The sequence below is a fragment of the Actinacidiphila sp. DG2A-62 genome, assembly GCF_035825295.1.
Classification (GTDB): Bacteria; Actinomycetota; Actinomycetes; order Streptomycetales; family Streptomycetaceae; genus Actinacidiphila.
Map to the genome: position 1 here is coordinate 2446652 of NZ_JAYMGI010000002.1, position 54259 is coordinate 2500910.

Below are 54259 nucleotides of genomic sequence, written 5' to 3' on the forward strand. Positions count from 1 at the left end.
GTCATGGGACCCGAACGCGCTGGTGTGCATACGGGACGCCACCCCGTCACCGACACCGTCGTCCGCGCCACCGCAGTCACCGGTCCTGCCTGACCGCCGCCGCATCTAAGAGAGGGGCATGCCATGGGATTCCCCGAGGGCGCAGGCGAGTTGATCGCGTTCCTGTCGGGCTCTGACGAGCGCTGCCACCCACTGCTCCAGCGGATGGGATTCGAAGTGGGCGCGGATCAGTGACTCCGTGGTCCGCAGGCGGCGCATCATGGCCTGCTCAACGATGCTGACCTTGGCGTCCTCGAAGGTGGCGGCGCGCGTGTCAGGAGTGATGCCCGAGAGATCGTCCGTGCTGGGGTCGGGCTCGTCGTAGTGCCAGTCGCAGCCGTCCAATGGGCACAGGTGGCGCGTCACGCTGCTCATGCGCCCATCATCCTCTCCCCGCCCCATGGCGTCAGGTCCTCAGTGGAGGCGGCCGGCCAGCAGGGACAGCAGCAGCACGGCCGCGAGCGCGGCGAGTGCCACCGTCGCGGTACGGTCGGTGCCCGGGCCGCGGACCGCGCGCTGCAGCCGCTCGCCGTCGGGGATGTGGCCGCCGTGCACGGCGCGCCGGTGCCGGTCCCGCTCGCGCATGATCTCCAGCCGGGTCCGGACGACCGGGCTGGTGGTGGCGCAGGTGCCGCACCTGTAGCGGTACATGCCGGGCAGCATACGGCTGGTGACGGCTCGTGGGGTAGGTAGGCGGCGGGTAGGCACGGGGTAGGGCATGGTCTGACCTGCGGTTCCTACCGGCCTACTCGGTGCCGTAGACGGTGACCGGGGAGGGTCGGGGAGCGGGCTCGGGGGCCGCGTCGTCGGGGGCCGGGAGCGGGGGCTCCGGCGGTGCCCCGGCGGGCGGCTCGTCGGGGGCCGGGGGGAGCGCGGTGAGGCGGATGCCCTGGCGGTTGCGCTGGCGGCCGCCGGGGAGCCTCAGCTTGAGCTGTTCGGTGACGGGGATTCCGGCCTCGGCGAGCACCGCGAGCAGCTCCTCGCGGGAGCGTCCGGGCAGGCGCGCGAGTACGTCGTCGAGGTGCGCGCCGCGCCACCCGTTGGCGGTGGCGATCTGGCGGACGGTGCGGACCACGGCCCACCCTTCTAGGGGCTCGGCCGCGTGGGGGAGCGGGGCCGGGTCGGGCTGCGCGTCTCCCCCGGTGGCCGGCTGCTCGGACTCCCCCGCCGGCTCCGCCACCTCCGGCTCCGGGCCGACGACCCAGGCCGCGGCGAGCAGCGCGATCACGACGAGACCGATCGCGCTCCGCGCGTACGGTGCGACCTGCTCCCACAGCGCGCCCGCGAGGCCCGCGCCGGCGGCGAGCACGATGACGACGATCAGCGCGGCCGCGCCTGCGCGCTCCAACGCGTCGACGAGCCCGGGCGGCTCGTCGTCCTTCTTCTCGGGTGCCTTCGCCTGCTTCGGCTCCGGCGGCGCGATTGCCTTGCGGAGCCCTGCGCGGCTGGCCGTCCCCGCCATCTTGGCGAGGACAGCCAGGCCGCCGAGGACGCGTCGCACGTGCGCGCGGCCAGGCAGGTACGGGCGCAGCGGCGGCAGACGGAAGGCCCGCTGCGGCGACTTCTGGTGGTCCTCCCCCGCGGCGATCAGCCGATCCAGGGCCCTCATCACGCCGCACCGGTGAGCTTGCCCACCAGCATCCGGGCCGTGGTCACCAGCAGTCCCCACACCCCGCCGGCGGCCCCGTAGACCACGGCGGCGGAGATCCCCAGGAGGGCGGGCCACAGGGTCCGCTTCCAGCCGGGCAGGAACGTCAGCGCGGTGAGGGCGAGTGCGGTTCCGCCTGCACCGGGGTTGCCCATCCCGCTTCCGTCGCCGAGAACCGAGGTGGGGACGGCTGCGATGCCGGAGGCGGCTGCGGCCCAGGAGCTGCCGGCGGCCGTCCACGCGGTGCCGGTGAGGATGCCGAAGGCACCGATCCCGTCCCTGCTGTGGAGGTGCTTGAGGCGGTCGGCCTTGCGGACGGCGAAGAAGAGCACCAGGGCGCACGCGAGGGCGACGCCGGACAGGGTGATCGAGCCGAGGACGTGGCCGCCCATGCCCGGGGTGTTGGCCGGGGCGGTGGCGAGACGGGACATCAGGAGGCTCCGGGGGCGTAGAGGAGGAGGGCGAGCAGGGCGCTGGCGAGGGGGATGCGGCACAGCCAGGGCAGCGGGCCCCACCAGCCGCGGGTGCGACGGTCGATCAGCACGCCGCAGGCGAGGACGAGGCCGGCGCCGAGTACGACGCCGGCCGTCGTGCCGTTGTGCCGGCCGCAGTCGGTGATCCACCCCTGCATGAGCGGGGCGAGCCCGGCCCAGTAGCCGGCGCCGGCGGCGGTGCCGGTGTAGAGAGCGGCTCGCGCGCGGGCGGGGAGTTCGAGGTACGCGGCGTGGGCGCGCCGCGCGGCGGGGGTACGGCGGCCGCGGGCGGGCGCGGGGCGCTCGGTGTCGTCGGGCTCGTCGACGTCTGCCCACTCCCCCGTCTCGCCGGCGTCGTCGTCCTCGACCGCCTCGTCGGCCGGCTGCTTCTCCGGCTCCGGCGCGGTGTCCGGGCGCTCCGGATCGGGTCCGCCCAGGTCAGCCAGATCGACCGTCGCCCCCTTCCGCCAGTCCGGGAGGCGCGGCGCGACCGGCGGAGGCCCGTCCGGGCCTGGGTGGTGGTCGTCGTGGGCGTCGTCGTACAGCTCGTCCCACCATCCGGCCGCGGGCGGCGGTTCCTGGGGGGCGTAGCCGACGCCGCGGGCGCGAAGCAGCTGGCGGATACGGCGCTCGTCGCCGCCGGGCCCGGTCACAGCGCCTCCCGGCGGCGGGCGCGCAGGTACCGGCCGACGGTCTCCGGGCTCGCGTTGGCGTCGGACCGTTGCCGGACGTACCGAAGCACGGCGTCCGGATCGGTGATTCCGGAGTCCACGGCGGTCCGGACGGCGTCCGTGATGGTCATCGGGGGTACGGCCGGCTCGGGCTCCGGACGGTCCGGACTGTCCGCGGACTCCTCCGGATCGGGTCCGGACTCCTCCGGACTCGGCAGGGCGAGAGACGTGCGGATCGCCTGGAGCTGCGCGGCGGATCGCGCGTCGACGCGCTCCTCGGCGGCCAGCGCGCGGGCGGCGCCGCGAGCCGCGCGCTCAGCGTGCAGCCACGCCGCGGTGTCCGCGTCCAGAGCGACAGCCTGGTGGCGCATCACGAGCGTCCAGGAGCCCTTGGCCAGGGCGGAGATCGTGGCGCCTACGACGGCGGTCGCCCAGTCTCCGGCGAGCCACCCGTGGATGCCGACACCGGCCATGGCCGCGGCGAGCGCAACGTGGCCGGCGGTGCGGGGTCCGCGGGCGCGGGTCTCGTCGTAGCGGGCGCGCCACTCCAGGGCCATGGCGATGATCCAGGTGAGGTCGAACGCGGTGGCCGCGCCGTACGCGAGGGCGGGCACGGTGACGCGGTGAAGGAGGTCGCCGATGCTGGCGGTGGACCAGACGACGGAGACGGTGACGAGGAGGGTGGTGGCCGCGGTGACGGCGGTGAGGACGTCGTGGTCCCAGTCGCGGGGCGGGTGCGGTGCGGGGATGGGGACGTAGTGGGTGCGGCCGTTGCGGGTGATGGGCCGGTAGGCCGGGGGCATGTGGGGCTCCGTGAGCGTGGGGCCGGGCCCGGCGCGGGAGGGGTCACGCGCCGGCCCCGGCAGTCGGGTAGGTCAGCGCTGCTGGTTGCGCTCGACGGCGTCGGTGAGCTGGCTCAGGCCGGTGCCGCCCTCCTCGATGAGGACGGCCGCGGCGATCCGGGCGGCGGAGTCGATGTCACCGCTGTCCACGGCGGTGGTGAGGTCGTTGGCGCGCTGGTCGTAGAACTGCTTGTCGGTGTTCACGTTGATCCCTTCGGTTAGCCGCCGTAGCGGCGGCGGTCGTTGCTCTCCCAGCGCTGCCCGTCGCGGTCGGCGCTGGTGGCGTGGCGGTGGTGGTCGCGGCGGCGCCGCGCGGCGGCGCGTTCCTGTCGCTCGCGGTCGCGGCGTTCGCGGCGGGCGCTGGCGGACTCACGGGCGGGGTACTGCGCCGCGGCGAGCGCGCGGTCGTTGCCGCCGCGGAGCCAGGCCCAGGCCATCAGTGCGCCCCGTGGCAGGACGGGCAACCGTGCCAGGTCTGACGCGTGGTGCCGTCCTGGTCGGTGGTGGTCTCGGTGTGGTCGCCGGGGCCGGTGCAGACCCAGACGGTGCTGGTCTGCTCGCTCACCGGCGCACCGTCTTGGGCTTGCACTGGTGGTGCTGGCCGGTGACCGGGGCGCCGCACTCCGGGCAGGCGGCGTGGGGCGCGGGGATGGGCCCGGGCAGGTGGTGGTGGGTACGCTTCATGGCGATCTCCGTGTGCTGTCACGAGTGAGCGGAGGTCCGGCCCCGGCCATGTGGAGCTGCAACTCCGGCCGGGGCCGCACTAGTTGGAGACCGGGTGCGGCCTCTGACGCCAAGTTAGACCCGGGGTCTAGGCGAGTGCAAGACCGGGGGTCTAAAATCAGGCGTTGGCCGCGCCCTCACGGCAGAGAGGGACGGAAGTGGCGGAGCAGCCCGAGGAGGTGTCGAGGTTCTTGGACGCCATCAAGGCCCTGGAGGAGATCGATGATGACGCCGCGTGCGCAAAGGCGATCACCGACGTCCTCAAGGACTGGCCGGACAGCCACGCGAAGTTGCGGGAGATCCGGCAGCAGCGGGTACTCCGCATGCGGGAGCAGAAGATGACGTGGCAGGAGATCGGCGACGCTCTCGGGATTCACTTCACCCGGGCACAGCAGATCGCCAAGGGACTACGCGGGTCCAAGCGGCCAGCGAAGAAGGCGGCTTCCGCCCCACCCCCGCCCACCGAGGAGAGTTGAGCTATGACGGCCATCGCGCACGGGACGAACCGCTATCTGTGCCCGCTGCAATGCGGCTGGCACCACGACGTGCCACCGCCGCACCCGGCGGACGTGGACTGGTCCGCAGCGGAGGGAGTGGAAGACGTCAGCGCGGCCATCGGTCTCGTTGCACGGGACGCCGCTCTGCGCACGGCTGCCGTTATCGAGGCCGCTCTCGTCGCACACCTCGACACCCACACGACGCTGGACTTCGTGACCGTCATCGCGGATCTGCGCGCCCAGATCGACGCCCTCGCCTCCGCTGCCACCCCGTCCGACGAGGAGAACGAGGGTGGATGAGCTGGTGGCGTTCCTGCGTGCGCGCCGGGACGAGGATGCGTTGTGGGCGGCCGAAGCAAGTCGCTGGGACGACGGGGCCAGCATTGAGGGCGGCGCTCACTGGCAGTGGGTTGACCCAGAGACCGACGAGGTCGTGACACTCAACCCCGACCAGGACGAGTTCGTCAACGGTGATCGTCTGCGGGTTTCGCTGCGGAGTCGCGAGGAGGCAATGTGGGGCGAGTTCAGGCGCATGCTGCCGCAGTTCGTGATCCATTCGGCCGAAGAAGTGCGGACTGCCGTTGGCGGCCACATCGCCCGCCATGACCCGGCACGGGTGCTGCGCGAGGCCGAGGCGAAGCGGAAAATCGTGGAGGACTATGCCTCCGCGCTGAGCGAGCGTCAGGCCGTCCGCGCCGAGATCCGCAAGATCCTCCACACCGACCCGGACGCCTTCGGCGAGCTGTCGCGGCAGGAGAACGCCCTGATCGACAAGGCGGAGGCGCTGCTGCCGATCGTACGCATCGTGAGCACGGTGTACGCCGACCACCCGGACTACCGCGAGGAGTGGCGCCCATGAGTGCCCAGCGCCTCGGTCCCAAGGCCCTCCGCCGCATCGCCCGGGCCACCGACCTCGACATCGTGCGCGGCTGGGCGTGGGGCGGCTACACCCTCTACTTCGTCACCGCCGACCACCAGCACGGCTGGTTCGACAAGAAGACCGGCGAGTGGGGCTGGGATGAAAGTCCGCAGCCGCACTACTCGTCCTGCGCGGAACTGTTCCCCACGCCGTAGTCCGGCACTCGTCCGCCCCGTCACCACGCTGGTGACGGGGCGGTTCTGCGTTCCCTACTCCGCCGGGATCGTCCACACCACCGGCTCATCCGCACCATCCGGCGTATACACCACCATCGTCGGCCGCTGCCCCTTCGGGATCGGGAACATGATCCCCCCGCGCGAACAGCCACCCGCCACGACAGTCCCGTCCTGTGGCAACTCCGGCTTCGGGAAGTCCCCACCGTTCAAGCCCGTGTTGTCGGCCTGCGAACCGTCGGCGAACCCGAGGTGCCACGGGTTCTGCGACACGCCGATCGACGGCCCGGACGTCAGGCAGATCTTCACGTCGAGGCGCCCCCACTGAGAGCCGGCGGGCACGCCGAGGGAGGTGTCCGGGGGGTCGTTGCGGAGGACGGGCTGCTGGTAGCCGAGAACGGTGGTAGTGCCGTCGGCGCCGGTGCTGCTGGACCACTCCCAGGGCTGGCCGATGTCGTATCGGGTGGGCGCGGCTGGCGTGGTGGGGGCTTCGGTGGTGGGTTCTGCGGTGGTGGCTGGTGGCGTGGTGGCTGTGGTGTCGTGGTGGGTGTTGCTGGTGCAGGCGGCGAGTAGGAGGCCGGCGGTGAGCAGGCCGGCGGCTGCGGCGGTGCGGGTGTGCATGGGTTCCCCCCTCGGAACAGTGCGTGAGGGGGAGTGTCCCGGATCTGCGTGGCCGGTGCACGGGTTGTGATCGGGCTGTGACGCGGGCGGCCTACGGAAGCCAGCGGTCCTTGTAGTCCGGGTGGTTGCTGTAGGCCCACGCGAGGAGGCGCAGCTGGCGGTCGGCGTTCTCACCGAGGGGGCCGTCCGCACCGAGGTGGGGGAGGACGGTTTCGTCGAGGAAGCGCTGTTGCAGTTCGGCGCGTTGGATGTCGACACGGCCGTGGCGTTCAGCGACGGGCTTGGACATGCCCATCTGGGGAGCACCCACGTTGAGGAGGAGTTCGGCGGCGCGTTGGGCTTTGTCGACGTCTTCGGCGTAGCGGGCGGTGAGGAATTTGCTGATGGCGGTGTGGGTGTTGAACATGGCGCTCCTTTGTGGCTGGCGGTCATGGTAGGTCAGGTTGGGTACGAATTGCGGCCGTGCGGCCGTGCGGCCGTGCGGCCGTGCGGCCGGGTGTCCGGCGGCACGGCCCACGGGGGGCGGCACGATCAGTTCGCTTCCCACCACCCCGTGCTGTGGTTGTAACGGACGACCCACCCCTGCGCAGAAGCGACGATGGCGCGCTCATCATCGGCGTCCGGATGGTTGGGGTCGAGGACAACGCCGAGGATCTCCCCGTCGGCGTAGCCGAAGCTGATGATGTCGCCGACGCTCTGACCGGCCTCCTTCTGGTGAGCGTCGAGGGCATCGGCCCACTCCTGCGCGTTGGTGATGGCCATGCGGCACCTTCCTGCGGTCGGAATTTCCGGTCTACCGGATGGGTCGGACAGTGCGAGCGGGAACGGCTCAGGCGGCGGTGGCGAGCTGCCGGGCGGCGGGCCGCTCGTCGCGGCCCAGCTCGTAAGCGACGAGCGCGGCCGGGCTGGTGGGCGCGGCGACCGGGCGGGCCGGGGCCTCGTCCACGGGAACGGCGACGGTGTAGGCAGTGCGGTGGATCGTGTAGGACACGATCCGGTCCAGGCGGAAGGTCCTGGACTCGCCGGTCTCGCGGTCCATGGCCTTGAGGGTGATGTGGCCGGCCTTGGTGGTGATCACGTCGTAGATCTCGATGGTGCGGACCGTCTCGACGAGGCGGCCGGTCTTCTTCCCCGCGGCGTCCTTCTCTTCCTTGAGGTAGGTGATGGTGACGGGGTGGCGGCGGTCGGCGGCGCGGAGGAGGGCGGTGAGGGTCTGCTGCTCGGTCTGGTTCTTGGTGAGCTTCATCGTGATCCCCCATCCGTAAGGCCTCATCGGCGATGCCTCATAGATTAGGCCTAAAATCGATGGCATGTCAACTAGGCAAGGCCTCATGCGTGAGGCATCATGGAGGCATGCTCACCATCGACGACATCAGGAAGGCCCGCGAGGCCTACGACGCCGAGGTCAAAGCCGCCGACGACCGGCGCGCCCTCGTACTCGCGCAGGCCTCCGCAGAGGGGATGCCGCAGACCGACGTCATCGCAGCCACCGGCTACTCCCGCGAGACCGTCCGCCGCATCACCCGCCAGGGCCAGCACCTCGCACAGGCCATGACCGATGTCAGCACCACCGCCGACCACGCCACCAGGGCGGTTCAGGCGTTCTCCGACAAGATCCCACAGGAGGATCAGTGATCACCAACCTCAATCAGGCATTCACCCGGCTCGCCCGCACCGTCCAGACCGCGCAGACGGCCGTCAGCGACTTCGCCGAGCAACTGCAGTCCACCCGGACCGGGGCGCGGCGGGAGCCCCGTACGCGCCGCCCGGATCACCCGGTCCGTCAGGCCCCCATCACGACGACCGTGGCCGTCCTCCTCGGACCTGAGCGCTCGCGGGACTGGCGAGCGCAGATGCACTGACCTCTACGCTTTTCGTCGTATTCGCCCGCATGCCCGGCGCTTCTCCGACCGTGAGGGTGCAGGGTGGCCCCACCCCCCGTCGCGTCCCGCCGCACCCCTCCCTGCGGCGGGGCGCACCCACGTCTACGGCTCGGGCCGGCACAGCTCGCAGCGGATCGTGTCCGGTTCGGCGGCCAGCACCTGCCGCGCCTGCGGGGTGGTGAGACCGCGCAGGCCGATCCCCCGCGGACCGCCCGCGGACGGGCAGCCCGCCGCGTGGAGGATCCCGGGGCGCCCCATCCACGGGGCGTGGAGTATCCACGGGCGCCACGTGGGCACGAGATCGTAGGACTCGCCCTGGATCGGCTGGACAACGTCGGCCGGCACCTCCACCGCAACGACGTAGTTCCACGAACCGTCCGGGGTCTGGCGGCGCTCCAGGAGGCGGGCGTCCATCACGCGGCCGTCGGGGAGACGGAGCCGGACAGGACGGCCGGACGGTTCGGACATGTGTTCGATCCTACGATGCGCGCCGCGACGCCGCCTTCTCAGTCCGGGACGGCACCGCGGTAGTGCCACACCAGCAGGTTGCCGTCCGGATCGGGGCTGTACTCCGCGCGGTCCTCCCAGCCGTCGACGATCTGATAGACCCCGGTACGCAGGTGGTCGTCGGTCCAGTCGCTGGCGTCCATCTCCTGCCCGTCGAGGGGGCCGCCGCGGTACTGCACGATGCGCGCGCTCATGCCGCCAGCGTGCCAGAGCACGGCCGCCGACCTACCAGGTTGGGACGAACCGGTAGATCACTAGTAGGTGACAGGCGGTCTTGACGCCGTGACTCCCCGCAGCGAGAGTCGAGGCCCATCACCCACCGGAGGCCACTATGCGTCTGCGATTCCTGGGCATCATCCCCAACACCCCCCACACCGACTCCCCTACGATCTGGCTCGACGAGGACACCGGCGACCTGCTGATCCAGTCGTACAAGGCCACCGACACCGAGGTGAAGGCGTGCCAGGAGATCGGCTCGATCCCAGGACACTCGACGGACGTCCCCGATCACGAGACGATCATCCGGCTGCCGCGCGTCATGCGGCAGTACCTGCCGCCCCTGGACGAGACCGACGACAAGGACACCGGTGAGCAGCTTCCCTGACCGCCTCCGATCGGCCCAGCACAGCGCCGTCCACCTGGAGATGCGCGACAGCTACACGCCACGCGACCCGACCTTCGCCGCATGGAAGCGCGGCGAAGCGGTGGGCTCGCCGGACCTCGACGTGCACCGCCCGTGGGTCGACCTGGTGCGGGCGGCGGTCGCCCGCGGCGTCGTCGTGCGCCGTGCCCGCATCGTGTCCGAACCGGTCAGCGAGTACATCCGCTTCGAGTACGACACCACGCCGATGAACCTGGCCGCGGGGGAGGAGGTGCGCTGGCTGCCCCGCCGGCGCGCCTCCGACATCGCCCTGCCGGGGAACGACTTCTGGCTTCTCGACGGCCAGTTGGTGCGGTTCGGGCACTTCACGGGCGACGGGGACCCTGTCGGTGAGGAGTGGACCGAGGACCCCGCCGTCGCCGCGCTGTGCGCCGCGGCGTTCGAGGCGGTGTGGGAGCGGGCCGTCCCGCACGAGGACTACAAGGTCTGACCGGCCGGCCGCCCCATGCCCGGCTCCCCGTCGTCGTCCGCGCAGGCCGCGCGCGAGGCCCTGGCCGCGCGCCTGCGGGATCTGCGGTTGGACGCCGAGCTGACGGTCCGCGAGCTGGCCGTGCGTGCGGGCTGGTCCCACTCCAAAGTCAGCCGTATCGAGACCGGACGAACGGCGCCGTCCCCGCAGGATCTCCGCGCGTGGGCGGAGGCGTGCGGCGTCCCGGGCCAGGCTGCGGATCTCGCTGACGCGCAGCGCGCCGTGGAGGGCATGTGGGTCGACTGGCGGCGCATGGAGCGCGCCGGCCTGCGGGCCGCCCAGGAGTCGGTGCGCCCGCTGTACGAGCGCACACACCGGTTCCGGATCTACGACGGGTGGCTGATCCACGGGCTGCTGCAGACCCCGGCGTACACGACGGCCCTGCTGCACTCGGTGCGGCGGCGCCGCGGTCTGCCGGTGGACGACGTCGAGGCCGCGGTCGCCGAGCGCGTCGCCCGCCAGCAGGTTCTGCGGAGCCAGCGGACGTTCGCGTTCCTCCTGGAGGAGGCGGTGCTGCACTCCGGGATCGGTGGCCCGGCCGCGATGCGGGAGCAGCTGTGGCACCTGCTCACCGCCGCCGTTCAGCCGAACGTCAGCTTGGGCATCATCCCCGCGCAGCCGGACCGGTCGAGCATGCGCCCCGTCGAGGACTTCATGATCTTCGGACAGGAGCAGGTAGCGGTCGAGCTGGTCTCCGGCTACCTCACCATCACGCAGCTCCGCGAGATCGCGATGTACGAGCAGGTCTTCCACGAGCTGGGGCGGCTGGCCGTGTACGGCGAGGCGGCGCGAGCCTTGATCCGGCGGGCGATCACCACGCTGGGGTGAACGCGTGCACCAACGTGCACCACGCTAGGACCCGCAGCGCCGCGGTCCCTACGGTCGATCAGGAATGCCCCGCGGCCGCGCCACACGGCCCGGGGTGTGGACGACCGCGAAGGGGTCGACATGCCGCACACTACCCGGGGCGCCGGACACCGGTCCGCCCCCACTATCGTCCGCTGCCAGCCTGGCGACCACGATGTCCCTGCGCGCGACGCCCAGGAGATCGGCGGCGGGGATGCCGTCCTGACCGGCCCTGGCCGTGGCCCGCGGTACGCCTGCCGCGAGCACGTCCGCTCCGAGGGCCTGGTGCCGCTCGCCACCTACGTGGGCCGCCGGGACAGCGCGCCGATGCCGGCCCGGCGGCCCGCATGACCGCCCCCACGGACGAGGACACGGTGGTGGGGCTGTGCAACTGCTGCGACCAACCCGTGCACGAGGGCGACGAGCGGTGGGAGACCGTGCACCGCGGGACCGGCGCCGCGCCGGACATGCTGCTGCACCGACGGCCCTGCCAGCCAGCGGAGAGCCGGCGCTTTCTCGGGCGGAGCCGGCTGTGGAGCTGACCGCGACCGTGCCGGGCTGCGAGGAGTGCGCCCGGCTGGAGACCGCCGGCCGCGAGCCGGGCCTGCGCCTGACCCTCGGCAGCCACTACCTCGTCCGCCTGATCCAGCACCACATCGACGTCCACGACGCGGAGGGTGTCCACGTCGACGGCTGCGAGGAGTGCACGCGGTGGAACTCGGGCGGCTGGGGCATCAACCCGCACCTGGGCGAGCTGTGGAGCAGGCAGCACTTCGTGATGCACGGTCTGGACATCGTGTGGGACGGCGCCGGTCACCCGCTGCGCCTGGCCGACATGCCGCCGCTGGACCAGCCGCACCGGGTGCGCGCCGTCCGCCCCTGACTCCTGCGCGCGGTGCTCCTCATCGCCTGCGCGCAGGTCCACCCATCACCCACCAGCGAGGAGACTCATGTCCACCCCCGACGAGCAGCCCACCGACGAGCCCGAGCCCGAGCAGCCGATCCAGCCCATCGAGCAGTACCTCGCGGACCAGGCCCAGCGGGACGCCAACCAGGCCGCGGACTACCACGAGGGATTCCGGTGGTGAGCCCTCGCCGCTGACTCCTGCGCGGGGCGCGACGGAGCACCGCGCGCAGGCCAGACGCCGCGCCGCTCATGCCTGGCCGCACCGGCGGCGCGGCGGCCGGCCCTCGCCCCTACCCCGTGGGGGAGAGGGCCGGAAGTCGCGGCCCTGCGGTTGGTCACCGCGGTGGCTGCGGCACCCCCGCGTCGGTGGCCACCGGGTCCTCGTCCAGCAGCCTGCCGACCGTGACGCCGAGTGCGTCGGCCAGCTGGAGCAGGACGTCGAGGCCGGTTGACCTGGTCGCGTGCTCGGCACGGAGAACGGAGTCCCGGCTCACCCCGGCCGCGCCCGCCAGGCGCTCGACGGTCCACCCGAGTGCGGCGCGACGGCGGGCGATGCGGTGGCCGATCTCTCGGCGCTGGGCGAGGACCCAGTCGGGCCGGGGGTCTGGTGGCACATGGCCACGCTGTGGTGGACGCCGACCCGGAGTCAGTAGCAGATGTGCGACTGAATCCGGCATCCTGACTGCGGCCGGCCGCGGGTGTACGCAGATCCGCCCGCGCCGGACGCGGAGTGCCCGATCCCGATCGGGCGCGGCCGCCCCGCCCCGTCACGGGGCGGGGCGGTTTACTGTGCACGAGAGAGGCCCCCGCCGAGATCTCCGGCGGGGGCCTTCTCCCTGCCCGGCCGGTCTCCCCACCGACGCGTGCAGGCGCACGGAGGGCGCAGATCTGGCGCGTGCGGGGAGCACACCAGCCCCCTCCGTCTCGCGCACTCTACGCGCGAGGTCGGCTGAAAATCATCCCTCTATCGGGTGACCTGACTGGTCGGTCAGATGGGGATGTGGACTCGGTGTGGACTCGGGGTACAAAGAGGCCCCGCCAGAGTGGGGTTGACGGGGCTCTGAGCTGGGGTGGGCGTGGACGGTTTCGAACCGCCGACATCCGCCTTGTAAGGGCGGCGCTCTACCGCTGAGCTACACGCCCCGGGTGTTGCGACGTCACAGGGTACCTTGCCGCGGGGGCTGGTCAGCAACCGTGCGCGGGGTGGGAGGATGGACGGGGACAGGTGAACGGGGACAGGCCGGGACGCGGCGAGGGCAGGGTCGGGACCGGGCAGGCGGCGGAACGCGGGGAGAGAGTGTCACGGTGACGACGGCACGTTCGTGGTGGCGGCGCGGCGACAACGTACGCGCCGAGGCCCAGGCCGCCAAGGACGCGGCGGCCCAGGCGTTCTACGAGCTGGACACCGCCCAGCGCGACCTGGAGATCTCCATCGAGACCATCTCCGCGGTGGACGACTCGCCCGAGGCGCGCCGCGCGCTCGCCTCGTTCCGTTCGCTGGGCGAGCGCATCGACCAGGTCAGCCGCGACTACATCGCCACCGTCGACGCGCACGACATCGACCGCGACGAGCTGGACCACGCGGCCGGCTCGCGGGCCCGCGCCGAGCTGACCCGGGCCAAGGACGAGCTGGTGAACGTGCGCGGCGAGCTGGAGCGCTTCCAGTCCTCGCTGACCCCGCTGCTGGGCAAGGCCGAGACGCAGCTCGCCCGGCTCGCCCCGGCCCGCGAGCGCGCCAAGCAGTCGCTGCTCGCCGCGAGCAACGCGCTGGACGCGGTCCGCGCCGCCGGGCTGAAGGCCGACGACCTCGCCGCCCGCCTCGCCGCCCTGGCCCCCGAGCTGACCAAGCTCAACGAGGGCGCGAGCAAGCACGGCGTGCAGCAGACCGTGCAGCGAGCCGACGCGCTGCGCCGCGAGGCCGAGGCGGTCAGGGCCGAGGCCGAGCGGCTGCCGGAGCGCGCCCGGGAGATCGACAAGCGGCTGGTGTCGCTGCGCACCCGCGTCCAGGCGCTGAGCACCCGCGCCGAGGGCGTCACCCCGGTCCTCAGCGAGCTGCGCCGCGGGTTCTCCGCGGCCTGCTGGCAGGACCTGCAGCAGGTGCCCGACCAGGCCGCGCAGGCGGTCCGCCAGGCGGAGACCGCGCTCGCCGAGGCCCGCGCCGCGCGCGACGCCCAGCGCTGGGCCGACGCCACGGCCCGGCTGGCCACCGTCCGCGCGCTGATGGACGACGTCGACGGCGCGGTGGGCGCGGCCGGCGACCGGCTGCGGCGGCTGAAGGAGGTCAGGAAGGACCCCAAGGCCGAGGTGGAGAAGACCCGGTTCGTGATCAGGGACGCGCAGCGCCTGGCGATGCAGGGCCGCAGCACGCCCGAGCCGCGGCACGCCCGGCCGCTGGACGACGCGGTGGCGCGGCTGGACCGCGCGCTGGCCGGGCTGGAGGGGCGGCACCCGGACTACTGGGCGTTCCTCACCGAAACCGCCGCGGTCCGCGAGACCGCGAACCGCGTGGTCGCCAACATCCGCGAGGAGCGCGCCCAGGGCCGCTGAGCCGGTACGTGGCCCGGTCCGGGTCACCCCAGGACCGGCCCCTGCGCCTGCGCCGAACCAGCCTGTGCCGGAGAGCCCGCACCGGAGAGCCCGCGCCGACACAGCCCGCGCCGCGCCGTGCGACCCGATCCGCGGCACCCGGCCGGGTCCCGTACGGCCCGAGCCGTACGCCCGTGCACGAGCCGCCCGCCCCTGCCCGAGCCGCCCGCGGCGGCCCCGCCCGGCGACCCCGCCGGATCAGCCGGGCCCGCCCGCGCCGCTCAGGAGCAGCAGCTCCCGCCGCAGCACCCGCCGCCGCCACCGCCCGCAGGCACCGGCGCACTCGCCGAGCCGCCCACCGCGACGGTGGACAGCAGCTTCACCGTGTCGTCGTGGCCCTGCGGGCAGGGCGCGGGCGCGTCGGACTGGGACATCGGGCGGCGCATCTCGAAGGTGGTGCCGCACGCCCGGCAGCGGTATTCGTAACGAGGCATGCCCCCAGCGTATCGGCACCACCGCATCCCGCACGCGCCCAGGCCGCATCGCCTAGTACACGCCCAGTACGGCTCTAGTACACGTCCCGTACGTACCGCCGCTCCGCCGCCAGGCGTCTGACGTACGCCGCCGCCGCGTCCCGCGTGAGGCCGCCGTGCGCCACGGCGATGTCCCGCAGGGCGCGGTCGACGTCCTTGGCCATCCGGGAGGCGTCGCCGCAGACGTAGAAGTGGGCGCCCTCGGCCAGCCACGACCACAGCAGCGCGCCGTGCTCGCGCATCCGGTCCTGGACGTAGATCTTGGCGCGCTGGTCGCGGGAGAACGCCGTGTCCAGGCGGCTGAGCAGGCCCTGCTCGCGCAGCGCGGTCAGCTCGCGTTCGTAGAGGAAGTCGGTGGCGCGGTGCTGTTCGCCGAAGAAGAGCCAGTTGGGGCCGGCGTGGCCGAGGGCGCGGCGCTCCTCCAGGAAGCCGAGGAAGGGGGCGACGCCGGTGCCGGGGCCGACCATGACCATCGGCGCGGCCGGGTCGGCGGGCGGCCGGAAGTGCCGGGTGTGCTGGACGTGCACGGGCACGGAGGTGCCGGGCGCGGCGTCGGCGAGGAACGGCGAGCAGACCCCGGCGCGCGGGCGGCCGGTGGGGCTCTCGTAGCGGACCACCGAGACGGTCAGCGCGACCAGGTGCGGGTCGGTGAGCGGGCTGGAGGAGATCGAGTACAGCCTCGGCCGCAGTGGTTTGAGCACCTGCGCCCAGCCGGAGGCGCAGCCCGCGACCGGGTACTCGGCGATCAGGTCGACCATCTGCCGGCCGAACGACCAGCGGGCCAGCTCGTCCTTGTTGTCCGGGCGCAGCAGCTTGCGCAGGAACCGGTCGTGGTTCCGGTCGGCCACGAAACGCAGCAGGTCGGGGGTGATGCGGGTGATGTCGAGGTGGCGGTGGAGTGCCTCGTGAAGCGGCAGCGGCCCGACGTCGGGCACCTCCACCTCCGCGCCGGGGTCGGCGCCGGTCACCGCGAGCCATTCGGCCACCAGCGACGGGGAGTTGACCGGGTGCACCCCGAGCGCGTCGCCCACACCCCAGCGCACCGGCACCGGGCTGTCGCGCAGGTCGAGGGTGAACCGCCGCACCTCCTTGGCCGCGCCCGGCCCGCTCAGCAGCCGGTTCCCGACGATCCGCGCGCCGGCGACGGCTCTCCCAGCCGCCCCGGTGGCGCCCGCGGCCGCCCCCGCCCCGCCCGCACCCCGCGCCGCGGAGCTCTTACGGGAGGGGCCGGTCGGCACGGCGCGCGCCCGTCCCCCGTCCGGTTCCGCATCCGTCGTGGCGGGGCCCCGGACGGCGCCGCGCGGGCCGTGGCCGGTGGCGGGGCCGGTGGCGGGGCCCGGTCCGGGGCCGGGGCCGTCGGCGGTCGGGAGGTCCGGCAGGGGACCGGGCGCGGGTTCGGCGCCGGGGGCGCTGTCGGGGCCGGGGGCGGAGTCGGGGCCGGGGGCGGTCGGGGCCGGAGCGAGCGCGGCGAGCACCTGGTCGAGCCACGCCCCCGCGGGCCCGGCGTACTCCGGCTCGCAGTCGACGCGCGGCGCGATCCGCACCCCACCGAGGTCCGCGAGGCGCTCGTCGAGCCGGCGGCCGTGCCCGCAGAAGTCGGCGTAGGAGGAGTCGCCGAGGGCGAGCACGCCGAACCGGACGCCGTCCAGCCGCGGCGCGTCGGCCGCGGTCAGCTCGTTCCAGAACGCCGCGCCGTTGTCGGGCGCGTCGCCGTCGCCGAAGGTGCTGGTGACCACGAGCAGGTCGGCGCCCGGGGGCAGCCGGTCGGGGCCGGTGTCGTCCATGGCCAGCACGGTGGTGCGGTGGCCGCCGGCGGCGAGCTTCTGCGCGACGACGCCCGCCAGCTCCTCGGCGTTGCCGGTCTGCGAGGCCCACAGCACGACGATCTCCCGGGCGGGCGGCGGCACGTGGGGCGCGGCGACGGCCGGCGCGGTGTCGGCGCCGGGCGGTTCGGTGCGCGAGTACAGGCCGGCCAGCACGCCGTTGACCCACAGCGCGTGCTCGGCGCTGAAGGGCGCGCTCGGCGGCAGCACGGGCACGCCGCGCAGGCCCGGTTCCAGTCCGGCGAGGAAGCCGGCGAGGTACTGCCGTTCGTGCGGGGCCAGTCGGGGCGGCGGGCCGGCGGGCTCCAGCCCGAACACCGCGCCGTGGTGTGGTCCGCCGGCCCGGGACCCGGCGCGTCGGCGGCGTCGACGGCGTCGACGGCGGGTGCGGGCGGGGCGTCGGAGGCGGCTTCGGACCCGGAGGCCAGGGGTGCCGCCGCGGACGCGGCGTCCGCGGCGCCGGACGCGGGGTGCGTGCCGGAGGCGACGCGGGTCAGCGCGACCGCGCAGACCTTGAACTCGGGCTGGAAGGAGATCGGGTCGACCGCGTCGGAGGTGACGGCGTTGACGCTGCGGTACTCGCCGAACAGGTCGTTCCAGTGGAAGGGCGCGAAGCAACTGCCCTGCCGGACCCGGTCGGTGAGGACGGCCGGCAGCACGGCGCGGCCCCGGCGGGAGGCGACCTCGACCGCGTCGCCCTCGGCGACGCCGAGCGCGGCGGCGTCCTCGGGGTGGATCTCCACGAAGGGTCCGGGCGCGAGGCGGTTGAGCTTGGCGACCTTGCCGGTCTTGGTCAGGGTGTGCCACTGGTGCTGCACCCGGCCGGTGTTGAGGACGAACGGGAAGTCGTCGTCGGGGAGTTCGGCCGGCGGCAGGTGCGGGCGGGCGTGGAAGACCGCGCGGCCGCTGGGGGTGGGGAAGCGCAGGGAGCCGTCCTGCCCGCGGTAGCGGATCGGGTTGCGGCGCGGGCCGCCGGGGGCGGCGGGCCACTGCACGGGCGCCTCGCGCAGCCGCTCGTAGCTGACGCCGCGCAGGTCGTAGCCGGTGGCGGGGTTGGCGGCCCGCCTGATCTCCTCGAAGACGTCCTCGGGGCCGGCGTAGTCGAAGCCGTCGCCGTAGCCCATGGCGCGGGCCATGTCGGCGATCAGCCGCCAGTCCGGCAGCGCCTCGCCGGGCGGGTCGACGGCCTTGCGGGCGAGCGTCACGCCGCGTTCGCTGTTGACCATGACGCCGTCGCCCTCGGTCCACAGCGCGGCGGGCAGCACCACGTCCGCGTAGGCGTTGGTCTCGGTGTCGGCGAACGCGTCCTGGGTGACGACGAGTTCGGCGGCCTCCAGCCCCTCGATGACGGTCTTGCGGTTGGCGACCGAGGCGACCGGGTTGGTGCAGATGATCCAGCACGCCTTGATCTCGCCCGCGGCCAGCCGCCGGAACATCTCGACGGTGCCGCGGCCCGGGCCGTCCGCGGGTATCGCGCCGGGCGGCAGGCCCCACAGGCGTTCGGTGAACGCGCGCTCCTCGGCGACGAGGGTGGAGCGCTGGCCGGGCAGCCCCGGTCCCATGTAGCCCATTTCGCGCCCGCCCATCGCGTTGGGCTGGCCGGTCAGGGACAGCGGGCCGCTGCCGGGGCGGCAGATCGCGCCGGTGGCCAGGTGGAGGTTGACCAGGGCGTTGGTGTTCCAGGTGCCGTGGGTGGACTGGTTCAGGCCCATGGTCCAGCAGCTGGTCCACTGCGCCGCCTCACCGATCCACCGGGCCGCGTCGCGGATGTCCTGCTCGCGCAGCCCGGTCAGCTCCGCGACCGCGTCCGGCGGGTAGTCGGCGAGGAAGCCGGGCATCTGCTCCCAGCCCTCGGTGTGGTCGGCGATGAACCGCTCGTCGGTGTGCCCGTCGGCGTGCAGCAGGTGCAACAGGCCGTTGAGCAGGGCGAGATCGGTGCCCGGGCGGATCTGCAGGAACAGGTCGGCCTTCTCGGCGGTCGCGGTGCGCCGCGGGTCGACCACGATGAGCTTGGCGCCCGCCTTGACCCGGTCCATCATCCGCAGGAACAGGATCGGGTGGCAGTCGGCCATGTTGGAGCCGATGACGAGGAAGACGTCGGCGCGGTCCAGGTCGTCGTAGGAGCCGGGCGGGCCGTCGGCGCCCAGCGACAGCTTGTAGCCGGTGCCCGCGCTGGCCATGCACAGACGGGAGTTGGACTCGATCTGCTGGGTGCCGACGAAACCCTTGGCGAGCTTGTTGGCCAGATACTGCGCCTCCAGACTCATCTGCCCGGACACGTAGAAGGCGACGGCGTCGGGGCCGTGTTCGTCGATCAGGGCGCGCAGCCGGCGGCCGGCGGTCTCGACGGCCGCGGCGACCGGGGCGGGCTCGGCTGCGGCGCCGCGCTCGGGCCTGACCAGGGCGGTGGCCAGCCGGCCGGGCGCGGCGAGCATGTCGGCGGTGGTGGCGCCCTTGGTGCACAGCCGGCCGCGGTTGGCCGGGTGGTCGCGGTCGCCGCCGGCCTTCAGCACCGCGGGCCGGCCGTCCGGGCCCGGTCCGATCTGGAGCACCATCCCGCAGCCGACTCCGCAGTACGAGCACACGGTGCGTACCGCGGTGGTCGTGGTCACGGGCGGCCCCCTGTGTCGTTGCGGCTGCGGTGGTCCCGCCCGGTGCTCCGGCGTGCGTGCGGCGTCGCGGGACGGCGTGCGACGCGTCGACGGTATGCGGGAGCCGTTACGCGGTCGTCACGCCGACGCGGCGGCGGGGGTTAAGCGGTCCACACAGCGACCGCGGGGCGGGTGTGAGGGCGGGAGGCCCCGCCCGCCGGGCAGCGTAACTCCGGGCCGGGACCGGGCCGCAGGGGCGGCGGCGATCTCCGTCAGGTCCGGCCCGGAGCGGGCACGCGGCCCGGCGCCGCCCGCCGGGGCGCCCGCCGGGGCGCCTGCCGGGCGCTACTTGCGGCGGGCCAGGGTGAGGCCGTCGGCGACGGTCAGCAGCACGTGGTCGACGCGGTCGTCGGCCTCGACGTGCTCGTTGAAGGCGCGGATCGCGGCGGCGCCGCCGGTCGCGGCCTCCTCGACGACCTCGCCGTGGAAGAGCGTGTTGTCGGCGACGACCAGGCCGCCGGGGCGCAGCCGGGGGACGATCTGCTCCCAGTAGTCCACGTAGCCGCCCTTGTCGGCGTCCAGGAACGCCAGGTCGAGCCACTGGCCGTCGGGCAACGCGCGCAGCGTCTCGATGGCCGGGGCGATGCGCAGGTCGACGCGGTCGGCGACGCCGGCCCTGGTCCAGGCGTCGCGGCCCAGCGCGGTCCACTCCTCGGAGACGTCGCAGGCGATGATCCGGCCGTCCGGCGGCAGCGCGAGGGCCATCGACAGCGTCGAGAAGCCGGTGAACGTGCCCACTTCCACGATCTGCCGCGCGCCGGTCAGCTTCACCAGGAAGCTCAGCAGCGGGCCCTGCTCGGGTGCCGTCTGCAGGCCGGCGTCGGCCGGCAGCGAGCGGTGGGTGGTCTCCACCAGGTCGCGCTGGGCCGCGTCCAGCGCGGGGTTGTGGTCCAGCACGTACTGGTACAGCTCCGCGGTCAGCTCGGGGTTCTTCGTCTCGTACACGGTCCGCTCCGCTCGGGTTCCACGATCAAGGGTGCGCGCCCCATTCTCGGCCCCGCCCCGGTCCGCCGCCGTGACGCCGGGCCCATCAGGGGCGCGGGGAACTGCGCGCTCAGCCCACCATCGCCGGTGGTCGGGATCGGACCGATCTGCCCCTTTGGGCCGGTGACGACCCGCGGGCCGCAGATGGGCTGGTCGCGCGGTTCCCCGCGCCCCCGATCGGCCCAGCGCCCAGCGCTATGTGGAGGCGCGGACGAGGATGCGGCGGAGGATCTCCTCGCCGGCGGCGATGCCGGACACGCCGAGGGGAGCGACGTGGGGCGCGGTCCAGCCGGTGTCGGCGAGTTCACCGTGACCGGGCGTCCAGCCGGCGTCCGCGGCCATGAGGAGGTCGACGTCGAGCAGCGAGTCGCCGGCCGCGAGCACCTGCTCGACCCCGGTGCGGCGCACCACCTCCGCGAGCGCCGCGCTCTTGCTCAGCGGCTTGGGCACCGCGTACACCTTGCGTCCCTGGAGCGACACCGCCCACCCCCGCGGCTCCGCCCACTGCGCGAGGTCCTTCACCCACTGCCCGGGCAGCCGCTCACGGTCGACGACGAGGTACGCGAAGAGGTCCTCGGCGATGCGCTCCTTGCGCAGCCACTCCGGGTCCGCGGTGGCCGCCAGGTGCGCGCGCACCTCCTCCAGCGGCGCGGAGCCGTCGGCCAGCCGGCGCCGCATCTCGGCGTTCCAGTCGTGGTCGGTGCGGCCGTCGACCAGCAGGTGGCCGCCGTTGGCGCAGATGGCGTAACGGGGCTGCCGGCACGGCAGGTTGATCCTGCGGTACTGCTTGCGGGTACGGGTGGTGGCGGGCACGAACCGTACGGTGTCGGCGAGTTCGACCAGCAGCCGGCCAGGCCGTCTCGGTCATGTACGACAGCGGCTTGGACTCGTGCACCTCCACGCACAGCAGCCGCGGCGCGCGTTCGTCCTGCATGGTGAGGGCGAGCGCGCCGGTGGAGTAGATCAGCGTGCGGTCCAGATCGCTGGCCACCAGCGTGCGGCTGGTCGCGGACAGCGGCCGGGGGTGCTTGGTGTGCTTGTGCCCGGGCGGCGCGAGGGGCTGCGCGGGCGGCGGCGCGAGGGGCCGGGACGGCTCGGGCGCGGTCGGGGCGGGCAGGTGGGCCTCCGGGTGGGTCACAGCGCGGTCACCGCCGTGCCGTCGGCGCCGGTCGCGCCGCGGGTGTAGCGGGGGTGGATCAGGCCGACGCACGAGTAGGGCAGGTCGTCGACCTCCTCGACGGGCACGCCGCGCTGGTCGGCGAGCATCCGGACGTGGGCGAGGTCGGCGGCGGCGCCGCGCCGCGCCAGGATCTTCCACGGTACGCGGCGCAGCAGCACCCGGGTGGTCTCGCCGACGCCCGGCTTGACCAGGTTGACGTCGCCGATGCCGTACTCCTCGCTGATCCGCTCGACCGCGGCCCAGCCCGCCCAGGTGGGGGCACGGTCCTGCGAGCGCAGCGCCTTGACGTCCTCGGCGACGCCCGGCTCGGCCTGGTCGAAGGCCGCGGAGACGGTGTCGAGGAAGAGGCCGGACAGGTCGGCGGGGAGCAGTTCGCGGTAGAACTTCGCGCCGTGGAAGTCGTCGGGGCCGATCAGGTCGGCGCGCAGCACGGTGCGCGAGATCAGCCCGGAGACGGTGGAGTTGAGGCAGGCGGAGGGGATCAGGAAGTCGTCGCGGGTGCCGTAGGTGGACACGCAGCCGCCGGGGTCGGCGAGGACCGCGACGCGGGGGTCGAAGCCGGGGAAGTCGGCGACGGCGTCGGCGAGTTCGCGGGTGATCGCGCCCTTGCCGGTCCAGCCGTCGACGAACACCGCGTCGCCGGGCCGGTGGTGGGCGGCGAGCCAGCGCAGCGCGTTGCGGTCGATGCCGCGGCCGCGGACGATCGAGACGGCGTAGTGCGGCAGGTCGAGGCCGTGCGCGTGCCGGGCCCAGCGGCGCATCAGCACGCCGACGGGGGTGCCGGCGCGGGCCAGGGAGACCAGGACGGCGTCGGGGCCGCGCTCGGCGAGCACGAGTTCGGTGACCGCGCCGACCGCGCGGGCGATGCGGACCGCGGACTCGCGCAGCGCCGCGTGGAACAGCTCCTGGTACGCCGCGCTGGGCTGGTACTCCACCGGCAGCGACTCGGCGTAGTGCGCGCCGCCGCTCTGGATGGCCTCCTCGCGCTCCTCGGTGGGCGCTTCCAGCTCGACCCCGGACAGGTCCTTGAGCAGCCAGCCCACCTCGTGCGGGGCGTAGGAGGAGAAGTCGGGTCCGCGCAGCGGCTCGCTCATGCTCGCGTCGATGCCTTTCCTGGGGCCGGCGCGGTGTGCGCCGGTCGTCTGCGGGTCGTGCGGGTCGTGCGTGGGCTGCGTGGCGTGCGTGGGCCGCACGTCGTGCGTGGGCCGCGCGTCGTGCGTGGGCCGCGCGTCGTGCGTGGGCCGCGTGCCGTGCGTCCCGGCCGCCGCGGCGGCCGAAGCCTCGGCGCGATCCGCGGCGGCCGGAGGCCGGTAGGAGGGCACGACGGCCAGCAGCAGGGCCGATGTGTGCGGGGCGAGGGCGGCGAGCAGGCCGCCGGGGCCGTGCAGGGCCGGGGTGTCGCCGGCGGAGTCCACGACGCACACCACCGCGTCGAAGCCCGCGCCGGCCACGTTGTAGGCGTACCGCTCCCGGGACCCGTCGTCGGTCGGCCCGTCGTGTGCGGCGAAGACGATCCGGCTGCGGATGGCGTACCCGGGGTCGTCGACGGCCAGCACCGGCGAGCGCGTGGTGGTGGAGAACCGCACGTCGGCGGCGCCCCGCGCGTCCTGGAGGGCCTGGGCCAGGCGCAGCGGGGCGTACATCAGCTCCTCGTTGCCGAGGACGAGGACGCTGCGGGCGTCCGGCGGCAGCGCGGCGGCCAGCCGCGCCCCCATCGCGGGCAGCGCGGCTTCGAGGCGCCGCCGGTGCTCGGGCAGGAAGCCGTGCCGGCCGCCGTCCGGCAACCCCTCGGGCCAGCCGAGCGCCACCCGCCGCACCCGCGGGCCGCCGCCCACGACCGCGGCCGGATCCTCCGGTGCGGCGCTCCCCGCGCCCGCCGCGCCCGCCGCCTCGTGCGCCCGCTCGGACCGCGCCTCGTGCGCCGCGACGAGCGCCTGGCCGGCCTCCAGGACGCCGTCCGGGAGGACGACCGTGCCGGTGGCCAGGGCCAGGACGTCCACGCGGGCGCCGAGGCCGTCGGCGAACGCGGCCAGGCGGGCGCGGTCGGCGGCCGACCGCACGTCGGTGAGGGCCACGATCACGTAGCGCTCGCGGGGCGCGCGGGCGTGCAGGTCGCGCACGGTGTTCAGCACGGTGCGCCCGGTGGAGAACTCGTCGTCGACCAGCACCAGCGGCCCGTCCCCGGCGAGCAGCGCGGGGTCCTCGGGCAGCAGCAGGTGGCCGGTGGCGTGGCTGTGCTCCTCCTCGAAGCCGCCGCCGGGCGCGACCCCGGGCACCTCGCGCCGGGTGGAGTGCAGGTACGGCGCCGCGCCGAGACCGTCGGCGACCGCGTGCCCGAGCCCGGTGGCGGTCTCCGCGTAGCCGAGGACCACCGCGCGGGCGGCCTCGCGCGGGCCGAGCAGCTCGCGGACCCGCAGCCCGAGGTCGCGGCCCGCGGCGTAGACGACGTCCGGGCGCTGCGGGACGTGCTTGCCGAGCACGTGCGAGACCAGCAGGTGCGCCCGCTTGGGGTTGCGCCGCAGCGCCAGGCCCAGCAGGTCGCGCAGGCCGCCCGGTCCGCCGGAGCCGCCCGGCTCGCCGGGCCCGGCGCCGTGCAGCGCGACGCCCAGCCGGTCGGCCACCCACTGGCCGGACCAGGGGGTGGGCGTCGCCGCGGGGTTCGTAGCCATGGAGTGCGGTGCTTCCTTACGTCGGTGCGGGGGGATCAGGGGGCCGGGTCGGCCGGCGGGGAGGGGCGCCCGGCCGGGCGTCGTCGCGCCCTCGTCAGGACTGCGGCAGGCTCGCCCCGAGCAGTTCCACGAAGCCGACGTCCTCGCGCGCGACGCCGAACACCTCCGCGCGCAGCAGGGTCCGCTCGGCCCAGGCCCGGTGCGGCTTCACCTCGTTCATCTTGTTGGTGTACGACGAGCGCAGCACACCGCCGCCGCTGCGGTCCTCGTGCAGGATGTCGCCCGCGTCGGAGAACTCCTCGTGGGTGACGACGCTGAGCGCGTGCACGACCGGCACGTGGCTGGGGTGGATGCAGGTCTTGCCCTGCAGGCCGTTCGCCCGGTCGAGCTCGATCTCGCGGAGCAGGCCGTCCATGTCGCGTTCGATCAGCGCGGTGCGCAGGTCCTCGGACTCGGGTTTGAAGGGGCTGCTGCGCAGGAGCGGCTTGAACATCCGCTCGTGGTGGCGGAAGTACTCCCAGACCGGGCCGGTGACGGTGAAGCCGCTGCCGTCCGCGCGGCCGAGGACGTTGACCACGTCGGCGATGACGGAGGCGACGATCTGGACGTCGTAGGCGGTCATCGCGGGGGCGCGGCGCAGGCCGTAGGTGGAGCAGAAGTCGGTGACGCCCAGGCGGAGCGCGAGGACCCGCTCGCGGTGCTTGTCGACGGTGTTCGCGATGCCGTAGAGGGTCTCGACGCGGCTCTCCAGGTGCAGCAGCGCGGGCGACTCCAGCACCGGCATGGCGAACAGCCGGCGTCCGCTGGCGGCCTCGGCGCGGCTGAGGGCTTCGAGGAAGGGGACGCCGGTCTCCTCGGTGAACTTCGGGAGTACGAATCCGGACAGCAGCCGGACGCTGGCGCCGAGCCGGGCCACGAGGTCGGTGATCTGCTCGGGGGTGCGGACCCGTATGAACAGCAGCGGGAGCTCGTCGGCGGCCGGTTCCGGCCGGGCGTCGAGGAGGGCGAACTGGCGGACGAGGTTGGCCTCCCCCGCGGCGACGTCCCGGTCGTCGATGGAGTCCTCCAGGCACAGGACCATCGACACCACGCCGCGGGCGGCCTGTTTGAGCACGTCGTCGGCCAGGCGGGGGCGGGTGGCGGGGCTGTAGAGGGTCGCTCCGAGGGCGGTGGCGAGCGTGCGGGCGGACGAGTCGGCAGTGAATTCCTGCGGCTCGCGGTGGAACAGTTCACTCCTGATATCAGAAGCGATATGTCCGAAGTGTCGCATACGCCCCCTTTCAGGGCAGTGATCCGGCTCAAGCCTGGCCGATTATCGTACGTGTGAAGATGGGGTGGCGGTTCCTTCGGCGCGTGAATTGCGGGTAACCGGGGTGCGGCCACCACGTGACCGTCGCCCCGTCCGGGGCTTGTTGTGGGCGGACCGGCCAGAAGGGCAGGATGACCGGCATGACGCAACGGATGGTGAAGGGCATGAACATCCCTCTGGACGCAGCCGGCGTCCGGGCGGTTCTGCGCTGGACGCCCGGGCCGAACGCGCCCGACGTCGACGCCTCCGTCCTGCTGCTCGGCCGCGACGGGCGGGTCCGCTCCGACGCGGATTTCGTCTTCTACAACGAACCCCGGCACCCCTCGGGCCTGGCCCGCCACCTGCCGAAGAAGCGCGTGCCCGAGGGCCTGACCGACACCGTCGAGGTGGACCTGGCGGCGCTGGACGGCACGGTGGACCGGGTGGTCCTCGCCGCCTCCTGCGACGGCGGGCCGTTCAGCCAGGTCCAGGACCTGACGCTGACGCTCTTCGACACTACCGCCGCCGCGCACGCCGCGCCGCTCGCGGTCTTCGAGGTGCAGCCCGACACCGGCCACGAGACCGCGCTGAACTGCGGCGAGCTGTACCGCAAGGACGCCGGGTGGAAGTTCCGGGCGCTCGGCCAGGGCTACGCCTCGGGGCTGGTCGGACTGGCCACCGAGTTCGGCATCACCGTCGACGACGGCGACGACGACGGGAGCGGCGGCGCCCCGGACGCCGCGGAGGCCCACCAGGAGCGTCCCGACCGGCCCCGGCAGCAGGCCGCGCCCGCCGCACCGGCCCCGCAGCCGCCCGCGCAGCCCCCGGCCCGGCCGGCCGCCGGGCAGTCCGCCGCCGCCACTGTGGCCGCGCCGCCGCCCGAGCCCACCAGCGCCTACGGCTACCCGCTCCAGGCGCCCAGCCCCGGCCACGTGCCCGCACAGCCGGCCTACGGCTACCCGCAGCCCGTGGTGCCCGCGCGCCCCACCGCGCCGCCGGCGGCCCCGCCCGCGGCGCCGCCGGCCGTCCCGCCCGCCGCACCGGTCCACCAGCAGCCGCAGTACGGCTACCCGGCCTACGGCTACCCGCAGCCGGTCGCCGCCGCTCCCCCGGCCCCCGAGGCGCCCTTCACGCTCCCCCCGCAGGGCCCCCAGTTCCAGCCGGCCCGCTGATCACACCTTCGGCTTGTAGCCGCGGCCCCACTGCAGGCCCCAGCCGTAGAGCCGGTCGATCTCGGCCTGGAAGCCGTAGACGTACTTCACCTCGCGGTGCACCACCAGCTCGCCCTTGCGGTTCTCGATCAGCACCACCGCGCAGGAGCGGGCCTGCGGCTCGCGCTCGGTGAGCGGGATCTCGATCCGCGGGCCGGAGCCGGGGAAGATCTCCACCTTGGCGTGGGTGCGGTCGAAGGCCGGCGTGCCGTCGTAGATGTAGACGAACACCAGCAGCCGCTTGAACTCGTCGCGCTTGTCGAAGTTGATGTAGAGCGTCTCGCCCGAGGTGCCGCCGAACCGGTCGTCGCCGCTCATCTGGATGAACGGCGGCTCGTCCAGGTCACCCAGGAAGTTGCCGAGCGGCTGGACCACGCCCTTGGTGCCGTCGGCCAGTTCGTACATGCACGCCAGGTCCAGGTCGACGTTGACCATCGCGGGCCCGGCGGCCTGCACCACCCGGGGCTTGAACACGTCGAGCTGGCGGCGCAGGAAACCGCGGCGGTCGTCGCTCCAGCCGCCGGTGTCCGAGGTCCGCATCTGCCAGGACAGGTTGACCCGCATGTTGCCGACCGCGGCGCCCTGCTTGGTGAGCGAGATCTCCGGCCGCCGCCGGGTGAGTTCGACGCTGTGCGTGTTCGCCACGTCGAACTGCTGGGCCCCGCTGGGCCGCAGGAAGCTCCACCAGGCCATCTGCCGTTCCACTCCCCTGTCGTCTGCACGTCGGCACGGCGCTGCCCCCGCCGGGCGGCGGGGGCAGCGTGGCCGTGGGGCGGCCGGGAGCCGGCGGTGCTCAGACTCCCGACGTGACCTCGGCCTTGTCGTCCTTGTCGCCCGCCGCGGAGGATTCTTCCCCGAGCCGGCGGTTGCGTACCACCGAGGACCAGTAGGACGCCGCGATCAGGACAACGCCGACCAGGCCGGTGATGACCTCGCTCACGTCGTACTTGATGGTGATCAGCAGGATGACCGCCAGCGCGCCGATCGCGTAGTGGGCGCCGTGCTCCAGGTAGACGTAGTCGTCCAGGGTGCCCTTGCGGACCAGGAACACGGTGAGCGACCGGATGTACATCGCGCCGATGCCCAGACCCAGGGCGATCTCGAAGATGTCGTTGCTGATCGCGAACGCGCCGACGACGCCGTCGAAGGAGAACGACGCGTCGATGACCTCCAGGTACAGGAACATGAAGAACGCGGCCTTGCCGGCCAGGCCCACGACCTGCCCGGTGGTCGCGCCGGAGCGGGCCCGGACCGCGCCGCCCTGCTCCGCGCCCTCCTCGGCGCCGCCGTCCTCGGTCGCCTCGTCCTCGTCGTCGTCCTCGTCCTCGTCCTCTTCGAGGCGGTCCTCGAAGAAGCCGGAGATGCCGCCGACGATCAGATAGGTCAGCAGTCCGCCGACGCCGGCCAGCAGCACCGTCTCGGCCTTGTCGATGGTGCCGTGGCCGCCGTGCAGCGGGACCGCGGTGGCCACCGTGGTGCCGGCGATCAGCAGCGCGACCAGCGCGACGACGACCGAGAGCATGTCCAGCTTGCCCAGCCGGGCCAGCGGCTTCTCCAGCCAGCCCAGCCAGGTGATCTCGCGCTCCTCGAAGATGAAGTCGAGGAAGATCATCAGCAGGAACATGCCGCCGAAGGCCGCGATGGCCGGGTGGGCGGCGGTGACCAGCGACTCATAGCGGTCGTGGTCGTCGACCGCGACCCGCACGGCCTCCCAGGGGCTGAGCTTCGCGGTGACGGCCACGATGATGATCGGGAAGACCAGTCGCATGCCGAACACCGCGATGAGCACGCCCACGGTCAGGAACATCTTCTGCCAGAAGGCGTTCAGCTTCCGCAGGATGCCGGCGTTGATGACCGCGTTGTCGAAGGAGAGCGAGATCTCCAGGACGGAGAGGATCGCGACGATCGCCGCGCCCTTCGCCCCCCAGAGGATGCCGGCCAGGGCGAGGCCGGCGGCGGTGATGCCGAGCGACCAGCCGAATGTTCTGAGGAGCACGTGCTTTCCACCCAATCCCTTGTGACCCTTGAACCAAGGGGTCCCCCGCGCGAGGCGGCTTTACGAAACGTTGACCCCGAAGTCTAGGGCGATCCCGCGCAGACCCGACGCGTACCCCTGCCCCACCGCGCGGAACTTCCACTCGCCGTTGTACCGGTACAGCTCGCCGAAGATCATCGCGGTCTCGGTGGACGCGTCCTCGGTGAGGTCGTAGCGGGCCAGCTCGGTGCCGTCGGACTGGTTGATCACCCGGATGTAGGCGTCGCTGACCTGCCCGAAGGTCTGCACCCGGGCGTCGGCGTCGTAGATGGAGACCGGGAAGACGATCTTGTCGACGGCGACCGGGACGGCGGTCAGGTCGACCAGGATCGTCTCGTCGTCGCCGCCGGAGCCGCCCGTGAGGTCGTCGCCGGTGTGCTCGACCGAGCCCTCCGGGCTCTTGAGGTTGTTGTAGAAGACGAAGTAGTCGTCCCCCAGGACCCGGCCGTTCGCGCACAGCAGGGCGCTGGCGTCCAGGTCGAAGTCGGCCCCGGTGGTCGACCGTGCCCTCCAGCCCAGGCCGATCTGCACCTGGGTGAGGTTCGGCGCGGCCTTGGAGAGGGAGACGTTGCCCCCCTTGGCGAGCGTGACGCCCATCGCTGTTCTTTCCCCCTTGCTGTGTGGTGGCTCGGTGGCCGGGACGTCAGCGCCTGACGCCCCCGGCGGCTGTGGGACCGGCGGCCTCAGACGTTGACGCCGAAGTCCTGGGCGATGCCGCGCAGGCCCGAGGCGTAGCCCTGGCCGATGGCGCGGAACTTCCACTCGCCGCCGTGCCGGTACAGCTCGCCGAAGACCATGGCGGTCTCGGTGGAGGCGTCCTCGGTGAGGTCGTAGCGGGCCAGCTCGCGGTTGTCGGCCGCGTTGACGACGCGGATGTAGGCGTTGCGCACCTGGCCGAAGCTCTGCTGGCGGGTCTCGGCCTCGTAGATGGACACCGGGAAGACGATCTTGGCGACGTCGGCCGGCACGCCCGCCAGGTTGACGTTGATCACCTCGTCGTCGCCCTCGCCCTCGCCGGTGAGGTTGTCGCCGGTGTGCTCGACCGAGCCGTCCGGGCTCTTGAGGTTGTTGAAGAAGACGAAGTGCTGGTCGGACAGCACCTTGCCCTGGTCGTTGGTGAGCAGGGCGCTGGCGTCGAGGTCGAAGTCCGACCCGGTGGTGGTCCGGGCGTCCCAGCCCAGGCCGACGACGACGGCCGTGAGGTTCGGCGCCTCCTTCGTCAGTGAGACGTTGCCACCCTTGCTGAGGCTGACTCCCACGAGTCCTCTCCCGTCTTCCCGTCCGTGCGATGCCGCGTGCGGGCATCCTGCGCCGGTCTGCGTGCGGTACGCACGACCAACGTGCCGAGCTTAGTGACCGGTTCCCGCCCGCCGCAGGCCCCTGTCGCGGTACGTGCGGAGGTACGTGGCAGTACGTGACCCGTGCGTTCGGTGGTGCGTGACCCGTGCGTTCGGTGGTGCGTACGGGGGCGCGTGCTGCGGCGCCCGGGGTGGGCACGCGCGGGGCACGCGGGGCTCAGAGCGCGGCGAGCGCCTTCGCGTAGTCGTGGAGGTCCCTGGCCTCGGGCAGGCCGTTGACGATCGTCCAGCGGACCGTGCCCGACCGGTCCACGACGAAGGTGCCGCGCAGCGCGCAGCCCTTGTCCTCGGCGAAGACCCCGTAGGCGCGGGAGGCGGTTCCGTGCGGCCAGAAGTCCGAGAGCAGCGGGAAGTCCAGGCCCTCGGCGTCGGAGAAGGCGCGCAGCGCGTGCATCGAGTCGCAGGAGACCGCGAGCACCTGCACGCCGTCGTTCTGGAAGGCGGGCAGCTCGGCCTGCACGGCCCGCAGCTCGCCGGTGCAGACGCTGGTGAAGGCGAACGGGAAGAACATCACCACCAGGTGCTTGTCGCCGGCGAAGTCGGCGAGGCGCACCGTCCGGCCGTGCTGGTCGGGCAGGCTGAAGTCGGGGGCCGCGACACCGGCCTCGATCGGCAAATCGGCTCCTCGGGACTGTGGGGCAATGTCGCGACCCTGCGCCGGCGGGCTACCGCTTGGCGGCCTTCGCGGTCTTGGGCGTGACCAGGCGGCTGCCGGTCCAGTCCTTGCCCGCGTTGACACTGCTGGTCTGGGCCAGGCCGGCGGTCTGGGCCGCCTCGCCGATCTCGCTGGGCTCGACGTGGCCGTCGCGGCCGGTCTTGGGGGTCATGAGCCAGATCGGGGCGCCGGAGTCGACCGTCGAGGTGGCGTCGACCAGTGCGTCGGTGAGGTCGCCGTCCTCCTCGCGGAACCACAGCAGGACGGCGTCGGGCACGTCGTCGTAGTCCTCGTCGGCGAGCTCCTCGCCGGTCAGCTCCTCGATGCCCTCGCGGAGCTCCTGGTCGCAGTCCTCGTCGTACCCGAACTCCTGGACCACCTGTCCGGGCTCGAACCCAAGCCGGCTCGCCGGGTTGGTCCGCTCCTCCGCGTGGTCCGCGGTCGCGCTCACGCTCTGCCTCCTGTCATGGGTGCTCATGGTCTGTGTTGTGCCCCCGCGCGTGCGAGGTTATTGGCGGTAGTCCACACGGGCGGGGCGGATCGCGCAAGTACCCGGCGTACGAGAGCGCCGAAACGGTGATGATTCGCCCGTCTTCCCCGCAACCCGTACCCTCCATGGTGACGCAGATCACTCCGGTTTGCCGGTGTTGTGCACGATTGGCGGGAGGGGTCCCGCGGCGGGCGGCCGAGCGCGTCGGAGCCGGGGCCGGCGGGGCGTAGAGTTCACAAAGGCCCTGTGCGCGGCACCGGCTGAGCACGGCACCGACTGACGAGCAGCGAAGGAACAGCGTGGCTTCCGGATCAGATCGCAACCCGATCATCATTGGCGGCCTTCCCAGCCAGGTCCCGGATTTCGATCCCGAGGAGACGGCGGAATGGCTCGACTCCCTGGACGCGGCCATCGGCGAGCGGGGCCGTGAGCGGGCCCGCTACCTGATGCTGCGGCTGATCGAGCGCGCCCGCGAGAAGCGCGTCGCGGTGCCCGAGATGCGCAGCACCGACTACGTCAACACCATCGCCACCAAGGACGAGCCGTTCTTCCCCGGCAACGAGGAGATCGAGCGCCGCATCCTCAACGCCACCCGGTGGAACGCCGCGGTGATGGTCTCCCGCGCGCAGCGCCCCGGCATCGGCGTCGGCGGCCACATCGCCACCTTCGCCTCCTCCGCCTCGCTGTACGACGTGGGCTTCAACCACTTCTTCCGCGGCAAGGACGACGGCCGCGGCGGCGACCAGATCTTCTTCCAGGGCCACGCCTCGCCGGGCATCTACGCCCGCGCCTTCCTGCTGGACCGCCTCTCCGAGGCGCAGCTGGACGGGTTCCGCCAGGAGAAGTCCAAGGCGCCGAACGGCCTGTCCAGCTACCCGCACCCGCGGCTGATGCCGGACTTCTGGGAGTTCCCGACCGTGTCCATGGGCCTGGGCCCGCTGGGCGCGATCTACCAGGCCCGGATGAACCGCTACATGCACGCGCGCGGCATCGCCGACACCTCCGCCTCCCATGTGTGGGCGTTCCTCGGCGACGGCGAGATGGACGAGCCGGAGTCGCTGGGCCAGCTGTCCATCGCCGCCCGCGAGGGCCTGGACAACCTGACCTTCGTGGTCAACTGCAATCTGCAGCGCCTGGACGGCCCGGTGCGCGGCAACGGAAAGATCATCCAGGAGCTGGAGTCGCAGTTCCGCGGCGCCGGCTGGAACGTGATCAAGCTCATCTGGGACCGCTCCTGGGACCCGCTGCTGGCCCAGGACCGGGACGGCCTGCTGGTCAACAAGATGAACACCACCCCGGACGGGCAGTTCCAGACGTACGCCACCGAGACCGGCGCGTACATCCGCGAGCACTTCTTCGGCGACGACCAGCGGCTGCGCAGCATGGTCGCCAACCTCACCGACGAGCAGATCCTGCACCTGGGCCGCGGCGGCCACGACCACCGCAAGATCTTCGCGGCCTACACCGCGGCGCTGGAGCACAAGGGCCAGCCGACCGTCATCCTCGCCCAGACCATCAAGGGCTGGACGCTGGGCCCGAACTTCGAGGGCCGCAACGCCACCCACCAGATGAAGAAGCTGACGGTCGACGACCTCAAGCGCTTCCGGGACCGGCTGCACCTGCCGATCACCGACCGGCAGCTGGACGAGGGCTACCCGCCGTACTACCACCCGGGGCGGGACTCCGAGGAGATCCAGTACATGCACGACCACCGCAAGGCCTGCGGTGGCTACGTGCCCACGCGCGTGGTGCGCGCCAAGCCGCTGCCGCAGCCGCCGGACACGGTCTACGCGGCGGCGAAGAAGGGCTCGGGCAGCCAGTCGATCGCCACCACCATGGCGTTCGTGCGGGTGCTGAAGGACCTGATGCGGGACAAGGAGATCGGCAAGCGCTTCGTGCTGATCGCGCCCGACGAGTACCGCACCTTCGGCATGGACGCGTTCTTCCCGAGCGCGAAGATCTACAACCCGCTCGGGCAGCAGTACGAGTCGGTGGACCGCGAGCTGCTGCTGGCGTACAAGGAGTCGCCGACCGGCCAGATGCTGCACGACGGCATCTCCGAGGCGGGCTGCACGGCCTCGCTGATCGCGGCCGGCTCGGCCTACGCCACCCACGGCGAGCCGCTGATCCCGGTGTACGTCTTCTACTCGATGTTCGGCTTCCAGCGCACCGGCGACCAGTTCTGGCAGATGGCCGATCAGCTCGCCCGCGGCTTCGTGCTGGGCGCGACGGCCGGCCGCACCACGCTGACCGGCGAGGGCCTGCAGCACGCCGACGGCCACTCCCAGCTGCTGGCCTCCACCAACCCGGCGTGCGTGGCCTACGACCCGGCCTACGCGTACGAGATCGCGTACATCGTGCGGGACGGCCTGCGCCGGATGTACGGCGAGACCGCTGACGGCCGGCCCGGCGAGGACGTCTTCTACTACCTGACGGTCTACAACGAGCCGATCCAGCACCCCGCCGAGCCGGCCGACGTGGACGCCGAGGGCATCGTCAAGGGCATCCACCGGCTGAAGGCGGCCGAGGGCGGCACGATCCCGGCGCAGATCATGGCGTCCGGCGTGGCCGTGCCGTGGGCGGTGGAGGCGCAGCGCATCCTCGCCGAGGAGTGGAACGTGGCGGCCGACGTCTGGTCGGCGACGTCCTGGAACGAGCTGCGCCGCGAGGCGGTCGCGGTCGAGGAGCACAACCTGCTGCACCCGGAGGAGGAGCAGGCGGTGCCGTACGTGACCCGCAAGCTCTCCGGGGCGCAGGGACCGTTCGTGGCGGTCTCGGACTGGATGCGGTCGGTGCCCGACCAGATCTCCCGCTGGGTGCCGGGCCGCTACACCTCGCTGGGCGCGGACGGCTTCGGCTTCGCCGACACGCGCGGGGCGGCGCGCCGCTTCTTCCACATCGACGCGCAGTCGATCGTGCTGGCGGTGCTGACCGAGCTGGCCCGCGACGGCAAGGTGGACCGTTCGGCGCTCAAGCAGGCGGTGGACCGCTACCAGCTGCTGGACGCGTCGGCGGCCGACCCGGGGGTGGCGGGCGGCGACGCCTGAGCGGACCGGGCCGGGGCCGATCGGGGCTCGGCCGGGCGGGTGATCGTGAGAGGGGCTGGGCCGGCCGCGAGGACGGCCCGGCCCCTCGGCGTACCGCGCACCTGACCCGGTCGGCATATTCCGCGATCACACGTGATCTGAGTCACGCATCCTTCGGCCACCCCCGCGCGTTGTCTAGGCTGGAAGTAGGAGCGGCCGTCACCGACGGCACATCCCCCGCGCTCCCCGGCCACCGTCTCCGCCCGGCGCGGGACGTCTTCGCGAGGCTTCAGCGAGTGACCTTTCTGTATGAACGTCTGAGCACCACCTCCGTCCGCACCCTGCTGGCCCTGGCGGTCGTCTTCGTGATGCTCGGCACCACCGGCTGGACCGCGGTCCAGCCGCACGGGGTGACCAACGTCCGCACCGCGGCACTGGCCGCCTGGGCGCACGGCACGATCGGCGCCCGCAAACTGCCCTCGCCGGACTCCGCGCCCGGCCGGATCGCGCTGTTCTTCGCCACCTTGACCGCGGCCCAGCGCCGCACCCTGGCCGACCGCTACCCGCTGGTGGTCGGCAACCTCAACGGCGCCCCGCTGACACTGCGCTACCGCGCCAACCGCAAGGCGCTGGTCGAGGCCCGCGCCACCGAGCTGGCCCGCACCCGCAGCGACCTGCTCACCCCGGCCGGCCGCGACCTCGCCGAGCAGCTGACCGACCGCTACACCTCGCTGCTCGGCCACGGCCGGCAGATCCTCGCCTTCGACCCGACCGGCGTCGGCAAGGTCGCCGAGGTCTTCGGCGACCTCGGCTCGGCCCGCCGGGTGTCCATCGTGGTGCCGGGCGTGGACACCGACGTACTGCGCTTCGAGCGCACCGCCAAGCCGTACACCGCGCTGGACGGGATGGCACGCGCGCTGTACGCCCAGGAGCGGCGGGACACCCCGCGGGCCAGGACCGCGGTCATCGCGTGGGGCGACTACACCACGCCCAGCGGCGTCGACCTGGAGGCGTCCACCGGCAACCTCGCCGCGCGCGGCGCGATCCGGCTCAGAGCGCTGCTGACCGCGCTCCCCCAGCACCGCGACGTGGCGCTGTTCTGCCACTCCTACGGGTCGGTGCTGTGCGGGGTCGCCGCGTCCGACCTGGCGCCCGGGCAGGTCTCGGACATCGCGGTCTTCGGCAGCCCCGGGATGCGCGCCGGGCACGTCTCGGACCTGCACACCAGCGCCCACGTCTGGGCGGCCAGGGACGACGGCGACTGGATCAGCGACGTCCCGCACCTGGAGTTCGCCGGCCTCGGGCACGGGGCGGACCCGATGTCGCAGTCCTTCGGCGCCCGGCAGATCAGCGCGGCCGGCGCGCAGGGCCACCCCGGCTACTTCGCACCGGGCACCGCCAGCCTCGCCAACTTCGCCCGCATCGGTCTGGGCGACTATCCGGCGGTCGCCTGCCGCGACGGCCACCCGCACTGCGCCATGGGGCTGTGAGCACGACGGGAGCAAGCGGGGAGCGCGGCGGGAGCAAGCGGGACACCGCTGCAGCACCGCGGGACGCCGCGGGAGCACCGCGGATCAGCGACACCGAGCGCCCCGACCCGGGGCAGGGGGGACGTGAGCGGCCGTGACGACGTTCGAGGAGTGCCGGGAGGCGGCGCTCGGGCTGCCGCAGGCGCACGAGGAGATGACCTGGGGTGAGCACACCTTCCGGGTCGGCCGGAAGATCTTCGCCATGGGCGGCGAGGAGCCCGGCGGCGGCCGGCTGTCGGTGAAGGCGTCACCCGAGGAGCAGACCGCGCTGGTCGCCTCCGACCCCCGCACCTTCTCCGTCGCGCCCTACGTCGGCCGGTTCGGCTGGGTGCGGGTCGACCTCGCCGGGGCGGACCCCGCGGAGGTCGCGGAACTGCTCGCCGAGGCGTGGCGGCGCACCGCGCCGCTGGGGGCACCTCCCGGGCGCAGCTCCGGGGGATGGTGAAGGCCTTCGACGAGGCGCGTGGGGCGGGACGAGAAAGCTGAGAAGGGCGAGGCGATCGGCCGGTGACGTGCGGCGGAAAAGGCGGCGACGCGCGTAGCGCGGGCCAGGACTGTTGAGCGGTACCGGTCATAGGCTGATCCCTATGGGTGACGTGCTGGCCGGGAACAACGCCGTGTGGGAGTTCGAACCCGACGCGCTCGTGATCCGGTACAGCCGGGGCGTGCGCGGCGCCCGGCTGCTCCAGGCGCTCGGCGAGCGACGCGTCCCGCACGCCGCGCTGACCGGTGTGACGCTGGCCGAGGGGCGCCGTGGCACCGCCGTGCTGCGGGCGCTGCCGCGGCCCGGCGCGGACCCGGTGATCGAGGCGGCGGCCGGCCAGCTGAAGGAGGCCGCCGACCCCTATCGGCTGGTGCTGCCCGAGCAGTCCCGCACCCTCGGCGAGTTCTACCGCGACGAGCTGGCCGCCGCGCTCGCCGAGCGGGCGGCGGTGGACGGCGCGGCGCACGAACCGGCCGCCCGCTTCCTGGTCGAGCCGCCGCCGGTGCCGCGGTCGTTCAAGGCGTACGACGCCAAGGCGTACTTCGACGGGCGCACGGTCAGCTTCCGGTGGTTCTGGACCGGCGCGTCGACCGCGAAATGGCGGGCCGGCGACCAGACGTTCCCGGTCGAGGAGCTGCGCGGCCTGGACTGGCGCTCGCCGGAGCTGATGCACGGCCATCTGCGGCTGCTGGTCCGCGAGGACCCGGCGCGCCCCGCGCACCCGACCGCCGGGTCCCGTGGCGCGGCGGCCGGACCCGCGGGGCTCGGCGGACCGGCGGAAGCGGCCGACGAGGACGGCACCGCGCCGGTCGGACCGGGCAGCGCGGCCGACCAGGACCCGGCGGCGGTCGTCTTCGGCATGGGCTACGGGCCGGTGCACGAGTCGCTCCCGTTCGCCGCGGCGGTCCTGGCCGCGATCCGCGCCGCCCGCCCCCGGCCGTGACGGCGGCCCGGCCGCGCGAGCGGTGGTCCGGAGCGCCCGGCCGCCCGGAGCAACCGCCCCAGTCGCCCGGATCGCGTGGGCCAGCCGTCCGGGCCTGGTCCTGACGGCCTAGTCGCGGGACGCGGACGTGCTGGACATGTCCGGGTGGCGGTCGCCCGCGACGGCCGCGGCGATCGGCTCCAGCTCGGCCAGCTCGGCGTCGGACAGCGCCAGGAAGGCCGCGGCGGCGTTCTCCCGCACCCGTGCCGGCCTGCGGGTGCCGGGGATGGGCACGACGGTCAGGCCGTGCGCCCGCGCCCTGCTGTGCACCCAGGCCAGCGCGACCTGGCCGGGCGTCGCGCCGTGCGCCCGCGCGATCCGGCGGACCGGCTCCAGCAGGCCGGCGTTGCGGGCGGCGTTGTCGCCCGCGTAGCGCGGGTGGCCGTGCCGGAAGTCGTCGGGCGCCAGCTGCGCGTCCGCGTCCTGGAACGCGCCGGCCAGGAAACCGCGGCCGAGCGGCGAGTACGGCACGAACGCCACGCCCAGCTCCGCCGCCGCGGGCACCGCGGTCCGCTCCACGTCGCGGCTGAACAGCGACCACTCCGACTGGAGCGCCGCGATCGGGTGCACCGCGTGCGCCTCGCGCAGCTCCGCCCCGGTCACCTCGGACAGGCCCAGGTGGCGCACCTTGCCCTCGGCGACCAGCTCGGCCATCGCGCCGACCGACTCCGCGAACGGCACGGACCGGTCGTGCCGGTGCATGTAGTAGAGGTCGATCACGTCGACGCCCAGGCGCCGCAGGCTGGCCTCCACGGCCCGGCGGATGTACGCGGGCTCGTTGCGCACCTCCCGGCCGCCGCCGGGCAGCCGGTGGATGCCGAACTTGGTGGCCAGCGTGACCGCGTCGCGGTTCTCCCGCACGAACGGCGCGAGGAACTCCTCGTTGGCGCCCAGCCCGTACATGTCGGCGGTGTCGAAGAGCGTCACGCCCGCCTCCAGCGCCGCGGACAGCGTCCGCCGGGCCTGGGCGTCGTCGGTCTCCCCGTAGAACTCGCTGATGCCCATGCAGCCCAGTCCCTGGACGCCCACCCGCGGGCCGCCGGAGCCCAGCGCGACGCGGGGCAGCGGGGCGGGCGGCGTGAGGGCCGCCTGCGGCTCGGCGGTCCCGGGCGCGGCGGCGGTCCGGGGCGCGGGGCTGGTGCTGGTGCTGGTGCTGTGTGCGTCGGTCACGCGCTCGTCCTCCCGGGCACCAGGCAGGCGCCGTACGTGTCGATCTTGCGGTCCAGCACCGCGAGGGTGTCCTGCAGCTCGGCGATCCGCTGGAGCACGTCCGCGCGGGTCGACTCCAGCAGCGCCCGGCGCTGCGCGAAGGTCTGCTGGCCGGCCCTGACCATCTCGGCGTAGCTGACCATGTCGGCCACCGGCATCCCGGTCAGCCGCAGCTTGCCGACGAACGCCAGCCAGTCCAGGTCCCGGTTGCTGAACCGGCGCTGGCCGGTGTGCGAGCGGTCCACGTGCGGCATCAGCCCGATCCGCTCGTACCAGCGCAGGGTGTGCGCGCTCAGCCCGGTGAAGTCGGCGACCTCGCTGATCGTGTACTGGTCCTGCCCGTCGGGCCGCGGCAGCCCCACGGCGCGGGCGCAGTCGTTCGCCGCGCTGCTCGGCCCCCTGTCCACGCCCCCGCCGGTACGCCCCCTGGTGTCCCCGCCCGCGTCCTGGCGTGTGTCCGTGTCCCCGCCCGTTGTGCTCTGCGCCATCTGCACGACCGTCATGACCTCCACGCTAAGACCTTGGAGTGCACTCCAAGCAAGCGCCTCCGGGCGTCTCGGGGAGCGGGACGGAGCAGTCGCGCACCGGGGAGCGGCAGAGCAGCCCCGGCGTAGGAGCCGGGCCGTGGCACGCCCTAGGCTCGGGCGTATGGAGAGCCTGGGGTTGATCGCGCAGTGGCCGGTGCCGGAGGCGGCGGCCGTGGTGGTACGGCAGGACGGCTCGGTGGCCGGGACGTACGGCCCGCAGGACCGGCGGTTCGCGCTGGCCTCGGTGACCAAGCCGCTGTTCGCCTACGCGGTCCTGGTCGCGTACGAGGAGGGCGTCTTCGAGCTGGACGACCCGGCGGGCCCCGAGGGGTCCACGGTGCGGCACCTGCTCGCGCACACCTCGGGCCTGGCCTTCGACGAGCCGCGGGTGATGGCCGCGCCGGGCGACCGGCGGCTGTACTCCAACACCGGTTTCGAGGTGCTCGGCGACGCCCTGGCCAAGGCGACCGGCATCCCGTACGCGGAGTATCTGCGGCAGGCGGTGCTGGAGCCGCTCGGCATGACCGGCACGACCCTGGACGGCACGCCGGCGGCCGGCGCGGTGTCCACGGCCGCCGACCTGGCGGCCTTCGCGGCGGAGCTGCAGTCGCCGCGGCTGCTGCACCCCTCGACGGTGGTCACCGCGACGTCGGTGGCCTTCCCCGGGCTGAAGGGCGTGCTGCCCGGCTACGGGCTGCAGAACCCCAACGACTGGGGGCTCGGCTTCGAGATCCGCGGCGCCAAGTCGCCGCACTGGACCGGCGCGGGCTCCTCGCCGGGGACGTTCGGCCACTTCGGGCAGTCCGGGACGTTCCTGTGGGTTGACCCGGCCGCGCAGGCGGCGTGCGTGGTGCTCACCGACCGGGCGTTCGGGGCCTGGGCGCTGGAGCCGTGGCCACGGCTGACGGACGCGGTGCTGGCCGAGCTGCGGGGCTGAGGCGACGGGCCCGGCCGGGTCCGCCGGACCCCGCCAGACCCCGCCGATGCCCGGGGCTCGGCGGGGTCCGGCGCTCAGCCGATACCCGGGGCTCGGCGGCCCGGGGACTCAGCCGTACGACGGGCGGGCGTGCATCTCCCACACCAGGTACTCGGCGGGGCCCTCGGTGCGGGCGCGTACGCCGCGGGCGTCGGTGACGCGGGCGGCGTCGCCCGCGCCCAGCGCGGCGGTCCGCGTGCCCTCGACGAGGGTGAGCGCGCCGCGCGCGAGGTGGACATAGAGGTACGGCGCGTCCGGCAGCGCGGTGTCGGAGGCGGTGTCCGGGCGGGCGCCGTGCAAGGTCGCCGCGCGCTGGCGCAGGGGCGCGGGGGCGCCGCCGGGGGCTGCGGTGGCGGGAGCCGCCGGCTCGGCGCCGGTGGCCAGGACGCGCAGGCCGGGGCCCGGGGGCAGCGGCGCGGGCAGCGCGGTGTAGCGCGGCGTCCCGCCGTACGCGTCCGGGTGCAGCCACATCTGCAGGAAGCGCAGGGGCCCGGGGCCGGCGTTGCGCTCGCTGTGCCGGACCCCGCCGGCGGCGCTCAGCACCTGGAGGCCGCCCGCGCCGAGCAGCGCGGAGTTCCCCTCGGCGTCGCGGTGTTCCAGCTCGCCGTCCAGCACCCAGGTGACGATCTCGGTGTCGCGGTGCGGGTGCTCGGCGAACCCCGCGCCGACGTCCAGGGCCTCCTCGTTGCACGCGGACAGCAGCCCGAATCCCACGTTCCCGGGGTCGTAGTGCCCCCCGAACGAGAACGCGTGCAGCGTCGCCACACCCTCCGCGCCGCCTTCGAACCGCCGCGCCCCGGGCCACACCTCGATCACTCACTCACCCTAAACCGCCCCGACGGCACACGACGCCGGGCGCCGGCGAAGACCGACGGCGCGGGGCCGCGCCGTAGAGATGGCCGCGGCCCCGCGCCGGGGAAGGGTGTCCAGGAGTCGGCGCCAGGTGTCAGGAGCCGGGCGCCGTGGGTCAGACGGCCAGCGTGCGCAGGGCCAGAACGACGTTGTGCCCGCCGAAGCCGAACGAGTCGTTGAGCGCGGCGATGGTTCCCGCCGGGAGCGGGCGGGGGGCGCCGCTGACGACGTCCGCGTCCACCTCGGGGTCGGGGTCGGTGAGGTTGATGGTCGGGGGCGCCAGCCGGTTGTGGAGGGCGAGGACGGTCGCCACCGTCTCGATCCCGCCCGCGCCGCCGAGCAGGTGCCCGGTCATCGACTTGGTCGCCGAGATCGCCATGTGGTCCACGTCGTCGCCGAACACCCTGCGCAGCGCCTTGATCTCCGCCACGTCGCCCTGCGGCGTCGACGTCGCGTGCGCGTTGACGTGCGCGATCTCCGCGGGCTTGAGGTCGGAGCCGTCCAGCAGGTGCTGCAGCGCCGCGGCGATGCCGCGGCCGGTCGGCTCCGGCTGGGTGATGTGGTGCGCGTCCGCCGAGATGCCCTGGCCGACCGCCTCCACGTACACCCGCGCACCGCGCGCCGCCGCGTGCTCCGCGGACTCCAGCACGATCACGCCGGCGCCCTCGCCGAGCACGAAGCCGTCGCGCCCGGAGTCGTAGGGGCGCGAGGCGCCCTGCGGGTCGTCGTTGTTCTTGGACATCGCCATCATGTTGCCGAAGGCGACGATGGGCAGCGGGTGGATCGCCGCCTCGGTGCCGCCCGCGACCACCACGTCGGCGCGGCCGGTGCGGATCATCTCGATCGCGTAGCCGATGGCCTCCGCGCCGGACGCGCACGCGCTGACCGGGGTGTGCACGCCGGCCCGCGCGTTGACGTCGATGCCGACGTTCGCCGAGGGGCTGTTGGGCATGAGCATCGGCACGGTGTGCGGGGACACCTTGCGTACGCCCTGGTTCTTCAGGATGTCGTACTGGTCCAGCAGGGTGGTCACACCACCGATGCCGGACGCGATGACCGTGCCGAGCCGGTCCGGGTCGATCGCCGGGTCGTCGCCCGCCTTGGCGGTGAAACCGGCGTCCGCCCATGCCTCGCGCGCGGCGATCAGCGCGAACTGCGCGCTGCGGTCCAGCTTGCGGGCCACCGGGCGGGGCAGCACCTCGCCCGGCTCGACGGCCACCGGCGCGGCGATCCGCACCGGCAGCTCGGCCGCCCACTCCTGCTCCAGCGTCCGCACGCCGGAGCGGCCGGCCAGCAACGCCTCCCAGGTCGACGCGCTGTCGCCACCCAGCGGTGTGGTTGCTCCGATACCGGTGACGACCACGGTGCGATTGGTCGGGCTCACAGGAATGTCTCTCCACGTCTAGAAGGGCGGGCGACAGTCGCGTCGTCCGAGGTGCTCGTCCGGGGCTCGCGGGCGGCGGCCCCGGCACGGAAGGCTACGGGTGTCAGCCCTGGGCCTTCAGGATGTAGTCGACCGCGTCGCCGACCGTCTTGAGGTTCTTGACGTCGTCGTCCGGGATCTTCACGTTGAACTGCTCCTCGGCCGCCACGACGACCTCGACCATGGACAGCGAGTCGACGTCGAGGTCGTCGGTGAAGGACTTGTCCGGCTTGACGTCCTCGGTGGGGATGCCGGCGATCTCGTTCACGATGTCGGCAAGACCGGCGACGATCTCTTCCTTGGTGGCCATGTGTACGGCGCTCCTTGTGTTCAACCAGGTGGTACGGCGGGCGGGACTGCGCCGCCGCGGGGTTGGTGCCTAGGGGAGGGTAACGACCGTGGCCGCGTACACCAGACCCGCCCCGAAGCCGATGACCAGCGCGGTGTCCCCGCTCTTGGCCTCGCCCGAGGCGAGCAGCCGCTCCATCGCGAGCGGGATGGACGCCGCCGAGGTGTTGCCCGTGGTCTCGATGTCGCGGGCGACCGCGACGTGGTCGGGAAGCTTCAGCGCCTTGATCATCGAGTCGATGATCCGCATGTTCGCCTGGTGCGGGATGAAGACGTCGAGCTGGTCCGCGGTGATCCCGGCGGCGTCCAACGCCTCCTGGGCGACCTTCGCCATCTCGAACACCGCCCAGCGGAAGACCGCCTGCCCCTCCTGGGCGAGCGCCGGGAAGCGCACCTGGCCGGGATCGGCGTCCCGGTAGACGTCCCACGGCAGCGTCTGGGTGATGGTGTGCGACTTGTCGCCCTCCGAGCCCCAGACGGTCGGGCCGATGGCCGGCTCCTGCGAGGGGCCGACGATGACCGCGCCCGCGCCGTCGCCGAAGAGGAACGCGGTGCCGCGGTCCTCCTTGTCGGTCAGGTCGCTCAGCCGCTCCACGCCGACCACCAGCACGTGCGTGGCGGTGCCGTCGGTGATCATGCCCTTGGCGAGGGTCAGGCCGTAGGTGAAGCCCGCGCAGCCGGCGGAGATGTCGAACGCGGCGGGCTTGCCGGCGCCGATCCGGTGCGCGATCTCGGTGGCGACCGCGGGCGTCTGCTTGAAGTGCGAGACGGTCGCGATGATCACCGCGTCGATGTCCGAGGCGGCGATCCCGGCGTCGGCGATCGCCTTGCCGCCGGCCGCCAGCGACATCTCGGTGACGGTCTCCTCCGGGCCGGCCCAGTGGCGGCTGGCGATCCCGGAACGGGACCTGATCCACTCGTCGCTGGACTCGATGTGCTCCAGGATCACCTCGTTGGGGACCACCCGGGTGGGACGGTACCCGCCGACGCCGAGGATCCGCGCGTACGGAGCGCCCTTGCTGGGACTGATCTTCGCTGCCATGGTGCGAACGGCTCCTATTCGGCTCGTGCTTGTGCGGTACCGCCGAGCTCGGCGGCCAGCGCACGCGCCGCGTCGAGGTCGTCCGGTGTCTTCAGCGCGAGGGTCCGTACCCCGGGCAGCGCCCGCTTGGCCAGACCCACCAGCGTCCCGCCGGGCGACACCTCGATGATGCCGGTGACGCCGCGCTCCTGAAACGTCTGCATGCACAGGTCCCAGCGGACCGGGTTCGACACCTGTGCGACCAGCCGGCCCACCACGGCCGCCCCGCTGTCCACCACCCGGCCGTCGGCGTTGGAGACGTACGGCAGCCGCGGGTCGCCGGCCGCCAGGTCCGCGGCCAGCTCCTCCAGCACGGACACCGCGGACGCCATGTGGCCGGTGTGGAAGGCGCCGGCCACCTTCAGCGGGATGACCCGCGCGCCCTCGGGCTTGTCGGCGGCCAGCGCCGCCAGCTGCTCCGCGGTGCCGGCGGCCACGATCTGCCCGGCGCCGTTGATGTTCGCCGGGGTCAGTCCCAGCTTGTCCAGGTGCGCCACGACCTGGTCGGGGTCGCCGCCGAGCACCGCGGACATGCCCGTGTCGGTCACCGCCGCCGCGTCGGCCATCGCCCGGCCGCGGGCCGCGGTGAACGCCATCGCGTCGCGCTCGGACAGCACCCCGGCCAGCGCGGCCGCGGTGATCTCACCGACGCTGTGTCCGGCCACCAGGTCGGGGGACGCGCCGAGCGCCGCGGCCGACAGCAGGCCGGCGGCCACCAGCAGCGGCTGCGCCACCTTGGTGTCGCGGATCTCGTCCGCGTCGGCCTTGGTGCCGTAGTGGGCGAGGTCGAGCCCGGCGGCGTCGGACCAGCCCGCGAGGCTGTCGGCGACACCGGGGAGTTCGAGCCAGGGGGTCAGGAAGCCGGGCGTCTGGGCGCCCTGGCCGGGAGCGACGAGTACGAGCACCCTCACACTCTCTCTCGCGGGCAGCCCTGACCGCCCGTGGGGACAGGGACCAAGAACTGTCGGGCGATTTGTGGGTGTCCAACAAACGCTCAGGAGGGCCTGTCCGCATCGGACAGTCGGCCCAGGATGAGCGCGATGCGCAGGGTGAACGCCGAACGCACGTCGGAGGGTGACCATCCGGTGACGTCGGTCACACGTCGGAGCCGGTAGCGGACGGTATTCGGGTGGACGAACAGCATCCGGGCGGCGCCCTCCAGTGACGACGCCTGCTCCAGGTAGACACTCAGCGTCTCCAGGAGTGCCGACCCGGCCTCCTCCAGCGGCCTGTAGATCTCCTCCACCAGCTGGGCCCGAGCATAGCGGTCGCCCGCCATGGCGCGCTCCGGCAGCAGGTCGTCGGAGAGCACCGGTCGCGGCGCGTCGGGCCAGGCCGCGCACGCCTTCAGGCCGGCCGCCGCGGCGCTCGCCGAGCGGGTCGCCGCGAGCAGGTCGCCGACCACGGGGCCGGCCACCACCGGGCCCGGCGCGAACGGTCCGAGCAGGGCTTTCGCCACCTTGATCGGGTCGTCGTCGCCGCCGGCGATGACCACCAGGCGGTCGCCGAAGACACCGGTCAGCACCTGCAGCTTGGCGTGCCGCGAGGCCCGGCGGATCGCCTCCACGGTCAGCTCGCTGTCCCCGTTGGGCGCGGTGCCGAGCACCACCACGATGTGGTCGGGGGAGTTCCAGCCCAGCGCGGCGGCCCGCGACAGCACGCCCTCGTCGGCCTCGCCGGACAGTACGGCGTTGACCACCAGCGACTCCAGCCGGGCGTCCCAGGCGCCGCGCGCCTCGGCGGCCTGCGCGTAGACCTGCGCGGTGGCGAAGGCGATCTCGCGCGCGTAGACCAGCAGCGCCTCGCGCAGCACGGCCTCGTCGCCGGGCGCGGCCACCTCGTCGATGGCCGCCTCCATCACCTCGATGGTGGTGCGGACCATCTCGACGGTCTGCCGCAGCGAGATCGCCCGGGTCAGCTCGCGCGGGGCGGTGCCGAAGACGTCCGTGCTGATCGCCTGCGGCGCCTCGGGGTGGCGGAACCATTCTGTGAACGCCGCGATACCGGCCTGCGCGACCAGGCCGATCCAGCTGCGGTTCTCCGGCGGCATGGCGCGGTACCAGGGCAGCTGGGCGTCCATCCGCGCGATGGCGTGCGCGGCGAGGCGGCCGGCGGACTTCTCCAGGCGCCGCAGGGTCGCGGAGTGGTCCGCGTGGGGCGGGGCGGCGGGCTGCTGCGGCGAGGGGGAGTCATCGGGCACGGTCCCTAGCCTGCCTCATCGCCTGCGGCGCGCGCTGCAAGGGGGTGACTTGCCCCCACTCACCCCACTCCGCCCCCCGCGGGGACCGGCCGAGCGCCGGGCGTCGCCCCCGAGGGGCGCGGGGAACTGCTCCCCTGGTGGGTCAGCGCCCAGCGTCGGGGTGGCCGGGGGAAAGCTGGCGAAGTAGGACGCGGACATGTCCTGCGCGCCGTGGCCGAGTTCCGCCGCGCGGCGGAAGCGCTCCACGCCGGCCGCGGCGAGGTCGAGGCGGACCCCGGCCTCCTGCGCCGCCGCGACGATGAGCCGCAGGTCCTTCCCCGCGCCCTCCACCGTGAAGTTCGGCGTGTAGTCGCCGGTCAGGATCGCCTGCGACTTCGCGCGGAGGTAGCCCATGTCGAGCGGGCCGCCGTCGATCGCCTCGAAGAACCGCTCGGGGTCCACGCCCAGGCCGTGCGCCAGCGCGACCGTCTCAGCCGTGGCGTTGGTGACCGCGAGCACCCAGTTGTTGAGGACGAGCTTGAGGCTGCTCGCGGCGCTGCCCGTCGCGTCCTCGCCGAGCCAGATGGTGCCGCGGCCGATCGCGTCGAAGACCCGTTCCGCGACCGGCCGCGCCGCCTCCGGCCCGGCCGCCAGCACGGTCAGCCGGCCGGACTCCGCGACCGCGCGGGTGCCGAGCACCGGCGCGTCGAGGACGAGGACGCCGAGTTGCTCGCCGAGCGCCGCCAGCTCGGCCTGGCCGGCCTGCCCGACGGTGCTGCACTGCGCCCACACCGCGCCTCCTCGCAGCGCGGGGGCCGCGCGGTGCATCACGTCGAGCACCGCGGCCCCGTCGAGCAGCATGGTGACGACGGCGTCGGCGTCGCGTACCGCCGCCTCGGGGTCGGCGACCACCCGCACGCCGGCGTCGGCGAGCGGGCGGGCCCGGTCGATCGTACGGTTCCAGGCGCGGACCTCGTGTCCGGCCGCCGCCAGGTTGCGCGCCATGCCGGCGCCCATGATGCCGGTGCCGAGCACCGCGACGGTCAGCGGCCGCGATGCGGCCCCGGAAGGAGAACCGGAAGGAGAAGCGGAGGCCGCGGAGGACGTGGAGGATGCGGAAGAAGACGTGGAAGACGTGGAAGGGGACGCGCCGTCAGCTCCGGGCGCGGCGGGGGCGGGTGACGCAGCGGTAGGTGCCATGTCCGCCAGGCTATGCCGTGGCCGCTCAGACCACCTGGTGCAGCCAGCGCACCGGCGCGCCCTCGCCCGCGTAGCGGAACGGCTCCAACTCGTCGTCCCACGGCTTGCCGAGCAGCCGGGACAGCTCGCTCTCCAGGTCGGCCTCACCCTTGTGGGCGCGCAGCATGGCCGCGCGCAGCCGGTCCTCGGGGATCAGGATGTCGCCGTGCATGCCGATGACCGCGTGGAAGATGCCGAGGTCGGGGGTGGCGCTGTAACGCTCGCCCTCCGCGGTGGCGCAGGGCTCCGCGGTGACCTCGAAGCGCAGCATGTGCCAGCCGCGCAGCGCCGAGGCGAGTCTGGAGGCCGTGCCGGGCTGGCCCTGCCAGGAGAACTCGGCGCGCCAGGTGCCGGGAGCGGCGGGCTGCCGGACCCAGTCCAGGTTCACGCGCACGCCGAGGACGCCCGCGACGGCCCACTCCACATGCGGGCACAGCGCGCGCGGCGCGGCGTGCACGTACAGAACTCCACGTGTCGTCACCGGTACCTCCAGTGTGGGACGAGGTTCGCCTTCCCCAGCGGCCTCAACACCCGAACCGGCTGCTCCCGGGCCAACATGAGACATTCTGCACTATTCATCACAATCAGGACAACAAGCACCACGGGCGCCCGGCGCCCGCCGACCTCCTGTCAGTTCCCGCGGGGTGTCAGGGAAAACGCTACCGTGCGGCGTCTTCCCGGGAGTGACGTACGGTCGGGCTGACGGCAGATGTCACCCGCTCGCCGGAGAGGAGCACCGGATGCGACCGAGGGCACGGCGCTTGGTGGGGGCGGCCGTCGCGGCCGTTCTCCTGGGCGGATGCGGCGTGGGCGGATCGCACGCCGACCGCGGCGCGCCCGGGGCGGGGACGCCGACCGTACACATCTCGGATTCCGCGGGAGCCGCCGGCGGGGGCCGCGACGCCGGTGCCGCGCCGGCCACCACGCCGACGGGAGCGCCGACAACCGCGCCGACGAGCGCGCCGACCACCCCTGCGACCACCGCGCCGGCCCGCCCCTGGAACCCCCACCCGCGGTCGGTCGCCGCGATCGGCGACTCCATCACCCGCGGGTTCAACGCCTGCGACCCGTACTCCGACTGCCCCGACGCGTCCTGGGCGACCGGCGACGGCGGCACCGTCGACAGCATCAGCGCGCGGCTCGGCGACTCCGCGCACAGCTGGAACCTCGCCGTGTCCGGGGCGCACGTCGCCGACCTGCCGGGCCAGGCCCGCGAGGCCGCCGCGCACAAGCCCGCCATGGTGACCGTGCTGATCGGCGCGAACGACGTGTGCGCGCCCGACACCGACGCGATGACGAGCGTCGCGGACTTCCGCGGCTCCTTCGCGGCCACGCTCGCGTACCTGCACAGCACGCTGCCCGGCACCCAGGTGCTGGTGGCCAGCATCCCCGACCTCGAACACCTGTGGCGGATCGGCCGGGACAACGTGGTGGAGCGCCAACTGTGGCGGCTCGGCCTGTGCCCGACGATGCTCGGCGACGCGACCTCGCAGTCCGCGGCGGCGCAGGCCCGGCGCGCCGCGGTGACCGACCGGATCGCCGCGTTCGACACGGTGCTCGCCCAGGAGTGCGCGCGCTACGCCCGCTGCCGCTACGACGGCGGCGCGGTCCACCGGTACGCCTTCACCTCGGGCGAGTTGAGCAGGTGGGACTGGTTCCACCCGAACAAGGCCGGGCAGGCGGAGCTGGCCCGGATCCTGGCGGGTGTGCTGCTGTCCACGACGACGCCGTAGGTCCGGGGGTCCCCTGGGCCCCTGTCCGCTGGTTGGTACGGCCCGCGCGTCCCGACCCGCGGGCTCGTACGGCCCGCGCGTCCTGGCCCCGGGGTGGGACGGTCCGCGCGTCCCGGCCCGCGGGGACGGCCGCCCTCAGCGCCGCGGCGGCACCGCCGCGGTGAGCCGGACGTCGGCGAGGGAGTGCGCGGCCTCCAAGGTCAGCGGACCCGGCACGACGCGCCAGCCGTCGGCCGCCTCGTCCCAGATCCTGGCCGCCCGCAACGGCACCGGGACCACCACGTCCACCGCCTCGCCCGGCGCGGCGGCGACCGTGGTGAAGCCGACCAGGCGGCGCGGCTCGTCGGGCGAGCGCAGATAGAGCTGCACCACCTCGCGGCCGGTCCTGCGGCCGGTGTTGCGCAACCGGACCCGGGCGGTGGCCAGCGTGCCGTCGTCGGCCGAGCCGGGCTCGACCGCCAGTGCCTCGTACGTCCAGCGGGTGTAGCCGAGCCCGTGGCCGAAGCAGTACGCGGGCGCGGGCGCGGTCCCCGACCCCGCCGGGCCGGCCGCGCGCTCCCAGGCGCGGTGGCCGATGTACGGACCCTCCTCGTACGCCAGCACGCCGTCCCGCGGCGCGACCCGGGTGACCGGCGCGTCGGCCAGCCGGGCCGGCCAGGTGGTGGGCAGCCGGCCGCCGGGCTCCGCGGCGCCGAGCAGCACGTCGGCCAGCGCCGCGCCGGCCTCCTGGCCGGGGAACCACGCGAGCAGCACCGCCGCGACGTCCTCGCGCCACGGCATCTCCACCGGCGCGCCGGCGTTGACCACCACGACGGTGCGCGGGTTGGCCGCGGCGACGCGCGCGACCAGTTCGTCCTGGCGGCCGGGCAGCCGCAGCGAGGCGCGGTCGAAGCCCTCGGACTCCACCCGTTCGGTCGTCGCGACGACGACCACCGCGGTGTCCGCGGCGCGCGCGGCGGCCTCGGCCTCGGCCAGCAGCTCGTCCGGGTCGCGCGCCGGCTCGCCGTGCAGCAGGCCGAAGCCCACCGCCTGGACCGGCAGCGGCAGGTCCTTGACCGGGGTGTGCAGCAGGCTCACCTCGACCGGCTCCCCCGCGGCCAGCTCGACCGTGCCGCGCTCGGTGGGCCGGCCGAAGAACGCCTCGAACGGGTCGGCGTCCGGGTCCGCCTGCCCGCCCTCGAACAGCACGCGGCCGGCCACGGTGAGCCGGAAGTCGCCGGTGCCGCGGGTGCCGAAGCGGTGCGGTCCCGCCACCCGCGGCACGAACGTCCCGCGCACCTCGACGGTGTGCAGTTCCTCGTACGCCACGCCGTCCGGCAGGTCGCCGAGCCACTGCACCTGGCCGCCGGGCAGCGGCTCGCCGCCCAGCTCCGCGCCCGCGGCGTCCCGGGCCACCGCGTGCAGCGTGAACCCCGTGCCGGCGGCGGCCAGTTCCTCCGCGGGGTCGGCGCCCAGCGCGTACCGCACCGGCACGTCCGCGGGCAGAGCGGCCCGCAGCCCCTCCAGCGGCGAGACCACGTGCTCGGGGAACACCTGCGCCGACCCGCCGCCGAGGACGCGCGCCTCGCGCGCGGCGGCCCCGACCACCACGAGCCCGCGGGGCCCGCGCGGCGGGGCGAGCGGCAGCAGCGGGACGTTCCCGTACACGGAGTCGGGGGCCGGGCCGGGGACGGCGGCGGTCGCCGGCCCGGACCCGGCCCCCGGCTCGTCAGCGGGGGCGGCGGCGGGGGCGGCGGTTACGGACGCGGGCGCAGGGACGGACGCGGGCCCGGCGGGAGGGGGGTCGGCGGCAGGCTCGGCGGCGGGGGCGGCGTTGGCAGCGGCGGCGGTGACGGGCGCGGTGGCGGACGCGGGCCCGGCGGCGGGGTCGGGCTCGGCTACGGGCTCGGTCGCGGGTGCCGGGGCCGCGCCCGGCGGCGGGGCGGGCTCGTTGCGGAGCAGGACGCACGCGCGGACGGCGAGTTCGCGGGCGAGCGCGTCGCCGTCGACGCCCGCCGGGCGGTCGGCGACGGCGACCGCGGCCGGGGCGCCGGAGAGCAGGCCGGCGCGGGCGGCCAGCCGCAGCACCCGCCGCGCGGCGGCGTCCACCAGGTCCTCGGCGACCTCGCCGGCCCGCACCGCGGCGGCCAGCGCGTCGCCGTAGACGGTCAGCGGCCCGGGCATCGCGATGTCCAGACCGCCGCGCAGCGCCCCCACGGTCGAGCGCGCGGCGAACCAGTCGGAGACCACCACGCCGTCGAAGCCCCATTCACCCCGCAGCACGCCGTTGACCAGCGCGTCGTGCTCGGTCATGGTCACGCCGTTCACCGCGTTGTAGGCCGCCATCACGCCCCACGGCCGGGCGTCGGCGACGATCGCCTCGAACGGCGCGAGGTACAGCTCGCGCAGCGCCCGCGGCGGGATGCGGTTGTCGACGGTGAAGCGGTCGGTCTCCGCGTCGTTGCCGACGAAGTGCTTGACGGTGACGCCGATGCCGCCGTCCTGCACGCCGCGCACGTAGCCGGTGCCGATCACGCCGGTCAGGTACGGGTCCTCGCTGTACGCCTCGAAGTGCCGCCCGCCCAGCGGGCTGCGGTGCAGGTTGACGGTCGGGGCGAGCAGCACGTGGACGCCCTTGCGGTGGGCCTCCTGGGCGAGCAGCCGGCCGGCCCGGCGCGCCAGGTCCGGGTCCCAGGTGGCCGCGAGCGCGGTCGGGCTGGGCAGCGCGACCGACGGGTCCTCGGCGGTCCAGCGCCGGCCGCGGACGCCGACCGGGCCGTCGGACATCACCAGCGGGGCCAGGCCGATCGCGCCGATCGCCGGCAGCGACCACATGTCCCGCCCGGCCAGCAGCCGCGCCTTGGCGTCCAGGTCCAGGTGGCCCAGCGCCTGCTCGACGGCCCGCTCGCGTTCGGTCTCGGCGCCGAGGGCGTACGGGGGGTGCGGCGTCATGTCCGGCTCCCTGGTGTGGTGGCGGATGCGAGGCGCTGGCCATCCTGGCCCGGCACGACCGGGTTGCCTGTCGTACGGTAGGCATAGTTATCGATTCGTCATCATGGCCGGGATGCCGCCGTGGCCGGGCTTGTAGGGTCGGGGGCCCGGGCCGGACGGCCGGAAAGGGGGTGGCGGACGTGGCACGCACGCGGGGCGAACGCTCGTCGGAGCGGCGCGCGGAGATCATCCAGGCCGCCACGGAGGTCATCGCCGAGCGCGGCTACCGCGGCGCGACGCTGGCGGCGGTCGCCGAGCGGGTCGGCCTGACCCAGCAGGGGCTGATGCACTACTACCCGACCAAGGAAGCGCTGCTGGTGGCCGTCCTGGAGGCCAGGGACCAGTGGGACATGGCGTCGGCGGCGCTGCACGGCCGCTCCTGGCCGCTGGAGGTGGTGGCGAATCTGGTGGACTACAACGCCACCCGGCCCGGCATCGTCCAGGCGTTCACCGTGCTGGTCGGCGACAGCGTGACCGAGGGGCACCCGGCGCAGGCGTACTTCAAGGACCGCTACGCCCATGTGCGCGAGGGCGGCGCGGAGGCGCTGCGCGCGGAGTACGGCGACCGGCTGCCCGGCGGCCTCACCCCCGAGCGCGCGGCGACGCTGCTGGCGGCGGTGATGGACGGGCTCCAGGTGCAGTGGCTGCTGGACCCGGACGCGGTGGACATGCCGGCGGCGTTCCGCGATTTCCTCGCGCTGCTCGCGCCGCTCGGGCCTCCGGCGGAGGGGGCGGCGGGGTCCGCGGCGTCCGCGGGGGCGCGCGCGGAGGCGGCGGGAACGCCGGACGCCGACGACGGCGGAGAAACCGCCCGCCGCGCCTGACCCCGGCGGCGGACCGTGAGGCGAACCACGGTCCGCCGACTGCTGGCCGCGAAGGCGCCCAGGCGCGGGGGCGTCCGGGACACGACCCGCCGCGCGCGGGCACCGGGGGGCTTCGGAGCGGGCTCGTCCCGGGCGTATCGGGAGCCGGAACACCGCAGTACGCTGGCGCAATGTCTTCCGGCAGCCCGCCCGACCCCACGGACCCGCTGACCGCCGAGGTGGTCGACCTCGTCGGCACGTTCGCGGCCCGCTACGACCGGGAGTACGACGCGGCCGCCGCGGCGCACCACCTGACCGGGGCCCAGGCGCGGCTGCTCACGCTGCTGGCCGCCGAGCCGCTGCCGATGCGGCAGATCGCGCAGCGGCTGAAGTGCGAGCCGTCCAACGTGACCGGGATCGTGGACCGGCTGGAGGCCCAGGGCCTGGCCGAGCGCCGCGCGGACCCGGCCGACCGCCGGGTGAAGCTCGCCGCGGCCACCCCCGTGGGCCGCGCGACCGCGGAACACCTGCGCGCCTCGCTCGACTTCGCCCGCGAACCCCTCGCCTGCCTCTCCGAAGCCGACCGCACCACCCTGCGCGACCTGCTCCGCAGAATGATCAGCCCGCACTGACCGCGGGCTCGCGCCGGCGACGGCGACCGCCCGCGGAGGCGGCTCCCCCGGCCCCCGCGTCGGCCGTCGAGCCCCGCCGCCGGAGCCGCCGCTCGTCCTCCCGGGACGCCGGGGTTGCGCCCGCTCGCCCGCCGGCTCGCGTCCCCGCGCCGTCGCGGCCGGCAGCCGCCGTGCCCCGTGGCGCCGCCGGACGACCGGGCGGCGCTGGCAGCATGGGGGGATGGACGAGAAGATCAGCACGGGTGAGATCCTCGCCGCGATCGACGGCGGCGGGCTCGGGGACTGGCGGAAGGTGGCGCTGGGGATCGCCGCGCGCTACCGCGTGGCGGACGCGCGGGCCGGGGCCGCGTTCACGGTCGCGGTGGCCGACCTGGCGGCGGCGGCCGGGCGCGCGCCGGAAGTCCGGCTGGGTGCCGCCTTCGTGGACGTCACGCTGTCCACGGCCGACCCGGCCGGCGGCGGGCGGTGGGTCACCGCGCGGGACCTGGAACTGGCCCGGGTGATCAGCGCGTCGGCCGCCGAGCGCGGGCTCACCGCCGCGCCCGGCGAGGTCACGCAGGTGGAGCTGGCCCTGGACACCGCCGACGACGCGCGGATCGCCCCCTTCTGGTCGGCGCTGCTCACCGGCGACCCGGGCAACGTCGTGGCCGACTCAATCCTCGACCCCACCGGTCGGGTGCCCGCCGTGTGGTTCCAGCGCACCGAGCCGCACACCGCGCCGCGCCAGCGCTGGCACCTCGACCTGTGGCTCGCGCCCGAGGTCGCGCAGGAGCGGATCGCCGCGGCGGTCGCGGCCGGCGGCACGGTCGTCAGCGACGCCGAGGCACCGTCGTTCACCGTCCTCGCCGACCCGGACGGCAACAAGGCGTGCGTCTGCACCGCGCTGGACCGCCGCTGACGCCACCGGCCCGCCGGCGCCCGGCCGCCCGTCCCCGTTCCCCTTCCCGTCCCCGTTCCCGTCCTCGTCTCTAGTCCGGGTCCCAG

64 protein-coding genes, 1 tRNA gene and 2 pseudogenes (1 of these 67 only partly in view) are annotated in these 54259 nt (G+C 74.1%); 25 read left to right on the top strand and 42 right to left on the bottom strand.

Annotated features, from left to right (window positions below; translation table 11 throughout):
• Nucleotides 1-109, top strand: partial view of a collagen-like protein gene (locus VSR01_RS10815; RefSeq protein WP_326449047.1) — the end only. Its footprint begins 521 nt before the window's first position; only the last 109 of its 630 coding nucleotides appear in the window; its start codon lies off the left edge, out of view; the stop codon is at nt 107-109.
• Here VSR01_RS10815 and VSR01_RS10820 read toward each other — a convergent pair.
• The 10 genes from VSR01_RS10820 to VSR01_RS10865 all read right to left on the bottom strand — a co-directional run bounded on the left by VSR01_RS10820 (nt 106) and on the right by VSR01_RS10865 (nt 4357).
• Nucleotides 106-414: a hypothetical protein gene (locus VSR01_RS10820; RefSeq protein WP_326449048.1), complete on the bottom strand. Its 309-nt coding sequence runs from the start codon at nt 412-414 to the stop codon at nt 106-108. The two genes, VSR01_RS10815 and VSR01_RS10820, sit on opposite strands and share 4 nt — an antisense overlap.
• A 39-nt stretch (nt 415-453) precedes the next feature.
• A complete protein-coding gene (locus tag VSR01_RS10825) occupies nt 454-690 on the bottom strand; it encodes a hypothetical protein (RefSeq protein WP_326449049.1) in 237 nt (78 codons plus the stop codon).
• A gap of 94 nt (nt 691-784) precedes the next feature.
• On the bottom strand, nt 785-1648 hold the full coding sequence (locus VSR01_RS10830) for a hypothetical protein (protein WP_326449050.1): 864 nt from the start codon (nt 1646-1648) through the stop codon (nt 785-787).
• Nucleotides 1648-2118: a hypothetical protein gene (locus tag VSR01_RS10835; protein ID WP_326449051.1), complete on the bottom strand. Its 471-nt coding sequence runs from the start codon at nt 2116-2118 to the stop codon at nt 1648-1650. The genes VSR01_RS10830 and VSR01_RS10835 overlap by 1 nt, the downstream gene beginning before the upstream one ends.
• On the bottom strand, nt 2118-2813 hold the full coding sequence (locus VSR01_RS10840; protein ID WP_326449052.1) for a hypothetical protein: 696 nt from the start codon (nt 2811-2813) through the stop codon (nt 2118-2120). Before VSR01_RS10840 ends, VSR01_RS10835 begins: the two co-directional genes overlap by 1 nt.
• Complete coding sequence (locus VSR01_RS10845) at nt 2810-3634, bottom strand: protein transporter Sec31 (RefSeq protein ID WP_326449053.1); 825 nt, start codon at nt 3632-3634, stop codon at nt 2810-2812. The genes VSR01_RS10840 and VSR01_RS10845 overlap by 4 nt, the downstream gene beginning before the upstream one ends.
• Nucleotides 3635-3706: 72 nt before the next feature.
• Nucleotides 3707-3877 carry a hypothetical protein gene (locus VSR01_RS10850; RefSeq protein WP_326449054.1) on the bottom strand — a complete coding sequence of 57 codons (171 nt, stop codon included), beginning with the start codon at nt 3875-3877 and terminating at the stop codon, nt 3707-3709.
• Nucleotides 3878-3891: 14 nt separating this feature from the next.
• Nucleotides 3892-4110: a hypothetical protein gene (locus VSR01_RS10855; RefSeq protein WP_326449055.1), complete on the bottom strand. Its 219-nt coding sequence runs from the start codon at nt 4108-4110 to the stop codon at nt 3892-3894.
• The gene (locus tag VSR01_RS10860) at nt 4110-4238 is read right to left on the bottom strand and encodes a hypothetical protein (protein ID WP_326449056.1); all 129 of its coding nucleotides are present in this window, start codon (nt 4236-4238) and stop codon (nt 4110-4112) included. Before VSR01_RS10860 ends, VSR01_RS10855 begins: the two co-directional genes overlap by 1 nt.
• Nucleotides 4235-4357 carry a hypothetical protein gene (locus VSR01_RS10865; protein WP_326449057.1) on the bottom strand — a complete coding sequence of 41 codons (123 nt, stop codon included), beginning with the start codon at nt 4355-4357 and terminating at the stop codon, nt 4235-4237. Before VSR01_RS10865 ends, VSR01_RS10860 begins: the two co-directional genes overlap by 4 nt.
• A 230-nt stretch (nt 4358-4587) precedes the next feature.
• Here VSR01_RS10865 and VSR01_RS10870 point away from each other — a divergent pair, with 230 nt between their 5' ends.
• Genes VSR01_RS10870 through VSR01_RS10885 form a run of 4 tightly spaced genes read left to right on the top strand, consistent with a single transcriptional unit; the run spans nt 4588 to nt 5967 of the window.
• Complete coding sequence (locus VSR01_RS10870) at nt 4588-4872, top strand: hypothetical protein (protein ID WP_326449058.1); 285 nt, start codon at nt 4588-4590, stop codon at nt 4870-4872.
• Nucleotides 4873-4875: 3 nt separating this feature from the next.
• Nucleotides 4876-5193 carry a hypothetical protein gene (locus VSR01_RS10875; RefSeq protein WP_326449059.1) on the top strand — a complete coding sequence of 106 codons (318 nt, stop codon included), beginning with the start codon at nt 4876-4878 and terminating at the stop codon, nt 5191-5193.
• Complete coding sequence (locus tag VSR01_RS10880) at nt 5186-5752, top strand: DUF6221 family protein (protein ID WP_326449060.1); 567 nt, start codon at nt 5186-5188, stop codon at nt 5750-5752. Before VSR01_RS10875 ends, VSR01_RS10880 begins: the two co-directional genes overlap by 8 nt.
• On the top strand, nt 5749-5967 hold the full coding sequence (locus VSR01_RS10885) for a hypothetical protein (protein WP_326449061.1): 219 nt from the start codon (nt 5749-5751) through the stop codon (nt 5965-5967). Before VSR01_RS10880 ends, VSR01_RS10885 begins: the two co-directional genes overlap by 4 nt.
• A gap of 54 nt (nt 5968-6021) precedes the next feature.
• Here the strand turns inward: VSR01_RS10885 and VSR01_RS10890 are convergent, their stop codons facing one another.
• The 4 genes from VSR01_RS10890 to VSR01_RS10905 form a co-directional block, all read right to left on the bottom strand.
• Nucleotides 6022-6606 carry a hypothetical protein gene (locus VSR01_RS10890; RefSeq protein ID WP_326449062.1) on the bottom strand — a complete coding sequence of 195 codons (585 nt, stop codon included), beginning with the start codon at nt 6604-6606 and terminating at the stop codon, nt 6022-6024.
• Between the two features lie 91 nt (nt 6607-6697).
• A complete protein-coding gene (locus VSR01_RS10895) occupies nt 6698-7012 on the bottom strand; it encodes a DUF6221 family protein (RefSeq protein WP_326449063.1) in 315 nt (104 codons plus the stop codon).
• Nucleotides 7013-7137: 125 nt separating this feature from the next.
• Nucleotides 7138-7368 carry a hypothetical protein gene (locus tag VSR01_RS10900; RefSeq protein ID WP_326449064.1) on the bottom strand — a complete coding sequence of 77 codons (231 nt, stop codon included), beginning with the start codon at nt 7366-7368 and terminating at the stop codon, nt 7138-7140.
• Between the two features lie 67 nt (nt 7369-7435).
• Nucleotides 7436-7879, bottom strand: a complete 444-nt coding sequence (locus VSR01_RS10905) for a WYL domain-containing protein (RefSeq protein ID WP_326449065.1) — start codon at nt 7877-7879, stop codon at nt 7436-7438.
• 80 nt (nt 7880-7959) lie between these two features.
• Here VSR01_RS10905 and VSR01_RS10910 point away from each other — a divergent pair, with 80 nt between their 5' ends.
• Together VSR01_RS10910 and VSR01_RS10915 are read left to right on the top strand one after the other, a co-directional pair.
• The gene (locus tag VSR01_RS10910) at nt 7960-8241 is read left to right on the top strand and encodes a hypothetical protein (RefSeq protein ID WP_326449066.1); all 282 of its coding nucleotides are present in this window, start codon (nt 7960-7962) and stop codon (nt 8239-8241) included.
• Complete coding sequence (locus VSR01_RS10915; protein ID WP_326449067.1) at nt 8238-8468, top strand: hypothetical protein; 231 nt, start codon at nt 8238-8240, stop codon at nt 8466-8468. The genes VSR01_RS10910 and VSR01_RS10915 overlap by 4 nt, the downstream gene beginning before the upstream one ends.
• 123 nt (nt 8469-8591) lie before the next feature.
• On the opposite strand, the gene VSR01_RS10920 is transcribed toward VSR01_RS10915, so the two are convergent.
• Complete coding sequence (locus tag VSR01_RS10920; protein WP_326449068.1) at nt 8592-8903, bottom strand: DUF6233 domain-containing protein; 312 nt, start codon at nt 8901-8903, stop codon at nt 8592-8594.
• Nucleotides 8904-8995: 92 nt separating this feature from the next.
• Nucleotides 8996-9190, bottom strand: coding sequence for a hypothetical protein (locus VSR01_RS10925; RefSeq protein WP_326449069.1), 195 nt, complete (start codon nt 9188-9190; stop codon nt 8996-8998).
• A 137-nt stretch (nt 9191-9327) separates the two neighbouring features.
• On the opposite strand from VSR01_RS10925, the gene VSR01_RS10930 reads away from it, so the two are divergent.
• The 7 genes from VSR01_RS10930 to VSR01_RS10960 all read left to right on the top strand — a co-directional run bounded on the left by VSR01_RS10930 (nt 9328) and on the right by VSR01_RS10960 (nt 12060).
• Nucleotides 9328-9600, top strand: a complete 273-nt coding sequence (locus tag VSR01_RS10930) for a hypothetical protein (protein WP_326449070.1) — start codon at nt 9328-9330, stop codon at nt 9598-9600.
• Entirely contained in the window at nt 9584-10087 is a 504-nt protein-coding gene (locus VSR01_RS10935; RefSeq protein WP_442785433.1) for a DUF6879 family protein, read from the top strand. Before VSR01_RS10930 ends, VSR01_RS10935 begins: the two co-directional genes overlap by 17 nt.
• 15 nt (nt 10088-10102) lie before the next feature.
• A complete protein-coding gene (locus VSR01_RS10940) occupies nt 10103-10954 on the top strand; it encodes a helix-turn-helix domain-containing protein (protein WP_326449071.1) in 852 nt (283 codons plus the stop codon).
• Between the two features lie 120 nt (nt 10955-11074).
• Complete coding sequence (locus VSR01_RS10945; RefSeq protein ID WP_326449072.1) at nt 11075-11323, top strand: hypothetical protein; 249 nt, start codon at nt 11075-11077, stop codon at nt 11321-11323.
• Complete coding sequence (locus tag VSR01_RS10950; RefSeq protein ID WP_326449073.1) at nt 11320-11514, top strand: hypothetical protein; 195 nt, start codon at nt 11320-11322, stop codon at nt 11512-11514. The genes VSR01_RS10945 and VSR01_RS10950 overlap by 4 nt, the downstream gene beginning before the upstream one ends.
• The gene (locus VSR01_RS10955) at nt 11505-11855 is read left to right on the top strand and encodes a hypothetical protein (protein WP_326449074.1); all 351 of its coding nucleotides are present in this window, start codon (nt 11505-11507) and stop codon (nt 11853-11855) included. The genes VSR01_RS10950 and VSR01_RS10955 overlap by 10 nt, the downstream gene beginning before the upstream one ends.
• Nucleotides 11856-11922: 67 nt before the next feature.
• On the top strand, nt 11923-12060 hold the full coding sequence (locus VSR01_RS10960; protein ID WP_326449075.1) for a hypothetical protein: 138 nt from the start codon (nt 11923-11925) through the stop codon (nt 12058-12060).
• A 154-nt stretch (nt 12061-12214) separates the two neighbouring features.
• Here VSR01_RS10960 and VSR01_RS10965 read toward each other — a convergent pair whose 3' ends face one another.
• Nucleotides 12215-12493 carry a helix-turn-helix domain-containing protein gene (locus VSR01_RS10965; RefSeq protein ID WP_326449076.1) on the bottom strand — a complete coding sequence of 93 codons (279 nt, stop codon included), beginning with the start codon at nt 12491-12493 and terminating at the stop codon, nt 12215-12217.
• Between the two features lie 457 nt (nt 12494-12950).
• Nucleotides 12951-13022 (bottom strand) — tRNA-Val (locus VSR01_RS10970).
• A 60-nt stretch (nt 13023-13082) separates the two neighbouring features.
• On the opposite strand from VSR01_RS10970, the gene VSR01_RS10975 reads away from it, so the two are divergent.
• Nucleotides 13083-14426, top strand: a complete 1344-nt coding sequence (locus tag VSR01_RS10975; protein WP_442785434.1) for a hypothetical protein — start codon at nt 13083-13085, stop codon at nt 14424-14426.
• 260 nt (nt 14427-14686) lie between these two features.
• Here VSR01_RS10975 and VSR01_RS10980 read toward each other — a convergent pair whose 3' ends face one another.
• The 7 genes and pseudogenes from VSR01_RS10980 to VSR01_RS11010 form a co-directional block, all read right to left on the bottom strand.
• On the bottom strand, nt 14687-14899 hold the full coding sequence (locus VSR01_RS10980; RefSeq protein ID WP_326449078.1) for an FmdB family zinc ribbon protein: 213 nt from the start codon (nt 14897-14899) through the stop codon (nt 14687-14689).
• 74 nt (nt 14900-14973) lie between these two features.
• The gene (locus VSR01_RS10985) at nt 14974-17079 is read right to left on the bottom strand and encodes a diflavin oxidoreductase (protein ID WP_326449079.1); all 2106 of its coding nucleotides are present in this window, start codon (nt 17077-17079) and stop codon (nt 14974-14976) included.
• 245 nt (nt 17080-17324) lie between these two features.
• A pseudogene (locus VSR01_RS10990) lies at nt 17325-19316 on the bottom strand (molybdopterin oxidoreductase family protein); the annotation flags it as partial.
• Nucleotides 19317-19697: 381 nt separating this feature from the next.
• A complete protein-coding gene (locus tag VSR01_RS10995) occupies nt 19698-20357 on the bottom strand; it encodes an O-methyltransferase (protein ID WP_326449080.1) in 660 nt (219 codons plus the stop codon).
• A 234-nt stretch (nt 20358-20591) separates the two neighbouring features.
• Nucleotides 20592-21411: pseudogene (locus VSR01_RS11000) on the bottom strand (HAD family hydrolase).
• A 119-nt stretch (nt 21412-21530) separates the two neighbouring features.
• The gene (locus VSR01_RS11005) at nt 21531-24245 is read right to left on the bottom strand and encodes a phosphoribosyltransferase (RefSeq protein WP_326449081.1); all 2715 of its coding nucleotides are present in this window, start codon (nt 24243-24245) and stop codon (nt 21531-21533) included.
• Nucleotides 24246-24339: 94 nt separating this feature from the next.
• Nucleotides 24340-25515 carry an HpcH/HpaI aldolase/citrate lyase family protein gene (locus VSR01_RS11010; RefSeq protein ID WP_326449082.1) on the bottom strand — a complete coding sequence of 392 codons (1176 nt, stop codon included), beginning with the start codon at nt 25513-25515 and terminating at the stop codon, nt 24340-24342.
• Nucleotides 25516-25694: 179 nt separating this feature from the next.
• Between VSR01_RS11010 and VSR01_RS11015 the strand changes: the two genes are divergently transcribed.
• On the top strand, nt 25695-26705 hold the full coding sequence (locus VSR01_RS11015) for a TerD family protein (protein WP_326449083.1): 1011 nt from the start codon (nt 25695-25697) through the stop codon (nt 26703-26705).
• Here VSR01_RS11015 and VSR01_RS11020 read toward each other — a convergent pair whose 3' ends face one another.
• The 6 genes from VSR01_RS11020 to VSR01_RS11045 all read right to left on the bottom strand — a co-directional run bounded on the left by VSR01_RS11020 (nt 26706) and on the right by VSR01_RS11045 (nt 31243).
• Nucleotides 26706-27437: a TerD family protein gene (locus tag VSR01_RS11020; RefSeq protein ID WP_326453590.1), complete on the bottom strand. Its 732-nt coding sequence runs from the start codon at nt 27435-27437 to the stop codon at nt 26706-26708.
• A 100-nt stretch (nt 27438-27537) separates the two neighbouring features.
• Nucleotides 27538-28740, bottom strand: coding sequence for a DUF475 domain-containing protein (locus tag VSR01_RS11025; RefSeq protein WP_326449084.1), 1203 nt, complete (start codon nt 28738-28740; stop codon nt 27538-27540).
• A 60-nt stretch (nt 28741-28800) separates the two neighbouring features.
• Entirely contained in the window at nt 28801-29376 is a 576-nt protein-coding gene (locus tag VSR01_RS11030) for a TerD family protein (RefSeq protein ID WP_326449085.1), read from the bottom strand.
• Nucleotides 29377-29462: 86 nt separating this feature from the next.
• Entirely contained in the window at nt 29463-30038 is a 576-nt protein-coding gene (locus VSR01_RS11035) for a TerD family protein (protein WP_326449086.1), read from the bottom strand.
• Nucleotides 30039-30294: 256 nt separating this feature from the next.
• A complete protein-coding gene (locus VSR01_RS11040) occupies nt 30295-30753 on the bottom strand; it encodes a peroxiredoxin (protein WP_326449087.1) in 459 nt (152 codons plus the stop codon).
• Nucleotides 30754-30802: 49 nt separating this feature from the next.
• The gene (locus VSR01_RS11045) at nt 30803-31243 is read right to left on the bottom strand and encodes a DUF3052 domain-containing protein (protein ID WP_326449088.1); all 441 of its coding nucleotides are present in this window, start codon (nt 31241-31243) and stop codon (nt 30803-30805) included.
• 338 nt (nt 31244-31581) lie between these two features.
• Between VSR01_RS11045 and aceE the strand changes: the two genes are divergently transcribed.
• The 4 genes from aceE (at nt 31582) to VSR01_RS11065 (ending at nt 37264) form a co-directional block, all read left to right on the top strand.
• Nucleotides 31582-34329: a pyruvate dehydrogenase (acetyl-transferring), homodimeric type gene (aceE, locus tag VSR01_RS11050; protein WP_326449089.1), complete on the top strand. Its 2748-nt coding sequence runs from the start codon at nt 31582-31584 to the stop codon at nt 34327-34329.
• Nucleotides 34330-34604: 275 nt separating this feature from the next.
• Complete coding sequence (locus VSR01_RS11055; RefSeq protein ID WP_442785435.1) at nt 34605-35798, top strand: alpha/beta hydrolase; 1194 nt, start codon at nt 34605-34607, stop codon at nt 35796-35798.
• Between the two features lie 133 nt (nt 35799-35931).
• Complete coding sequence (locus tag VSR01_RS11060; RefSeq protein WP_326449090.1) at nt 35932-36282, top strand: MmcQ/YjbR family DNA-binding protein; 351 nt, start codon at nt 35932-35934, stop codon at nt 36280-36282.
• 142 nt (nt 36283-36424) lie between these two features.
• Nucleotides 36425-37264, top strand: a complete 840-nt coding sequence (locus VSR01_RS11065; protein WP_326449091.1) for a DUF4429 domain-containing protein — start codon at nt 36425-36427, stop codon at nt 37262-37264.
• A gap of 108 nt (nt 37265-37372) precedes the next feature.
• On the opposite strand, the gene VSR01_RS11070 is transcribed toward VSR01_RS11065, so the two are convergent.
• Nucleotides 37373-38368, bottom strand: coding sequence for an aldo/keto reductase (locus tag VSR01_RS11070; protein ID WP_326453592.1), 996 nt, complete (start codon nt 38366-38368; stop codon nt 37373-37375).
• 101 nt (nt 38369-38469) lie between these two features.
• Nucleotides 38470-39015, bottom strand: coding sequence for a MerR family transcriptional regulator (locus tag VSR01_RS11075; RefSeq protein ID WP_326449092.1), 546 nt, complete (start codon nt 39013-39015; stop codon nt 38470-38472).
• A gap of 145 nt (nt 39016-39160) precedes the next feature.
• Here VSR01_RS11075 and VSR01_RS11080 point away from each other — a divergent pair, with 145 nt between their 5' ends.
• Entirely contained in the window at nt 39161-39976 is an 816-nt protein-coding gene (locus VSR01_RS11080) for a serine hydrolase domain-containing protein (protein ID WP_326449093.1), read from the top strand.
• 108 nt (nt 39977-40084) lie between these two features.
• Here VSR01_RS11080 and VSR01_RS11085 read toward each other — a convergent pair whose 3' ends face one another.
• The 8 genes from VSR01_RS11085 to VSR01_RS11120 all read right to left on the bottom strand — a co-directional run bounded on the left by VSR01_RS11085 (nt 40085) and on the right by VSR01_RS11120 (nt 47618).
• Nucleotides 40085-40831: a pirin family protein gene (locus VSR01_RS11085; protein ID WP_326449094.1), complete on the bottom strand. Its 747-nt coding sequence runs from the start codon at nt 40829-40831 to the stop codon at nt 40085-40087.
• 151 nt (nt 40832-40982) lie between these two features.
• A complete protein-coding gene (fabF, locus tag VSR01_RS11090; protein ID WP_326449095.1) occupies nt 40983-42251 on the bottom strand; it encodes a beta-ketoacyl-ACP synthase II in 1269 nt (422 codons plus the stop codon).
• A 103-nt stretch (nt 42252-42354) separates the two neighbouring features.
• Entirely contained in the window at nt 42355-42600 is a 246-nt protein-coding gene (locus tag VSR01_RS11095) for an acyl carrier protein (RefSeq protein ID WP_326449096.1), read from the bottom strand.
• 69 nt (nt 42601-42669) lie between these two features.
• Nucleotides 42670-43680: a ketoacyl-ACP synthase III gene (locus VSR01_RS11100; protein ID WP_326449097.1), complete on the bottom strand. Its 1011-nt coding sequence runs from the start codon at nt 43678-43680 to the stop codon at nt 42670-42672.
• Between the two features lie 14 nt (nt 43681-43694).
• Nucleotides 43695-44624, bottom strand: a complete 930-nt coding sequence (locus VSR01_RS11105; RefSeq protein WP_326449098.1) for an ACP S-malonyltransferase — start codon at nt 44622-44624, stop codon at nt 43695-43697.
• Nucleotides 44625-44713: 89 nt separating this feature from the next.
• Nucleotides 44714-45919, bottom strand: coding sequence for a PucR family transcriptional regulator (locus VSR01_RS11110; protein WP_326449099.1), 1206 nt, complete (start codon nt 45917-45919; stop codon nt 44714-44716).
• A 15-nt stretch (nt 45920-45934) separates the two neighbouring features.
• The gene (locus tag VSR01_RS11115) at nt 45935-46945 is read right to left on the bottom strand and encodes an NAD(P)-dependent oxidoreductase (protein WP_326453593.1); all 1011 of its coding nucleotides are present in this window, start codon (nt 46943-46945) and stop codon (nt 45935-45937) included.
• A gap of 178 nt (nt 46946-47123) precedes the next feature.
• Nucleotides 47124-47618 (bottom strand): DUF3145 domain-containing protein, encoded by a 495-nt coding sequence (locus tag VSR01_RS11120; RefSeq protein ID WP_326449100.1) that lies wholly within the window; start codon nt 47616-47618, stop codon nt 47124-47126.
• Between the two features lie 325 nt (nt 47619-47943).
• Here VSR01_RS11120 and VSR01_RS11125 point away from each other — a divergent pair, with 325 nt between their 5' ends.
• Nucleotides 47944-48870, top strand: a complete 927-nt coding sequence (locus VSR01_RS11125) for an SGNH/GDSL hydrolase family protein (protein ID WP_326449101.1) — start codon at nt 47944-47946, stop codon at nt 48868-48870.
• Nucleotides 48871-49005: 135 nt separating this feature from the next.
• Here VSR01_RS11125 and VSR01_RS11130 read toward each other — a convergent pair whose 3' ends face one another.
• A complete protein-coding gene (locus VSR01_RS11130) occupies nt 49006-51801 on the bottom strand; it encodes a beta-glucosidase (protein ID WP_326449102.1) in 2796 nt (931 codons plus the stop codon).
• Between the two features lie 179 nt (nt 51802-51980).
• Here VSR01_RS11130 and VSR01_RS11135 point away from each other — a divergent pair, with 179 nt between their 5' ends.
• The 3 genes from VSR01_RS11135 (at nt 51981) to VSR01_RS11145 (ending at nt 54173) form a co-directional block, all read left to right on the top strand.
• Nucleotides 51981-52664, top strand: a complete 684-nt coding sequence (locus VSR01_RS11135) for a TetR/AcrR family transcriptional regulator (RefSeq protein WP_326449103.1) — start codon at nt 51981-51983, stop codon at nt 52662-52664.
• 170 nt (nt 52665-52834) lie between these two features.
• On the top strand, nt 52835-53275 hold the full coding sequence (locus tag VSR01_RS11140; protein WP_326449104.1) for a MarR family winged helix-turn-helix transcriptional regulator: 441 nt from the start codon (nt 52835-52837) through the stop codon (nt 53273-53275).
• A gap of 220 nt (nt 53276-53495) precedes the next feature.
• Entirely contained in the window at nt 53496-54173 is a 678-nt protein-coding gene (locus VSR01_RS11145; protein ID WP_326449105.1) for a VOC family protein, read from the top strand.
• Nucleotides 54174-54259 lie beyond the last annotated feature (86 nt).

Bases quoted from the DNA above. Each gene is read 5' to 3' on its own strand.
- VSR01_RS10820 (WP_326449048.1), bottom strand. From the start codon at position 414: ATGAGCAGCGTGACGCGCCACCTGTGCCCATTGGACGGCTGCGACTGG.
- VSR01_RS10825 (WP_326449049.1), bottom strand. From the start codon at position 690: ATGTACCGCTACAGGTGCGGCACCTGCGCCACCACCAGCCCGGTCGTC.
- VSR01_RS10830 (WP_326449050.1), bottom strand. From the start codon at position 1,648: ATGAGGGCCCTGGATCGGCTGATCGCCGCGGGGGAGGACCACCAGAAG.
- VSR01_RS10835 (WP_326449051.1), bottom strand. From the start codon at position 2,118: ATGTCCCGTCTCGCCACCGCCCCGGCCAACACCCCGGGCATGGGCGGC.
- VSR01_RS10845 (WP_326449053.1), bottom strand. From the start codon at position 3,634: ATGCCCCCGGCCTACCGGCCCATCACCCGCAACGGCCGCACCCACTAC.
- VSR01_RS10855 (WP_326449055.1), bottom strand. From the start codon at position 4,110: ATGGCCTGGGCCTGGCTCCGCGGCGGCAACGACCGCGCGCTCGCCGCG.
- VSR01_RS10865 (WP_326449057.1), bottom strand. From the start codon at position 4,357: ATGAAGCGTACCCACCACCACCTGCCCGGGCCCATCCCCGCGCCCCAC.
- VSR01_RS10875 (WP_326449059.1), top strand. From the start codon at position 4,876: ATGACGGCCATCGCGCACGGGACGAACCGCTATCTGTGCCCGCTGCAA.
- VSR01_RS10885 (WP_326449061.1), top strand. From the start codon at position 5,749: ATGAGTGCCCAGCGCCTCGGTCCCAAGGCCCTCCGCCGCATCGCCCGG.
- VSR01_RS10890 (WP_326449062.1), bottom strand. From the start codon at position 6,606: ATGCACACCCGCACCGCCGCAGCCGCCGGCCTGCTCACCGCCGGCCTC.
- VSR01_RS10895 (WP_326449063.1), bottom strand. From the start codon at position 7,012: ATGTTCAACACCCACACCGCCATCAGCAAATTCCTCACCGCCCGCTAC.
- VSR01_RS10900 (WP_326449064.1), bottom strand. From the start codon at position 7,368: ATGGCCATCACCAACGCGCAGGAGTGGGCCGATGCCCTCGACGCTCAC.
- VSR01_RS10905 (WP_326449065.1), bottom strand. From the start codon at position 7,879: ATGAGGCCTTACGGATGGGGGATCACGATGAAGCTCACCAAGAACCAG.
- VSR01_RS10910 (WP_326449066.1), top strand. From the start codon at position 7,960: ATGCTCACCATCGACGACATCAGGAAGGCCCGCGAGGCCTACGACGCC.
- VSR01_RS10920 (WP_326449068.1), bottom strand. From the start codon at position 8,903: ATGGACGCCCGCCTCCTGGAGCGCCGCCAGACCCCGGACGGTTCGTGG.
- VSR01_RS10925 (WP_326449069.1), bottom strand. From the start codon at position 9,190: ATGAGCGCGCGCATCGTGCAGTACCGCGGCGGCCCCCTCGACGGGCAG.
- VSR01_RS10930 (WP_326449070.1), top strand. From the start codon at position 9,328: ATGCGTCTGCGATTCCTGGGCATCATCCCCAACACCCCCCACACCGAC.
- VSR01_RS10940 (WP_326449071.1), top strand. From the start codon at position 10,103: ATGCCCGGCTCCCCGTCGTCGTCCGCGCAGGCCGCGCGCGAGGCCCTG.
- VSR01_RS10945 (WP_326449072.1), top strand. From the start codon at position 11,075: ATGCCGCACACTACCCGGGGCGCCGGACACCGGTCCGCCCCCACTATC.
- VSR01_RS10950 (WP_326449073.1), top strand. From the start codon at position 11,320: ATGACCGCCCCCACGGACGAGGACACGGTGGTGGGGCTGTGCAACTGC.
- VSR01_RS10960 (WP_326449075.1), top strand. From the start codon at position 11,923: ATGTCCACCCCCGACGAGCAGCCCACCGACGAGCCCGAGCCCGAGCAG.
- VSR01_RS10980 (WP_326449078.1), bottom strand. From the start codon at position 14,899: ATGCCTCGTTACGAATACCGCTGCCGGGCGTGCGGCACCACCTTCGAG.
- VSR01_RS11005 (WP_326449081.1), bottom strand. From the start codon at position 24,245: ATGGCTACGAACCCCGCGGCGACGCCCACCCCCTGGTCCGGCCAGTGG.
- VSR01_RS11010 (WP_326449082.1), bottom strand. From the start codon at position 25,515: ATGCGACACTTCGGACATATCGCTTCTGATATCAGGAGTGAACTGTTC.
- VSR01_RS11015 (WP_326449083.1), top strand. From the start codon at position 25,695: ATGACGCAACGGATGGTGAAGGGCATGAACATCCCTCTGGACGCAGCC.
- VSR01_RS11020 (WP_326453590.1), bottom strand. From the start codon at position 27,437: ATGGCCTGGTGGAGCTTCCTGCGGCCCAGCGGGGCCCAGCAGTTCGAC.
- VSR01_RS11030 (WP_326449085.1), bottom strand. From the start codon at position 29,376: ATGGGCGTCACGCTCGCCAAGGGGGGCAACGTCTCCCTCTCCAAGGCC.
- VSR01_RS11065 (WP_326449091.1), top strand. From the start codon at position 36,425: ATGGGTGACGTGCTGGCCGGGAACAACGCCGTGTGGGAGTTCGAACCC.
- VSR01_RS11075 (WP_326449092.1), bottom strand. From the start codon at position 39,015: ATGACGGTCGTGCAGATGGCGCAGAGCACAACGGGCGGGGACACGGAC.
- VSR01_RS11080 (WP_326449093.1), top strand. From the start codon at position 39,161: ATGGAGAGCCTGGGGTTGATCGCGCAGTGGCCGGTGCCGGAGGCGGCG.
- VSR01_RS11095 (WP_326449096.1), bottom strand. From the start codon at position 42,600: ATGGCCACCAAGGAAGAGATCGTCGCCGGTCTTGCCGACATCGTGAAC.
- VSR01_RS11100 (WP_326449097.1), bottom strand. From the start codon at position 43,680: ATGGCAGCGAAGATCAGTCCCAGCAAGGGCGCTCCGTACGCGCGGATC.
- VSR01_RS11130 (WP_326449102.1), bottom strand. From the start codon at position 51,801: ATGACGCCGCACCCCCCGTACGCCCTCGGCGCCGAGACCGAACGCGAG.
- VSR01_RS11140 (WP_326449104.1), top strand. From the start codon at position 52,835: ATGTCTTCCGGCAGCCCGCCCGACCCCACGGACCCGCTGACCGCCGAG.
- VSR01_RS11145 (WP_326449105.1), top strand. From the start codon at position 53,496: ATGGACGAGAAGATCAGCACGGGTGAGATCCTCGCCGCGATCGACGGC.